The following is a 56366-nucleotide window of genomic DNA, read 5'->3' on the forward strand; positions in this document are numbered from 1 at the left end:
AGGCCGCCGCGCTGCAACACGAGATCGACGTTACCCGGCGATGCGCCGGCCGCCGCCGTGACGATAGTGCCCGGGCGCAGGTTCTGCAGGGTCAGCGAACCACCGGTGAAGGTCAGCGTATTGCCGCGTTGCCCGCGAATCCGTAGATGCGGCCACCTACCGAACCCAGCGTGCCATCATAGATGTCGTCACCCGTGCTGAGGAGCACATCGTTGATGACCCGGCCGCGATTGGTAAAAGTTACTCCACCGAAAGGGTTCACCTGCTCGACGGTAAGGCGATAATCAGGAAATCCGGAGATCAGCCCGAAGTAGCCAAACACGGTAGTCGACTCAAAAACCACAGCAGCTTTGGTTAGCGGTCTTATGGATCCCAGAGGAGAAGCCGAAGCAGCAATCGTCAACATTCCGCCGTCGGTGTCGAGCGTACCTTCGAGGTAGCCATTAAGTCCGGTAATGCGTGCATTTGTTGTGGCACTTGTCCAACTACCGGCATTGAAGGACTCAAATCCGACAATGCCGGACGCGTCGAAGGTCGCGCCGTCAGTGATTGAAAAATCGAACCGGTCAAATCCGGCGCCGCCATTGACTCCGTTGGCAATGCTTACCGTGCCGCCCGCCGATTGGATGATGCGGAAAGTGTCATCGCCGTCACCAAGCAGGACTGCGCCGGATGACACCGGAGAACCACCCGAATACGCGAAGATCTCCACGCTGTCTGCGCCCGGAGTTGCAATGATGTCGGCAAACCGGCTGGAGCCGCCGATCCGGAAATTGTTGCTTCCGGCGAACACGATATCGACGCCGGGATTGTCGGCATTCAAGAGCCCGACGGAAGTGTAGGTCACGCCTTCCGGACGACCCAGAACGGTGATCGATTTGAAACCAGACAGCGCTTCAAGGTTCTCTGCATATGGGCCAAGCACCAGATGCTCGAAACTCCGGATGACTGCGCCCGTAAGCTGACCAATTGAGCCGCTGAGCACCAGCGTATCTTCGCCTGTGCCGCCATCAGCTTCCTGCCCGTAGAATGTCTGAAAGTTCGATCCTATGATCTCAAGCCTGTCATCACCTTCGGCAAACTCCAGTCGCAATACGGACTGGCTGGTACGCTGGATATAGCTATCATTTCCGCCACCCAACTGCACGACACCACTGATCACGCCATAATTGTCGACAATATCGCCAAACCGCGACCCGGTTATGGCCGGAGTCAGGTAGCCGCTGCTGTTGATCAGGCTGCCGCTTTCATTGATGACGCGTATCCCTTCACCAGTGATAGTGAGGGCCGCAGTGGTGGCGGAAGTGGACGTGAGCCGACCGCGGTCTGTGTTTGTGAACAGGATCGCATTGCCCACAATGTCGACCGCCGGTGCTCCGCTCAGGCTGGAGCTATTGCGGACTTCCTCGCCCACTACAGAAAATGTTACGGTCAACTTGGCGGTCCTGATAAATGGTGGAAATCAGTTGCGAAACAGCGGTCACGCGTACAGAAATGTTCTGTAACTTTTCTAGTTCACTCCTGATCTTCATAAACATCGGCCAAGATACCGTAAAGGCGCACCTTGATTGATAACAATTGATACGAATATGGAGATACCTTGAACTATACGGGTACGCCTGTGAGCGTGGGCCACTATCTACCACCTCCACGACCTGCTGATCATTGTCACGCTCCACCCCACCCGGATCCGCTGCCCGGACCTCTCAGTCCGCCGCTCATGCCCAGAATAAATAACAGACGCGTCTGTTATTTTATTAACTGCTGTCCTACATGCACACTCCTGCGGCATAGTCCCGAAATGCGCTGCGAATCCCTGCAAATCCGCCGCTTTTCGCCGTCCTCTGGCGGGACAAACCGCCCTGCGTCGGGGCTCACAGTTTTCGCTCTGGACTGTGTCAACCGCGTCAACCTGCGCCGCTTTCAGCCTCTGTTCGCTCCTGCCAAGGCCTGGCAGATCGGAGGGTGGAGAACGCGGGCCCGGCGACCATCTCACCAGATGTGGCGTCAGCGCACTGCATTGGTGATCCCGACGATCGAGAAGGTGGCGGATGAGACGATGCCGATGAACTTCTGCAGATCCGCCACCGGCGCGTTGGAGACGTAGATCACGTCCTTGTCGTGGATCGCGAAGTTCTGCGAGATGAGCAGGCTGGACGGGGCGCTCAGGTCGAGGCGGTAGACCGTCGGCACCGTGCCGTCCGGACGCGCGGGCCGATTTGCTGCTTCAGGGCCCAGCACTGCGGGATTCTCGTAGCGGAAGATGAACACGCCGCGCACATTGGCTCTCTCGTCGCGCAACCCGCCGATCCGGCCGAGTGCCTGCGACAGCGACATGCCCGTAGCCTCGAACGGCACTTCGGCATTGAGGTTGCTGGCACCGAGCGCGATGAAGCTGAATGGCTGGAACAGCACCGCCACCACATCGTCGGGGCGCAGGCGGATGTTCTGGCGCGGATCGCGGATCACGGTGTCGAGCGGCATCGTCAGGGTCGACGCTGCGCGGGTGATCTGGATGGTCGACTTGCCCACCGGCTGGCGGCTGCCACCTGCTGCCGCCAGCGCGTCGAGCAGGCGCTCGCCGTGCGCGGTCAGCGGCAGCCGCCGCGTTGCAGCAACTTCGCCAAGCACGGTAACAGTGCGCGCCTCGTTCTGCGACAGGCGGACAATCGCCTGCGGTTCATGCGCCTTGCCGCGCAGCCGCGCGACGATGTCCTGTTCGACCTGACGGGTCGTCCGTCCCGCGACCGGGATGCTGCCGATGAAGGGTATGGTGATGCGGCCGTCCGATCCGACCATCTGCTGGGGCAGGTTGATCGTCTGGGTCGTCCCGATCCCGGTCAGCGTCGAAACCGAGCCGAACAGGACTGCCGGAGGGGCCTCCCACATCGCGATGTCGATCGCATCGCCTGCACCGATGATTGTCGGATCGACCGGGGAATCCCCGAAAACGTCGGCAAAGCTCCTGCTGGTCTGCGATGCTTCCTGCCGTGCGACCGCTGCGCCATCAAGTTCGACGAGCGCGATGGAACCGGTTGCCGCAGCGGCGGGTCCGGCGGCGCGGCGGATGCTTCCGGAAGTTGGTCCAGAGCCGCCGACCGCAGAGCACCCGCCAAGCAGCAACAGGAGCGCCGCGGTGCCCGCCGCGAGCGCAGCACGGCGCCGACGGTTTCCGGCCAGGCCGGGTGTGGATTTCGGGGCGGACTTGGGCATGGGAACGGGTTCCATCTAAAAGGCAATCTGAAACGGCTAGGCCATCTTCGCGTAAAAGCCGGCCAGCCGCTCTGCATAGGCGGCACGGTCGAAACGGGCAGCCTGAACAAGGCCGTTGCGAGCAAGCTCGCCGCGTGCGCCTTCGTCACCGTCCAGCGCGATGATCGCCTGGGCAATGGCGCGGACGTCATAGGGATCAACCAGCAGGCCCGCATCGCCGACAACTTCGGGCAGCGAGGAAACATTGCTGGTGATGACGGGCGTTCCCAGCGCCATCGATTCCAGCGCAGGCAGGCCGAATCCTTCGTAAAGCGAGGGAAACACGGTGGCCTTGGCCCCCGCGATCAGCATGGCGAGCATGTCGCGCGGGAGGTAGCCGAGCCATACGATGCGCTTGCGCCCGTCGAGACCGGCCAGCGATTTGAGCAATTTCACGTCCTGCTCGCTGCCCCAGCCGGGCCCGCCGACGATGACCAGCGGCGAACTTACCGAGCTCGCCAGATAGGCTTCCACCAGTCGCGCCACGTTCTTCTTGGGCTCGATTGCGCCGAAGAACAGGAAGTATTCGCGCAGCCCCACGCCCAGCAGACCCTCGACATAGCGGGTGATGAAGGCTTCATCGACCGCCCCCAGCGCAGCGCCGATGTCGCTCGCCTGATAGAGATTGGTGATGCGGTCCTCGCCGACGCCGAGGATCTCGACGATATCGCGGCGCGAGGCTTCGGAGACGGTGAGAATGTGATCGGCCTGATCGGCGATCTTGCGGCAGAGCCGATAATAGGCGCGCTTGCGGTCCGCGGTCGTGTAGGGCAGCCGCAGCGGTACGAGATCGTGGAGCGTGTAGACATTGCGCGCACCGGGCATCCGGATGGGCAGCGGGTAAGTCCAGTGCGCGATGTCCACGCCTTCGATCGCCACGCTGGTGAAGGCATTCGTGGCGCGGAAAACTTGGTCGGAACCGTTGTAGAGGTTCTGTGCGTTCCAATATTGTGCCGCTTCGACTTGCAGCCGCTGGGGCAGGAGCACCTGACCCGAGACGGGCACGGAGCGCGCCTTGAGCGGACGGACCGTGCCTTGCGCGGCCTGCAAAAAGGCGGCGGCGGAAGAGAGCTGCGATGCCCGCTTGCCCTTGATCTCCGGATCGCCCTCCGCGAGCGCGATTTCATTGAGCAGGGACACGCGCGAGTGTGCCCGGCGCGAGCCGAACAGGACTTGGATGTCATGCCCCAGCTCCCCGGCCGCCCGCGCCAGACTGCGCCCGTAGGTCGCAACCCCGGTGCCATGCGGCAGGGCGATGTTGAAGGCGTCGATGGCGATCCGCATGGATGGTGACCCGCTCGTCAGGGCCGCACGAACAGCACGTCGAGGTAGTCCTGCTCCAGCAGCCACTCCATCGTCTGCGGATGCGCCAGCGGTGCGCTGCCGAGTTCGATGCGATGCGGCGTGAACCCTTCAAGTTCAGCCAGCACGTCGGCAGGATCGATGCCTGCCTGAAGCATCTGCTTGCGAGACCATTCCATCACGAGGTGAATGCCCGGGCTGCGGGCAATGACCTCCCGTGCGCCTTTCAGGACCGACAACTCGTGACCTTCGACATCGACTTTCATCACGTCGACGACGAGGTCGCCGGGCAAGGCATCATCCAGCCGAAGCGCCGGCACCGTTACCGCCACGCTTTCGGTGTTCTCAGGGGGCGAGAGGCTGGCATTCGCGCCATGGCCCTTGGGCACGTAGAGTTGCAGTTCGCCCGGCGTGTCGGCAACTGCCGCCTGATGGAACGTGACCGGCGCGATCGACCAGTTGATCTCGATGTTGCGCCGGAGCAATTCAGCCAGCTTGGGGTTCGGCTCGAACGCGAATACCCGTCCGGACCCTTGGTTCGAGATGAGATTGGCGCCGAGCACCGTGAAGTAGCCAAAGTTCGCGCCGACATCGACGAACACCGTATCGTGCCGGCACAAGTGATGGAAAACCTCCGAAACATCGGCTTCCCATTGCCGGTAGATCACCATCTGGGGCGTGATGATCAGATCGTCCGGGTCGACAAAGTACTTCAAGCTGTGAATCGTCTGGGTGAGCACCGATCCATCTGGAAATGTGGAGGAGTAGGGGCCGACCAACTGCCGCACTTCACTGACTTTCGCCATGACGGCATCAAGCTTCTGCTCGAGCAACGCCAGACGTGCCGTGATGTCCAAAGTCTCTTGTTCCATCATAGGGCTTTCTCTTTGTCGTCTTCCGAGCTGGCCGAGGCAATGAAAACGTGGGGGTCCGTGCTGCTCGCGGAACCGGCAAGGCGAGCCTTGCCGAGCAGTGCAACGGCGTGCGGTGCTGCACCTGTGCCTTGAATGCGCTCGACCGTTTCCGCCGAGAATTCAGCGTAAACCGCAGCGCGCCGCGCATGTGCCGGTGCTGGACGGGTGGACAGCCGTGGCCGCACGACCGAGCGGACCGCCTGACGGAAGGCACTGCGCGCAAGCGGCCATTCGGCAAAGCCGTTGGTTCGCAGCAACAGATAGGGCAGCACTTCTTCCTGCACTCCCAGAACGTCGACAAGGCGCCCTGCCGCCTCGTCGGACATCTCGGTCCCGGTAATGCAGCGGATAATCGCAAACCACTGCGCGTCGATCATCGCGTGCTCCTTTGCAAAACGGCATTGCGATAGAAATCGGCTACGCCGCGGGCCATGGCCTCGACGGTGTAACGGGAGAGGAAGCGGTCGTAGGCTCCTTGCGCCATTTGGTTCATGCCGGTTCGGTCCCGCGCCCAGCGGGCAATGATCTTCACCGCTTCGTCGACGAAGGCTTCCTCCGTGGCGAACAGGCGTCCGGCCGATGCGTCGACAACTTCGGCAAGTCCGCCGCGCTCCAGGGCCAGCACCGGGGCTCCCGCCGACATGGCCTCGATCGCCACAAGCCCGAAGGATTCGAACCGGCTGGGCATGAGCACCACGTCGTGTTCGACAAAGAGCCGGTCGAGCGCTGCGCGATCAACGTCTCCATGGAAAACGGCATTGCCAAGACTGCGTGGATCGATGCCGATCTGCCGCTTGATGTCCTTGGCAAGCGCATCACTCAGATTGGTGCCCGCAAAGGAAAACCGCACGGCAGGATCGTCTGCAAGCCGCGCCGCGACACGTAGCGCCAGATCATAGCCCTTGCGCGGTTCGAAGCGCCCCGCAAACAGCACTTTCAGGACGCTCGCCTGGTCCCGTCTGGCAGCCTTCCCCTCGAGCGAAAGACCGGCTCCGGCTAGCAGATCCGGCGTCCCATGGGGCACGACATGCGCGCGATCAGCCACTGCCACGCCGTGGATCTGCTCTATTTCTGCAACGACCGCCTCGCTGTTCGCCAGCACCGCCGGAGCACGGCCGAGCAAGGCGTTTTCAGCCGCGATCATGCGATCGACAAAGGCGCGGCCATAGATGATCCGCTCCGACCATTCGGGCTTGTACGGGCGTGCAAGGCCATAGGTCGTGTGCAGGCTGACCACTGCTGCCACATCCTGGTCGTCAATCGACGGCAGCGCTTCCAGATCCCAGATCGGGAACGAGACGATATCGAGGCCAAACGTCTTGAGGAAGGCTATCTCCTGCTGGACAGCAGCCATCCAGTCCGCCACGCCCGCCTCAGGCACCTCATATCGGGCCGAAATGGTGGTTGCCGCTGTCGCGGTGGCCGGCGTGCGCCCAATGCCATGGTGCCAGATGCCGTCGCGGTACTGGCGAAACGGCGCCTGTCCCGCACGGGAGATGACATGCACGTCGATGCCTTGATCCCGCAGACCCTGCGCCAGCAGGCTTGTCCAACGCGCGATCCCGGCATCGTTCTCCGGCGGAAATCCTTGCGATACCAACGCGACCCGCAAGCCTTCGCGGGGATGTGCCGGCAGCAGCGGTTCCGGCGTCGCGTCTATACGCATATCACCGTGCGTCTTGCCGGTGGCCAGCGCAGCATAACTCCGCCGCAATCCGTCTTCACTGCCCTGCTCCACATCGAGATCGAGCTGGACACGGTGCTGCTGCGAGATGTCGCCATGGTCCGCAAGCCAGGCGTTCGCCCTGAGCAATTCGCCGCGATAGGCGGCTAACTGCTCGGCAACTTTGTCGAAGCCTTCCCGCTGACCGTGACGGTTGATGTAGTACGTCTTGCTTACCACCGATGGATACAGCGTCTTGGGCTTGCGGGTGTGCGAGCGGATGTGACTCTCCGCGAACTGATGAAAAATCATCGCCGCCGGTTCGTAATGGATGTGCCAGCCCGCATCGACAAGGCGCATGCAAACGTCTGTCTCGTCCAGCAGATAGGCGAAAGTGTGATCGAAGCCGCCAATCTCGCGCAGCGCGGCAGTGCGGAAGCTTGAATTGGTGCCGAGCAAACTGGGATAGAGCGGCGTGCCGGGAAAGTTCAGCGCACGCTCGTCGAACAAGTCGTCAGGAAAGTATGCGTTGCCGAACCGGTCGCAGACGGTCTTGCGGACCTGCCAGCGCACGCCGGTGTTATCGACTGTATAGCCCCCGACACCGCCGGTCGAGGGATTGGCATAATGGCGCGAAAGATACCGCAGCCAAAGCGGATGCGGCACTGCGTCGTCATCCAGAAACGCGACGACATCACCGGCTGCGGCCTCGATCCCCACATTGCGCGAGACCGAAAGATTCGCGACATCGCAGCGCAAGTGCTTGATCCGGCCATGCCACCGGGCGAGCACGTCTTCCGAATTGTCGGTCGACGGACCATTGACGACGACAAGCTCGAACGAAGGATAGTCGAGCTGAAACACCCCCTGGATCGCGTCCCCCAGCAGGCTGCCACGATTGAGCGTGTTGATCACGATAGAGAACGACGGGCACTGCGCGTCGGGCAGAAAACGAGTCACAGCTCGTGCTCCCCGATCAGCTCGAGCCAGATCCGGTTTGCGCGCTCGAAACGTGTGTCGCGGCACATTGCGACGACGAGTTCGTCACAAGTCGCACAGTGGCGCAAAAGATCGAGCACGTGGTGATCGGCAATGCCGCCGACCTGCCACAGCAATCGCCCGAAGGCCCAGATGTCCGGTTCGCCCGGCACCTGAAGCGCACTGGGTCCCTCGACAAAGAAGCGGATCGGCGCCTGACTTTCGTTGCAGCCGTTGCGTGCCATCACGAAGAGGAGATGCTCAACTACATCGCCGGGCCGCGCGCCATAGGCGCAGGCGGTGCGATAGGCGATCTCCGCGCGGTCAAAGGCATCCTGCTCCTTGGCCATATGGCCGCGCTGCACCCAGTAGCTGCACTCCCAGGGGTATAGTCTGAGCGCTGCGGCATAAGCTGCCTCGGCCTCTGCCCAGCGTTGCTGATCGCGCAGGGCATCCGCATTGCCGATGTGCCCCAGAAATCTGCTGTCCCCCAGCGCCGCCGCCTGCGACGATGCCACAAGCGTGGCACGATTGGTCAGATCGACTGGTGCCGCGCGCCCGATTCCGGCAACCACGGCACCTGTGCTCTTGCGAAGAGATCTTGCAAGCTCGCCCCCAAGCTTCACCTTCATCATCCGGCCTTTCGGATAATCACGCCATACGATGTCGTCACCCACTGCGCGATCTGCAGCTTCAGGTGGTTCTCCTGCGCGTAGGGCGGAACATCGATATGCAGATCGAGTGGCTGATCGCCCAGGTCGAAATTGAGCACGATGTCGTGGCCTTGCCTCCGCAGCCTGCGGGCCAGCGCGATCAAATCGCGCTTGCGGAACAGCACGGTCGAGGCGTTGTCGAGCGTCTTGTCGTCGGACTGGCAGTTGAATTCGGTGGTATGCACCGCCACCCCGCCCGGCTTGAGGCATTCGAGCGATGCCTCGATGAAGCGCAGACCATGGTCGATCGAGCCCAGATGTTCCAGCGCACAGGCGGACCAGCAGAAATCGAAACCCCTTAGATCGCTGTCGATCCGGTTCATATCCATGAAGCGGAAATCGACGAGGCGGTTGAAGTCTTCGGGTGGGCATAGCCCGCGCCCATTGAGCACTTCCTTGCTGCGCGCGTGCTGATCGGTATCGACCCAGCCCTGCTCGGCCGCGCGTTCCGTGTCGAGGTCTGTGGCCGTGACGCCGATCCCGCGCGCCGCAAAGGCTGCGGTCAAAGGTTCGTCGCCCACGCCGAAGCCCAGTCCGCGGCGCCCCGGCTGCAGCATGCCGGCGGTCTCCAGCGCTTGCAGGATGTAGCAGAATTCCCACTGCTTGCGGTGCGTGCTCGGGTTCTCGTAGATGGCATGGCACCATTGCGCATAGAGCGGGTCGAGCATCTGATTGTAGGTGCAGGCCTGCGAAACCGGCTGCGCGAACGACGCCTCGCCCGGGACGATAACGACCGGCGCGAACAGGCGCGTAAGCTGGCGCAAACTCTTCAACATCATGCAATCACCGGTTCGACAAATGGCCAGCCCGGGGGAGGCTTCCAGCCAATCAGTTCCTTGAAATCGGCATAGGCGTGCTCGAAATCATTGTATTCTTTGAATTTTCCGCCGTGCAGCACAGCCCACCGCGTGCAATTGTCACGGATATAGGCCGCATCATGCGAGACGATGACCATCGCGCGGTTGCCGCGGCGCTCGAACAATTCGTGATTGCACTTGTCGTGGAACCGCGCGTCCCCGACCGAGGCGATCTCGTCGATCAGGAAGCAATCGAACTCGATGATCATCGAGATCGCAAAGGCAAGCCGCGCCTTCATTCCCGACGAATAGGAGCGCAGCGGCTCCCGCAGATAGGGGCCCAGTTCGGCGAATTCCTCGACGTAGGCCAGGTTGCGCTCGAAGTCCTGCTCGTAGACCCGGCTGATGAACCGGATGTTGTCGATCCCGGTGAGGTTGTACTGGAAGCCCCCGCCGAAGGCGAGCGGCCACGAGATTGACAGGCTGCTCTTGATGGTGCCGGCGGTCGGCTTCTCGGCGCCGCTGATCAGGCGCACCATGGTGGACTTGCCCGCGCCGTTCTGGCCGAGAATGCCCAGCCGCTCGCCCATGCCGAGATCGAAGCTGATGCCGTCCAGCACGAGCTTGTCGCCCATCCGGGTCGGGTAGACCTTGCGCAGATCGCGGACCGAGATCATTCAGGCACCACGACCTTGGCAACCTTGCGCACCTGGAACAGCGCCAGTCCGGTAAGCACGAGGCAGAACGGCAGGACATAGCTCAGGTTGTAGTGGGCCCGGGCTGCAGCGCCAAAATAGCCCTCGCGCACGATTTCCACGCCGTGCACCATCGGAAGATAGAGCACGACCTCCTGCGCCAGCTTGGGCAGGACATCGACCATGAACGCCGAGCCTGACAGCGGGAAGATCAGATAAGCGAGCGGGTGCCAGATCTTGTCGACCAACTCGTACTCGTGGGAAAGTGCGCCGAGCCAGATCGCGAGTGCCGATCCGAACCACGCGATGATCAGCCACCCGCCCGCAATCTCGAGAATGTCCTCGGGCGGAGCAAGCCAGCCGATCGAGATGAACAGCAGACCGAGCGTGGTGAACGAGATCGTCGCACCGCCGAATTCCAGCATCAGCCGTGCAACATAGATATCCAGCACGCGGATATTGCGGTGAAACAGCAAGGAAAGGCTGCCTTGCAGGGCGCCGATGCAGCGCCCGGGCATGTTGCGCCAGAGCAGCACGCTGGAATATCCGGTCAGCGCGAAGGCCACGATCGGCAGATTGCTGCCATGCACCGACTTGGTCGCAGTCCACAGCGCGGTCACGCCGAGCGTGAAGATCATCGGCTCCACGAACAGCCACAGAAAGCCGATGTTGTGCCGTCCATAGCGCGTCAGCACCTCGCGCATGAACAACGCGCGCAGGATGCGCAGTTGCACCTGCAGGCTTTGCGCAAAGGTTGCTTGCTGCTGGACGGTGGCGGCCATCAGTCGTGGTGCTCGCGAATGCCTGCGATCAGCGTGCGCAGGACGCCCCAGGCAACGAGGCCAAGGATGAAGGTGGCGAGGATGGCCTTCCAGCGATGCGGTTCGAGAGGATAGTCTGGGAGGTTCGGCTCGGCGATGCGCTCGACATAGGCCTGCTTGCGGCGTGCCTCGCTCTCGGCATCCTGCACCGAGGCAAGCGCCGAGGCGAGCTGCTTGGCGGCGACTTCGGCGTCGAGCTGCAGCGCGGCATAGCGCACCGCGTCACCCGACAGCGAATCCGGCGCGCCGGCGATCTGCCCGGTCTGGTCGGCAATTTCCTTGCCAAGCGCGGCGATGCGCGTGCGCAGTGTGGGGATCTGCGGGTTCTCCGGCGTGTACTGCTGCATCTGCGCGAGTTCGGTCCTCGCGCCGATCAGTTCGTCCTGTAGCTTCGAGACCATCTGCAGCCGCACCGCCGCTTCCTTCTCGGGATCGAGAATCCGGCGCGCGTTCCGGAATTGCGCCAGCGCCACGGCGGCATTGCGCGCCCGGTCCTTGGCCCGGTCGACCTCGGCCTGCGCCAGCGCGATCGTGTCCTTCTGGGCGCGGTCATTCAACCGGTTCACCAGCTGTTCGGCATGGCCGAGCAGCCGTTGGTTGATCATCTGGGCATCGCGGGGCGAGAACGCTGAAACCGATAGCCGCGTCACTTGCGTCCCGGTGTCGAACTCGATGCCCACCTTGTGCGAAAAGTAAGCGTAAAAGTGCTCGAAAGTCCGCCCGTTGAACCATCCTCCGAAACGGTCGAACATCGAGAGGCCGTCGTGCGAGAAAGCCTTCTGTATCGCTCCATCGCGATTGGCATCGCGCAGCGCATCGCGGGAGCGCACATACTCGACCACCGCATAGCTCTTGTCGCCCGAAACGGAAAATCCGGCTCCGCCGAGGACCAGACCGAGGGCGGAGCTGGCTTGCTTTTCAGGGCTGCGCACCACGAAGCGAGCCTCGGATATGTAGATGTCCGCGGCGAACAGCGCGAAATACAGCGTGGCGACCATCGTCGGCAGCACGACAGCCAGCAGAAACAGGGAATCGGTGAAGGGGAAACGTTTCAACACGGACAGTATGATCTTTCGTGAGGCCTCGGGCAGCGCACCGATCGGGCGCTTACTCGTTCAGCATGGCATGCCGGCCTTCAGATACGGGCGGGAAGGGCTGCTGTTCGGCCGCGCGATAGAGGGGGCGCGGTGCCGCTCCCTGCGAGTGGGGTATCGCGCCGAACGATCGGGGCAACACCTTGAGTTGGTCGAGCCAGTCCTCGATCTGCGCGAAATGCGCGCTCCAGGTCGGCGGTGAGTAGTCCTTCAGCATCCGCAACTGGCGCGCCCGTTCGGGGCATTGATCAAGGAACGACAAGATCATCCGTTCCCACGAGATGGCATCGAGTGGGTCCAGCAGCGTTGGAATCCCGCAGCCGATTTCGCGGAAGCAAGGCAGATCGCTGGCGATCACCGGTGTGCCCAATGCCATGGCTTCCACCACCGGCAGGCCGAAGCCTTCGGCAAACGAGGGTAGCAGGAGCGCCTGCGCAGACCGGATCCAGCGGCCAAGTTCGGCATCTTCGCAATGCGAAAGGATCGTGACGTGATCCCGGATGCCGCGTCCACGATCGAGCATGTTGTCGACATGCGAAGCTTCGGCGCCCTTCTGACCGATCAGCACCAGCTTTGGCGCTGCGCGCCCAAGGCGCTCGACCAGGCGCTGCCAGATCTGCAGCAGCATGAAATGGTTCTTGCGGCCCTCGATTGTGCCGACGCACACGAAATGGCGCCCAGGCATGATCGGAACGACGTCCGGCGAGCCGAGGTTCGCACCTGCCAGCCACGCCGCAGTGATCGGGGGGATCGGAATGCCGTGGCTGCGCCCGAACGATTCCAGTTCGTCCGCGGTGGAGCGCGAGTTTGCGATCACGCCAGCCGACGAGAACAGCGCGTTTATCACCCGTCCGCGGTGGCGCTCGATCGCTTCCGTGCGGCAGAACTCGGCATGGGTCAGCGGGATCAGGTCGTGGATCAGATAGACCGGCTTGACGTTGTTTCGCCGGGTCCAGTCCGGGAGGCTGGCAAGGTCGATGTCGGTATGGCCCACGTTGAGATAGAACGCGCCATTGCCGTCGATCCGTCTCGGCGCCATGGCTAAAGCGCGCGGTGCAAGCGCTGCCAGCCGACTCTGGAACTCGCTGTCAGGCAAATCGAGCGCGGCAAACAATTCATCCGAGTGGCGCGGCGTGAGCACGCGGGCAATGCCGCGATGCTGTACGACCGCCAGAGCGCGATCAGCAAAATTGCGCAGATAGGCGTAGCAAACCCGGTCGATACCCGTCGGAAGTCGACGCGACCAGCTGCGCCAGACAAGGCGGCTTACGTCAAGAAGGAATGGGCGATCAGCCATTTCAGAAGGTCAACTCGCGTGAGGTTCGGCCAGCATGATGATCCACTCCGTTCGCTACTGCGCAATGGCACGCGCGCATTGGTTCCTGTATGTCCCTCGTAGCTCTAATACCCAAGAACCGGAACGGTGACGGCATGCAATAAATCGCTTTGCGAAAGCCCCTCATCCAACCTGAAGTAGCACGAGTGCTTTCGCGCTCGCAACACGGCAATATCAGTATGCCAAAGGGGCAAATTCGAACTAACACCATTATGGATCAATTTGACGAACCGGTATGAAAGTTTGCATGCAAGCTGTTGCTTGTAGTCATCAGACCTGTTCAAAAGCGATGAAATGTTTTGTGGATGCGGTAAACTGCAAGCATTGAAACAATGTCGTCTCGGGCCGGCTCACAACGCGAGAACATGTCGATAAACCTCAAGATTTTGCGCTGCAAAACGCTGCCAGGAGAATTCTGCAGCCCGGGCCGGCCCGGCATTGCGCATGTGTTCGGCAAGGTTTGGTTCATCTAGAACCCGGCGCAACGCTTGCGACATCGCGCGCGTGTCGTGCACCGGTGCGAGCAATCCGGCGCCGCCCAGAACCTCCGGCATTGCGGAATGATCAGAAGCGACGACAGGACAGCCGCACGCCATGGCCTCAAGCAGGGGTAACCCGAATCCTTCGCAGAAAGACGGGTGCAGCAGGCAGTCCGCCGCAGCGTAGAGCGCGACGAGCTGCGCATCGTCTACTGCTTCGAGAAAATGGACCCGGTCCGCAATACCCAGATTTGCCGCAAGGCGGCGCAAGTCCTCTGCATTTCTGCTGAGTCGCTGGACGAATACGAGGCTTGTGTCAGTCCGGTTGCTACAGGCTTCGGCAAAGACGCGCAGGGCGCCTTCATGGTTCTTGTAGGGCACATATTGCCCCACTGTGAGTACGATTCGCTGCCCGGCTGGCAAGCCCAGCCCGGCAAGCTTTTCGGCGGCGTTGGCGACAGGACGGTACTCTCCTGCCACGCCGAGCAGCGCAGCGTGCACCCGGCCGGCCAGGTCCGGGTTCCAATGAAGCAATTCCTGCTTGCTCGCCTCGCTGACCGTGGTGATCGCAGCCGCGCTGCGCAGGGCCCGGTTGATGCCGTGGCGATAGAAACGCCGTTCGAGCGAGCGGGAGAACCGCGCCTTGCACCAGTCCGGATTGGTGAGCCACATGATGTCATGCACCGTCGTCACGCATGGCATCGCAAGGCCTGCCGGCATGATGTTGAACGTCGCGTGAAACAAATCCACGTCCTCCAGCGGCGCCTTGCGCGTGAGCCACCACATTGTTGCAGGACTGTTTGCCGCAGCATGAACGACAATCTCCCGCACGTTGCCGGCTGCCGAAAGCCTTGCCGGTGCATCTGCGCGCTTCAGAAAGATGAAATTCACATCCGGCGCCAAAACTGGCAGATAATCCGCCAACGCCTGCTGCACTTTCCCGATTCCACTGGGGCGTGGGCCGATATAGCGGCAGTCAACACAGATCTTAGTCATGGAATACAGGGATTCTTCTAGCACATGTGGCAGAAATGTGACGATAATATGATTATCTTATCTCAGAAAGTAGCCTTATACGAAGCAATATGATAGTCCAATTGAAAATGGTTTCTGCGCGATACGTCTTCATTTTGGAGTTATCTGGCGGAGCGCGCATCGATGAAATCATTGATCCCCAACTGCCTTTCCTGTCAGATTTCCGCGGAACATACCTTCCACCGTTCAACCTGCTCCCCTCCCCGGCGCAACGTATCGACTCGCACCCCATTCGTGGTGCTGCCAAGCCAGACGATCACACGCCGTCTGAATTGCTGCGTGTCATGACGCTGTCTCGCTGCTGACCCAACCTGAATGGCATGAACTTGATGAACGACAGACAACGAGGTCTGGATCCGGTTTTTCCCCTAGATGAGGGCGACCAGAAGCCAGCAGCCCTGCGGACAAGGCACATCGTTTTTCCGGATGCGCGCACGGCCGAATACCTCGTCGCCGGTCTGCCCTTGGCAGCTAGGCTGGTCCACGCGCTGTCGCTGGATGGCGCAGCTGAGCCGGGATGCACGATCGCTGCAACCGTTGCGGAAGGATCCTGGACGCCTTCACAACGGTGTCGCGATGAATGCAACCGGCTTTGCGGCGGCCTCTCGTTGCGTCTCGGTGGAGATGCAGAGCCGGCGCGCGGCGCAATGGTGTTCGGTGCGCTTGATCTGCTGGCCGGCCTGACACGACAGGTGCGGGAGGCCCTTGGCAAACGTGCGCCGCGAGCGACAAGTCCATCGTCAAAAGCGCCCGTCGTCGCCGAGGCGGCTTTGCGCGAGGCGGACCACCTCTTGCTGCTTGCCACCTCCAAACCGCAGGATGGGCTGTTTTCGCGTCTGTTCAACCGCCCAGTGTCGCGCGCGATCACGCGGCGCCTGCTGCGCCACGCCTGGATACAGCCGCTTCACGCCACGGCGGGAACGGCGCTTCTCGCCAGCCTGATGCTTGCAGTGATGCTGACGTCTCCGGTGAATGGAGCCGTCTTCGGCGCGCTGCTGTTTCAGGCTGCGTCGATCTTCGACGGGGTGGACGGCGAGATCGCCCGCGCTACGTTCCGTACTTCACCCGCAGGTGCCCGGCTCGATAGCCTGATCGATGCAGCGACAAATCTGGCTTTTGTGGCCGGCCTGTCGATCAATCTCTGGCTGCGCGGTGATGCTTCGGCGGCCTACGCTGGTCTTGCCGGCCTTGTGCTCTTGCTGGCAGGCTTGTCCCAGATCGGACGGCGCGCGCAGAAGCAGGGTGAACCGATCAATTTCGAAGCGGTCAAAATCCACCTTCGGCGGAATCCGAAGCGTCGCTGGCTGGTCGATCTCGTCATCTGGCTGACGATGCGCGATTTCATCGCCTTTGCCGCAGCGCTGTTGGCGGTGCTCGGCAAGGTGATCTGGGTGCCCTTCATATTCCTTTCCGTCGCGATATGCTGGTTCGTGGCAATCACCGTGCTTCTGGCCAGGAGCGCGATCCGCACGTCCGGCGCAGCGAGTTGAGCAGAGCATTTGGCACATCACGCTCGCGGGCAGTGGCGAAGTCAGCAGCAATAGATGCTCGCGAGGAGCGCTGAGATTCTGCGTCTCCGGGGACGCCAGCCCGGATGTGCCACACTTCGATTTTGTGTCCGCTCGCCATCTCGGCAGGCGGTCTTGTTCTGAACGGTCAAAGATCGACACGCAGCTCCGCCGGAAAGCGCCCCCCGGTCGAATACTGGAACGCGCCATTGGCGAAGACCTGCCAGCCGCAATCGTCGAACACATCGGCGATCTGCTGGCGCAGCAGCGCCTTCGCTGATGCCGCGCTGAAGCGGTAGCGCGCGCCAAGGCCGATCATCTCGCGCTGTGGTGCGGAGAGGCCACTGCCGACATTGTCGATCCGCGAGGACAGGCTCTCCGCCGCCAGATCAAGCGAAAGCGGACTCGTGCCGCCGTCCGATCGCCAGTCGATCGAGGCGATGCTGCACCTCCTGATGCTGCCAATCGGACGCGGCCCGATCCTGCCGCTATCGACAAGCTCGCCGCGAATGCGCGAATCTCGCAGGACATTGCCGAGCACCACCTTGAGGCCGGGCCGCAGCGCGCCTGTCAGCGACATCTCGACACCCCGGTTGGAGGACGTGCCAAGCTCGCGATAGTTCGCCTGCTCATCGAGGTTGCAATAAGGCTTGGTGATCGAGAACACGCCCGCCACGAGGCCGAGCGCAGGCGTCAAAGTATAGCGCAGCCCCAGATCGGTCTGGTTGGTGCGGATGGCCGGATGCACCGCGCCGCGGTTGACGGCATCGGCAGGCGCCACCGCCATTTCCTCAAAGCCCCGAACACGCCCGCCATAAAGTGCGCGCTTGTTGGCATGCTGCCCCTGGCGGCAAGCAACGCCCCCGCTGGGAGAACGCCCCTGTGCTACGTCGGATTGGACATTTCGCTGTCTTGCGCCTCGGTTTGTGTTGTCGATCAGGAAGGCGCGGTTCTTTGTGAGACGATGTTGCCGGCTGAGGTCGCAGACATTGCTCGCTACAGGGAGGGGCTGCAGCGAGCCCCTCCCATCGGCGCATCAGATCCACAGATCGAACGCAGCGCCCGGGCCTTCAGCCACCCGCACGCTTGCGCCGTCCGCGATCACCAGATCATCGAAGCTGAAGGGGTCCGGCGTGACGGGATTGCCGTCGTCGACCGAGAAGGTCAGCAGCCGTGCATCGTGGAACGCGGGATCGAACACCACTTTCTGGTTCTCGCCGATATGGCCGAGTTGCACCGTCTGGGTTCCCAGCAGATGCGTTCCGGCGGTATCGTCATAGGCCTTGACCGTCAGCGTCTGGAAATGCCGCCAGGCTGAGGCGAAGTTGGCCGACACGGGCGTGAACGGTGTCTCGCGCGAGAGGCTCGCAGGGGTGCCGACAGGTCCTTCGCGGGCAATGTTGAGCTCCTGTCCCGTGCCTTCGAGGATGACGAAGGTGTTGTTGCCACTGGTCGGGCGGAACGAAGTGCCGCCCGAGTAGTTGAAGTTGTTGATTCCCACATGGTCCCACTGGAAGCCCATGTACCCGTCGGGCGCCTCGACCGCCTTGTCGGTCGGCACGAGCAAGTCGTCTGCATTCAGCGTGAAGCGGTCGCTTGCCGTATCATATTGCCCTTCGAGCTGGCGGAGCACGTCCACTGTCTGGTCGGCAAACCTGAAATACTCGACATCGCGCAGCACCTCGATATCGCCGGTCTTGGTGTTGGTCAGCCGATAGGCCGAAACTCCGATGTCCTCGACCTTGTAGTCGCCGAAGTTGCCCGAAAGCACCGCGAGGTCGATGCCCTTGCCGCCTTCGTACTTGTCGCTGCCCTTCCCGCCGATCAGGATGTCATCCCCCGCGCCGCCGAGCAGGGTGTCGTTGCCAAGGCCACCCGCCAGCGTGTCGTTGCCGGCAAGGCCCACCAGCGTATCGCCGGAATCTGTGCCGAAGAGCGTATCAGCACCAGCGCTGCCCTCGTGGTAGATGTCATGCCCGTTGACATAGGCCGAGACGCCGACACTGGGATGGTCCGCGTCCACATCGAGCAGCGTAGCAACCGTCTTGCCGCCCTTCAGTTCGACCACGTAGAGCGAACCCGCCTGCCGGGCGAGGACATCGACCGAGCCGATCCCGCTGATCCCCGCCGAGGAAAGATCGACCGTCACGCTGCGGTCGTTGGCATCGGCGGCCCAGACACTCACCAGCAGCTTGTCTCCCGCCGCGTTGATGCGCGCCAGCGCATGGACCGGTTGGTTCACCTGATCGACAAGCTTGCCTTGATCGTAGACCGGCAGTTCATAGGCCGGGAGGATCTTTGTCCCTGCCGGTAGCTCCGTCTGGTAGTATTGCTGGTACGGCCCCGCCACGAGGTGACCGTCGAGAATGAAATCGTCCAGCCAGCTGAACGCCGCGTGCACTTGGCCAAGGATCGTGATCTGCTTGAGCGAATCCGGTAGCTTGGCGGTGTTCACATCGCCGCTATCGTCGGTGGCGATGTAATAGTTGTAGGCGCCGGCATTGGCCGCCGTAGCTCCGGTCAGGTACATCAGCTTGAGAAAGCCGGTGTAGCTTTCGTACTGCTCGCTGTTCGCCGCCTCCGGCCACCAGCCCGAGGTGACGAAGTTGTAGGCATGCTCCTTGCCGATCTCGATCTGCTGCGCCACCGCGTTGAGCAGCTTGCGAACGATATTGCCTTCGCCGACCCAGCCCGAATTGTTGCTGAGGTAATAGGATTCGCCCACCGGCGTCGTGCTGAACGTATCGGCCGTCTTCAGATAGTCGAAGCCCCAGCCCCAGTAGCCGCCATAGCGCCCGCGATCCTGCGAGGCGCCGTTGGTGTAGTAGAGGAACTCATCGAGGCCGGGCAGCGCCTCAAGCACCGCGTCCTTGACTGGACCATGGATGCGCACCGCCTGATCGGTCGCGTAGCGGAACAGATCGAAGCGCAGCCACGGCTCGTCAGCCGCGCTTTTGGTGGGATCAAGCAGGTAGTCCTTTTCCAGCGTCGCACGGATTTCCGGTGTATTGACCCATGTGCGCCCGTCGAAGTTGAGCGGAAGCGGACCCCATTCGCCCTGATCCAGCACATAATCCACCTTGCTGCCGACCGCGCGGAGTGCCGTATCGACGGCCTTGATCTTGCTAGCCCAGAAGTCCGCGACGATGTTCCAGGATTGCTGCGGGATCAGGTAGTTCCACGTCTTGCCGCCGGAAAGCTGGTTGTCGTTGTTGTAGGACGGGATCGCGAGCTGATCCGCAACAGCCTTTGCTTCCGGATCGAGGACAACCTCCTTGTTGTTCACCCACGCGGTGAAATCGCGGTTGAGATAGACCCGGACCTTGGCATCTGGAAGCTGGCGCAGTTCGTCGAGGAACTGGAGCCAGGTACCGCTGGTCTGGCCCAGCGAAAGCGTTGCCCCCTCGCGCGAGTCCGTCTCCAGCGCATAGCCCCATGCATCTGCCAGCGCGACGCGGCCGTCGGTGAGCGGATCGTAAAATCCGAACGTCGTCAGCGCATCGAGCTTGGTGTCGGGATTGAACACCGGGCGGATCACATGGTCGGACCGCAGGTACTCGCCCGCAGACAGGATCTCAGCGGGAAGGTTTGCCCGCCCGTCCGCTGCCGGGGTCACCGCGACATCCACCTTGGCGCTGGCCGTCGCACCCGAAGGATCGGCCACCGTCAGCGTGAAGCTGCCCGGATTGCCGCCGGCGGGCGTGAACAGCACGTTGCCATCGGGCGCAAAGCTCACATTGCCGCCGCTCGCGTCCTTCACGCCGACGATCTTGAGCGCATCACCGTCCACGTCCTTCGCCGCCGCGAGCAGGTCCGCCGCCGCATAGATCGCGGTCGAGCCCTGCTTCGCCGCCACCGACTGCTCCGCCAGCACCGGCGCGTCGTTCACCGCGGTGATGTCGACCACGGCCTTGGTCGTCGCCGTCAGCCCAGCGCCGTCCGAGACCGTCACCGTGAAGCCGCCCGCGCCCTTGCCGTTGAGGTCGGCGGTCGGGTTGAACTGCACCGATCCATCCGCGCCCAGCACCGCCGTGCCGCCCTTGGCATCGGTGACCGCGACGATCTTGAGCGGCGATCCGCTCGGCGACTTCCACCCCGCGAGGAGGTCCGCCGCGCTGAAGCTGCGGCCTGCGTCCTCGTTGATCACCGCCTTGGGATCGGGCCCGGTGAGCGAGCCGATCAGGTCGATCTTGTGGAACACCGTGCTCGTCGCGCCCAGCGCATCGCGCACCTTGATCGTGAAGCCTGCCACGTCATCACCGGCCAGCCCCGCCTTGGGCACGAAGCGGATTGTGCCATCGGCGAGGAGCCGCACGCTGCCGCCCACAGCATTGGTCACGCCCACGACCTTGAACGCGTCGCCCTCGATGTCGTAGGCGCCCTTGAGCACTTCGGCCTGGCTGAACACCTTCGCCGTGCCCGGCGCCAGCACGAAGTTCTGTTGCACCAGCACCGGCGCATCGTTGACCGCGGCGATATTGATCAGCGCCGTCGCCGTCGCGGTCTTCCCCGTCGCATCGGCGATCGTGTAGGTGATGCTCGCCGCGCCCGTGCCATTGAGGTTCGCATCGGCACGGAAGATCCAGCCGCCCTTGCCATCGTCGACCAGGCGCCCGCCCGTCACCTTGTCGATCGATGCAATCTTGAGCGCGGTCTTCTCCGGATCGCGCCAGCCGGCCAGGAGATTGGCCACCGTGATCGCCTTGTCGGTATCCTCGCGCGCGCTGAGCGTGCGCGATTGTCCGGTAGGCGGCAGGTCCACGATAGCGGCGGCGGCAGAGAGCTTGGGCGTGGTGGTGGTGGGCATGGCGGTCCTCGGGCAATGCCGGTGCAAGGCGCGACCCCGTGTCAGCCCCTCCGGCCCGCAGACCAATCGTTAATCGAAGTGAACAAGCCGTGACGGCACCCCAATAACGCGACCTTAACCACAGCGGTTCGGTGGATAGCATTTATCCAATACATGGAATGACTGGCAGATAACTTGCTATATTAGGCCGGTTCGAGTTTATTTTAGATAAAGTTCATTTTCGCGCATGGCGCTTATACGTTTCTGGCATGAATCAGAGCAGCCACGTTGCAACTGTCAGGAATGCCAGTGTCTCGCACGGCATTGGTGAGGCGTCTGCCCGCGCACTTGCCGCGAAAGTCATTATCAGCGATCTGGCCGCGTCGGCAGAGCTCGCGGAGGAACTCGGCGGCCTTGTCAGCGCCATCCGCTGCGTGCCCCGATCAAGGTTGCCCCAGTCCGGATACCTCGAGTGATGGGGGTATCCTGTCAGCCCCTTTCAGACATCCCCCAATCGTACCCCCAAAGGATGGTAACTGTATGCGAATTGGTGCGGACGCTAGCGGCGTGATAGTGGCAATATGTCGCGGTTTTCTGGGGGCCTGTCCAGACGGATGCGAACATCGGCGGACAGGAAAGTTGGAGGTAGCGGGAACCGCGAAAACCACCCTAACTAGTTGATTAAATTGGTTCTGTGGGAAGGTTCTGTGATGCGTGAGGCCCCACATAAGGCCCCCAAAACGACCCAACACATTGGTTCTAAGCACTTTCTGGGAACCGAAGTGATGCTGATCGTCTAGCGCTACCGATACACGCGATACCAGAAACGCTTCTGGATGTCATCAAATGTTGATGGATTGCAGAGGGATACAAGGCGGGTGTTGGCTAGTCGGCCCTGAGTGCAATTGAGTCGGGCTCGTCCCTAAGGTGTCCAAAGAGCTATATGCGTGAGGGCGGCTGCAACGCCTCCGATAACCTGGGATTCGACAGCAAGTGCCCAATTGATCTGGTCTGGCCGTCATCGACTGACAGCCGAAGACAACTGTGCCTGAGCTATCGGTCCCAAGGCGGCGGGTTACGACCAAGTGACGACGTTCTGCGGCGCGGACTTGAACGTCTGCTGGCAACAAAAGCGGGCACTCATCTGCATTTCGGTGGCCATGTCGAGTGCCACTTTCTTCAAACACTTCAGATTGTTGCCAAATTCTTAAACGGCAGACCGATCCGTCGGCTGCAATCGGTAAGCAAGCATCGGGCTTTCAGATGCAGGCAGCAAACACATTCCCGAGCAACTCGCGCGAGCAGGATCAGGTTGCACGGCGATGGCGCGGCCGCCTATCGCCTCCTTCGCCCCGCTCAGCGCGCTTGGATCCGCAATCATGTCAGCGACCGCACCGGCGAGGACACGGAGCGCGTTCTGCGCATGATCGAAGGCCTTGAGGCTGCCGACCGGCCCTCTTGCTCCCTTGGCGCGCCCGCGGAACGCCACTATGCGTCTGCCCGAGAGACTGTCGAAAACGTCCACCTCGATCGCGGCACCGCCGGACGTCATCAGCGGCACGGGGACACCGACCATCGCGGTCGGCAGCATGGCAAGGTTCAAGGCCCGCCTCGGGCGGCCAATGGCCGTGATCGTCGCTCGAACCTGCAAGACGCCCGCGCCGGGGCCGCGCGCCGGTGACAGCGATTTGAGGGCGGCCGCCAGATCAGCGCGCAACCCTTCGGCAAGTTTCCCGGCAGCACCACCGGGCAACTGGTCCGCGCCGGCCGCGCTCACGGCAACCGGATCGATCATCACTGCCGAATACTGCGTGACCGCGAAACTCGGCTCCCGGTAGCCGAGCCAGCTCCTGTTGCGAACCATCGGGCGGAAGGCCGGCGCATTAGCCGCGAACAGGACCGTATCAGGCTTCGGCGTCGTGCCGATCGAGATACAACCGGCAAGCGGCATCGAAGCGAGCAAGGCAGCGGCCACATGTCTGCGGCCCCGGAACGAACACCACTGCTTGCCACTTGCCATTGTCCGGGCTCCTCGATCAGGAAGACGCTGACCCGGTCTTGCAGGATGTGTTTGTCAGGGCTTTGCGCGAGCCGCCAGGATCGCGGCACATTGCGCAAAAGTCAGGCGCATAAGGGCAGGCGGACAGTGGCTTCCAATCCGCCACCGGCACCGTTCGCAAGCGTGATGCTGCCGCGATGCGCCTCCACCAGCGATTGGACGATCGCCAGGCCAAGCCCGATCCCGCCAGTCGCGCGGTTGCGCGACGCTTCCTCGCGAAAGAACGGTTCGAAGGCGCGTTCGAGGCCCGCCTCGGTCATGCCCGGCCCGTAATCCGTGATCATGACAACGGCATCGCCATTGGCCCTGGCAAGGCGGATTTCGGCGCGCTGGCCATACTTGATCGCGTTCCCGAGGAGATTGGCAAAGAGGCGGTCCAGCTGGACGGCATCGCCCTCGATCACGAGCGGCGCGGGCGGATCGTCCATCCGCACATCATGGCCGAGATCGCTGAGGTTCTGCGCGGCGATCCGCAATATCCCGCCGAGATCGATCTTGCTGAAATCGGGTTGCTGGGTGCGGCTCTGCACGAAGTCCATGGTCACCGCGATCATGTCGTCCATTCCCGCGATTTCCGCTTCGAGGCGGGTGCGCTCCGCATCCCCCAGCCGCGCGGCCAGAAACCGCATCCGTGCCAGCGGCGTGCGCAGATCATGGGCGATGGCACCGACCACTGCCGTCCGTTCGCGGATCAAGGCTTCGATGCGCCGCTGCATGTCGTTGATCGCGGTTGCGGCCTGCCGGATTTCTGCCGGCCCCGCGACCCGCACTTCCTCGAAGACGCCGCGTCCCACCCGGTCTGCGCTCATCGCAAAGGTGCGGATCGGACGCGCCAGCACGCGGCTGACAAGCCACGCCAGTGGCACGATCCCGATGACGGCAAGCCCGATCAGCTTGAGGACGCCGATCTGCCAGATCGGTCCGGGGCTGTGGCCTTCGGTGCTGACCACCCGCCAGCGACCGTCCGGCAAGTGCAATGCGGCGTCGAAAGGCCCGATGACCATCGCGCCGAAGCGGGGATCATCGCCGAACAATCGCTCGCTTTCGACGATATTGCGCCCATAGGTGCCATTGATCCCGGTGCTGGGCAGCAACGCATCCTTCGCCATGGCAAACCTCAGCCGATCAGGACTGACGCCGAGGCCGCGCGCCATCGCGCGTTTCATGGTCTGCTCGGCCGCCGTCCGGCCATCGTCAAAGCCGGGTGCCGCGCGCAAGGCAACCGTGCGCGGGACGACATTGACGCCGGAGATCGGCTGCCCGGCGAGGAGCCGGCTCACCTCAAGTGTCGAGATCGGCAGCTGGATCGGCACCGGGGTGAACAGGATCATCACGGCGATGGCAATGGCCACTGCAAGCGCGCCGCCCATGCCCAGCAGAATGCTGTAGGTGAAGATCGAGCGGCTCACCGCACATCGACCTTGGCGGCGAAGATATAGCCTTCGTTCCGGATCGTCTGGATCAGTTCGATCTGCGAACGCTGCGCCAGCTTGCGGCGCAGGCGGCTAACCTGTGAATCGATGGCTCGGTCGAAAGCGTCGCTGTCATCTCCGCGCGTGATGTCGAGGAGGTAGTCACGCGTGAGTACGCGCTGCGGCCGCTCCAAAAAGGCTCGCAGCAGGGCAAATTCGCCGACCGAAAGTGGAGTCACTACTTCCGCCGGATCGCGCAGAATGCGTCGGTGCATGTCGCAGGTCCAGCCGGCGAAGTGATAGAAGCGCCGCTTCTCGTGTTCTCCACCGCCGCCGCCGCCGGTGCGCCTGCGCCGCAGCAGGGCGCGGATGCGGGCGACCAGTTCGCGCGGGGAAACCGGCTTGGCCAGATAGTCGTCCGCGCCCACTTCAAGCCCTACGATGCGGTCCGTCTCCTGCCCGAGCGCGGAGACCATGATCACCCCGACTTCGCTCGAAAGCACCAGTTCGCGCGCGAGGGCGAGCCCGTCTTCCCCCGGCATCATCACATCAAGCACGACCACATCGACCGGCTGCCGCCGCAGCAGCGCTCGCATCTCCGTCCCACCGTTCGCCTCGTGGACCTCGAAGCCGTGGCTCTCCAGAAACTCGCGCACCAGCGTGCGCAGCGCATCATCGTCATCGACGACAAGAATGCGGAACGGGGCTTCGCGTTCGGGATCAATCATAGCGCAGCGCTTCGATCGGATTGAGGGCCGCCGCGCGGCGCGCCGGAAAATAGCCGAACACCACCCCGATCAGCGCGGAGAACGCAAAGCTGAGCAGGTTGATCGCCGGATCGAACAGGAACGGCAGCCCCATCAGCGGCGCGACGATCAGGCAGGTCACCAGCGCGAGCGCGATGCCAATCAGGCCGCCGAGGCACGAGAGCACCACCGCCTCCACCAGAAACTGGAGCAGCACTTCATGCCCCAGCGCGCCGATCGCCAGCCGCACGCCGATCTCGCGCGTGCGCTCGGTTACGCTCACCAGCATGATGTTCATGATCCCGATCCCGCCCACCAGCAAGCTGATCCCGGCAACGGCGCCGACCAGCACGGTCAGCAGTCCGACCGTGCTGGCAATCGTATCGGAAATCTGGCGCGAATCGAGGACGCTGAAATCGTCCGCCTCGGTTGGGGCGAGCCGCCGCCGCTCGCGCATCAGCGCCACCAGCGAGGCCTTGATCGCGCTGCTGTCGAAGGCGGGATCAACCCCGACGATGATCGCGCGGACATCATGGTTGCCGGTCATGCGGCGCTGCACCGCCTTGATCGGCATGACCACGGTATCGTCCTGGTCCCCGGCAAACCCGCTTTGTCCGCGCTCTGCCAGCACGCCGACGACTTCGCAGCTGATGTTGCGCACGCGCATCGACTGCCCCACCGGATCGACGCCCTGAAACAGATTGCGCGCAATGGTCGAGCCGATCACGCAGACGCTTCGGCCGGATTGCTCCTCGGCTGGCGTGAACCGCCGGCCGGCGCTGAACGCCAGTTTCTGCGCCGTGAAGAAGTCGTTGCTCGTGCCGGTCACGCTGGTCGACCAGTTCTGCGCATTGCGCACCGCGGTGGCTGCGACTTGCGCCTGCCCGGCGACTGCGACAACCCCGGCGATCTGGCTGTGGATCGCGGCCAGATCGTCGAGCTTGAACGGGGGTGCGACCGCTGCACCCCCGCCGCCCGGCCCGAGGCTCTGCCCAGGGCGGACCTGCAGCATGTCGGACCCCAGCGCGCTGATCGATTGCCGCACAGAAGCGGTCGCGCCGTTGCCCAGCGTCACCATCGTGATCACCGAGAACACGCCGATCACCACGCCAAGCACCGTAAGGAACGAGCGCATGAGGTGGCGGCGGATTTCCCGGAAGGCGAGGAGAATGGTGGTCCCCAGCATCAGCCCTGCACCTCGATGCGCTCGACCAGCCCGTCGCGGAAGCGCACCACGGTGCGGGCATAGGCTGCCATGTCTGGCTCATGCGTGACCATCAACACGGTGATCCCGGCCTCGCGGTTGAGCCCGGTCAGCAGCGCCATGATCTCGAGCGACCGCTCGCTGTCGAGATTGCCGGTCGGCTCATCTGCCAGCAGCACGGCCGGCGAAGTGACAATCGCGCGTGCGATGGCAACGCGCTGCTGCTGCCCGCCGGAAAGTTCGTTGGGTGCGTGGTGCGCCCAGGCCGCAAGCCCCACATTGTCAAGCGCGGCCATCGCCAGCGCCCGCCGCCGCGCGCCGCTTTCACCGCGGTAGAGCAGCGGCAGTTCGACATTCTCCAGCGCAGACGTGCGCGCCAGCAGATTGAATCCCTGAAACACGAAGCCGAGGTAGCGCCGCCTGAGCAGCGCGCGCTGATCCCGGTCCAGTGCCTGCACTTCGACGCCCTTGAACACGAAGCGCCCGCTGGTCGGCGTGTCGAGGCAGCCGAGGATGTTCATCGTGGTCGATTTGCCCGAACCGCTCGCACCCATGATTGCGACGAAATCACCTTCCGCCACATCGAGATCCACCCCGCGCAGCGCTCGGAACGCGGCGGGCCCTTCACCGAAGGTCTTGGTGATGCCCGATAGCCGGATCAGCGGCTCAGCCACCTGTGCTTCCCTTGGCCGCCGACTTCACTCCGGTGATGACGACCATGCCCGCCCGCAGGCCTTCGCCCGTGAGAGCGGTGCGCCGACCGTCGCTGCGCCCGGTGACCACCTCGACCATGCGCAGGCTACCATCCTTTCCCAGCACATAGATCGGCAGTCGGCTACCCGCGCCGACCTCGCGTTGCTGGCGCACGGTCGAGCCGCGCTGGTCAGGTGGACCGATGCGCAAGCCCGAAGCCTTGACCGCCGAAGCCGGCGGCGTAAATCGCAGCGCCGCATTGGGCACAAGCAATGCATTCCTGATCCCCGATGTCTCGATCACTGCCGTCGCCGTCATGCCAGGACGCAACACGAGATCGGCGTTTCTGAGCACCAGCGTTGCGATATAGGACACGACATCGGAACTCGACGTCGTGGTGCCCGAGCTAGCCGCGAGGTTTTTCGCGCCAAGGTCGATCCGGATCAGCCGCGCGGGGAAGGTGCGCGTCGGAAAGGCATCGACGGTGAAGCTCGCAGGCTGCCCTTCGCGCACCTGGCCCACATCGGCTTCATCGACAGCAACCTCCAGCTTCATCTGCGTAAGGTCCTCGGCAATGATGAACAGCTGCGGAGTGTTAAACGCGGCCTGTACCGTCTGCCCGGGATCGATCAGCCGCTTGAGCACCACGCCCGTCACCGGCGAGCGGATCACCGCGCGGTCAACCTGCGTGCGGTTCGACGAAAGCGCGGCTGCCGCCGCCGCGACATTGGCCTCGGCCGCCGCAAGCGAGGCGCGGGCGCGGGCAACCGCTGCCACTTGCGCCGCCATCTCGACGTCGGCCGGTACGCGACCGTCCGAAAGCCGCCGCACTTCCTGCAAGCGGCCAAGCTGGAGCCGCGCCTCGTCCAGCGTCGCGCGGGCCTGCGCCACGCTAGCGGTGTTTGCGGCCAGCTGCGCCCGGCTCTGGTTCACCTGATCGGTCAGCCGTGCGGTGTCGATCACCGCGAGCACCTGTCCCTTAGTCACCCGGTCATTAGCGTCGACCCGAACATCGCGCACGATGCCCGAGATTTCCGAGCCGACATCGATCTGGTTGGTCGGCGCGAGATTGCCCGTCGCAGTGACCGTAACCGAGAGGTCACCGCGCACAACTTCGCCGGTGACATACTCCGTCTTCGCACCGCCGCTCAGCAGCCGCAGCACGAGGAGGGCCAGCAGGACCACGCCCAGCAGGGCTGCGGCCCACTTGCCCCAACGGGTCCACCAGCCCCTCGGCGGGCGCGCGAGAAAGATATCGAGATCGGTCTCCGCTTCTGCGGTCATGGCCTTGTCTTTCCTGAAACATCGGCGTCCTGCGGCCAGTCTCCCCCAAGCGCGAGGTAGAGCTGGATCGCGGCCTTGGCGCGGTCGCCGCGCGCGCTGGCCTCGCTGTCGCGCGCACTCAGCAATGTGCGCTCGGCATCGAGCAGCGTACGAAAATCGGTGAGCCCGGCGCGGTAATTGCTGCGCGCCAGCCGCGCCGCCGCATCCGCGGCAGCCACCTGATGGCCCAGTTCGACCAGCCTTGTGTCGCTGGTTTCGCGCGTCACCATCGCGTTCTCGACATCCTCGAGCGCGCCGAGCACGCGGCCGCGATAATCGGCAAGGCTCTCCTCGGCCTCGCCGCGGCGCTGGCGCACCACGCTGCGCAGCCGCCCGCCATCGAAGATTGTCGCAGAAAGCGAGGCGAAGACCTGCCCGGTCACCACATCGGTCAAGGTGCGGATCGAGTTCGACGTTGTGCCTAGATTGCCGGTCAGGACCAGCGCGGGATAGAGCTGCGCCTCGGCCACTCCGATCCGCGCCGATGCAGCGGCGAGCCGGCGTTCGGCGGCGCGCAGGTCCGGGCGGCGGCGCAAGAGGTCAAGCGGTGCGCCCACCGCAAGGCCGGGAGCGGCAGGCACTTGGCTTGACTTGCCCAGCAGCGGATCGATCGCCTCGGGCGCCATCCCCGCCAGCACCGCAACCCGATTGCGCGCCGCCGCCTCGGTCCGCACCAGCAGGGGAATGCTCGCTGCGGTCGCAGCGCGCTGCGACCGGGCCTGTTCCTCATCCAGTGCGGAAACCAGTCCAGCGCGCACTCGGAAGCCCGCGATCACCAGATTGTCGTCCTGCGTCCGCAACGTATCGCGCGCAATATCGAGCCGGAGCGCCGTGGTGCGTGCATCAACCAGATTGCGCGCCAGCTCGGCGAGGATGGCGCGCTGCACATCGGCCAGCGAATAGCGCGCCGCCTCAAGCAAGGCTGCCGATGCCTGCCGCCCGCGCCCCAGCCCGCCGAACAGATCGGCGGTCCAGCGCGCATCGAGGCTTTGCGAGAAGCTGTCGCTGTCTGGCGCGGCGCTGTTGAACAGCCGTCCGGCGCTGCCGCTAGTGCTGATCGTCGGCGCGAACTGTGCCTGGGCCTGCCGCAGTCCTTCGCGCGCCTGTTGCAACCGCGCGGCAGCCGCAGCGATATCCGTGTTCCCCGCCACGGCGCGCGCGATGAGCGGGGCAAGCGCAGGATCATCGAAGCGCCTCCACCAGTCGGCCTCGCCTTCCTGGTCGGCAGGTGCTTCCACACCGTGCAGAAAGGCCACGGGCACCGAGAGCGCCGCAGCCGACTGCGGATGGTAGTCCGGCCCCGCCCGGCACCCACCGAGCACAACAAGCGAGGCCAAGCACATGACCGTCCAGCGCCGCCTCAAGGTTTACAGGCACCCAGCCAGCGGCCGCTGTAGGTAGCATTCAGGGTCATGAACATGGCCTTCATCCGCCCGGTCATGGCAAATCGGTCCGCGTCATGCGTGCCGGTCCACAGGCCGCGAATGCGGCCCATCGGCCCCTTGCATAGAGTCGAATAGCTTGCCGTGCCACCCGCGACCTTGAGATCGGCGATCGCGCACTGCGGTGCGTTCTTGTCCGTTGCTGGAGGCCTGATCCGGATCGGTGCGGCCGGTTCGCGCGCAAGCGTCGCGGCATCGAAGCAGACCTCTTCGGCTGCGCTGCGCGCACTTCCGCCCGGACCGGCGTTCATCGTGCGCGTCAGCGACCAGAGACCGGGCCTGAAGGCAAAGCTGGCCGGCTGCTGCGCATGGGCCCTGGCGCCCACCAGCAGCAGCGATGCCGTCAGCGCAAATCCCGCTGCACCGGAAGCAAGTTGGAGGGCTGTCTGGCGATTCATCGTCAATCCTGTGCTTAAATTGGGCAGCAGGCAGCGGGCAGCGCGGAGCAGAGCCATGATCTTCATGCCGCCGTACTAGGCCAGACCTGTCACGCTGCATTGCCGCCACTGACAAAAAGCTGACACAAACGAGGGCGGGCTTTGCCCGCCCCGCATTCGTAACGGGTTCAGAAACGGACGCCGAAACCCGTCAGCACCTGGTTGCGCTGCACGCCCCCGGAATAGTTGGTGTAGTCATATTCTGCCTTGAGGTAGGTGTGCTGCGTGATTGGGACCTCAGTGCCAAGACCGAGGCGGATGCCGTCCCGATAGATGCTCTTGCCAGAATGTGTGCCGTCCGGGAGCAGGGTTTGATCCCGGAACAGTGCATTGGCATAGCCGATCTTGCCGAAGACCTTGGCATTGGCGCCAATCGTCGTGCCAACGCGAAAGCTGAGCCCGAAATCCCGCCGCGGCGCATAGGCCGTGCCGCTCGCCGCGCTCGCCACGAGTTCGGCAGAGCTGAAATCCACGGTGCCTTCGACTCCGGCGAACAACCCGCCAGCAAGATCCTTGTCGAAGCCGATCGCACCGCCGTAGGTCACGCCTTCGGATCGCCGATCGAGGTTGCCGAGATCGAAGTCGAGCCGGTCCCACCCGGCGCGGACCTCGACCCGAGGCCCTTCGGCACGAGCCGGGGTGCCAGCGAGGATCGCGCCGGCGAGCGCGAGAAAAAACAGTTTACGCATGGATGCCTCCAATTTGTGCAAGGGGCAGGCACCTGCGCCAAGGAACAGCGTTGAGACCGAACCTGTGATGGCCGTCGCCTGATCAGCCGAAGCCGACGGTCCTGCAATGTGCGCCGATTTTTGCGGCGCGTTGCCAGTCATTTGCCAAATTGCGATGCGCTTACATTGTCAGATGCTAGCCCCGTATGCCTCCCCGCACATCATTTGAATGGTAGCCCTCGCCGTAGTTCGCATAAATCTCCAGGCCGCGGCCCGGTTGCCATGCAAGTGCCGCCTTCGGGGTAACGATCGCGGCGCTGCCGCTGCCCGAATTGGCGGCATTGTCGGAACGGACATGGTAGGTGATCGCATCCGCGCGCAGGCCGAGGATCGCGCGCAGCGCCGGGGCAAGGCGGACGCTGGCCTCGCCGAACAGTCCGCCACTCGCCTCGTCGACCCGGTCCTCGCGCACCGTGGAGACAACCTCGCCCGCGACCGTGCGATAGAGACCGACCTTGCCGATACGGTCCCACCGTGCATCGGCACCGAACCGCCAGATCACCGGTCCCTCACCAAAGGTATGTCACCCCCGGCCGCGCGACGGCGTATACCAGATCGGCGAGGACCAGGCGCGCTGCTGGATCGTGGGGGCCACAGCGAGGCAGGAATATTGCCCTGCGGCAGGCCGATCTGGCGCAGCGCCCCGGCAAAGGCCGCGCCGTGGAGCAGGCCGAAGCCGAAGGCCACGACCCATGGCTGACGCTGGGTCAGCCCGTCTTCTCCCCGCGCCTTGCGCACGAGTTCGACCGCAAGGAACAGGATCGACCAGGCGACCATCGCCTCGACCAGCGCGGGATCGAGCGCGAGGATCCTGAGCGCGGTGAGCGCCAGCGTGATCGAATGCGCGACGGTGAAGGCGGTGATCGTGCGCAGCAACGGACAGCGGCGGACAAGAAAATGGAGCGGGTAGCGGGAATCGAACCCGCATAGCCAGCTTGGAAGGCTGGAGCTTTACCACTAAGCTATACCCGCGGCGCATTGGCCTCTGCCACGCCGCGCGGCTTCTCGTCAACCTTCGGACCTTTGCATCTTGCGCCATTCGTCGTGCGCCTTGCCCTGCCTCGTCGCAGCGGCTATTGTTATGTTGCATAACCCAATCCGGAGAGCCACGTGTCCGATTCTGCCCAGTCCGCCCCTGTCCTCCCGGCGCTCGAGCGGCTCCTGCGGCCGCGTTCGGTCGCGGTGGTCGGCGCTTCGGACAAGCCGGGCGCGCTCGGTACCACGTTGCTCTCCAACCTCGATGCCAACGGCTTTGCTGGCGAGATCTATCCGATCAACCCCAAGCGCGAGAGCCTCGGCGGGCGGGCCTGCCTGCCGGGGATCGAGGCGCTGCCTGATGGCGTAGACGCTGCCGTCCTCGCCATCCCGCGCAGCGGTGTGCTCGATGCGGTGAAGGCGCTCGCCGCGCGAAAGGTCGGCGGGGTGGTCATCTTTGCCGCCGGGTTTGCCGAGGGTGGGGCGGAGGGTCTCGCCGAACAGCGCGAGATCGCCCGCATCGCGCAAGAGGCCGGGATGGTTCTCGAGGGTCCCAATTGCCTTGGCCTCGTCAACTATGTCGACCGCATCCCGCTGACCTTCGTCGAGACGGACGCCCGGCCGCCCGCGGGCGGACGCGCCATCGGTGTGGTCTCGCAGTCCGGCGCCATGGCGGCAGTGCTCGGTACCGTGCTCCTCGCCCGGACATGCGGCGTGTCCTACTCGGTCTCGACCGGCAACGAGGCGGCGAGCGGCGTCGAAGACTACGTCGAGTGGCTGATCGACCAGCCCGATACCCACGTCATCGCGATGATCGTCGAGCAGTTCCGCAAGCCCGCGCGTTTCCTCGCCGCCGCGGCGCGTGCCGCTGCTGCGGGAAAGCCGATCGTCCTGCTCCACCCCGGCACCTCCAGCGCCGCGCGCGAATCCGCGGCGACCCATACGGGTGCGATGGCGGGCGACTATGCGCTGATGCGCGCCAAGGTCACCCGAGCCGGGGTGATCATGGCCGACACGCTCGAAGAGCTGGGCGATATCGCCGAGATCGCGCTGCGCTGCCCGGCGCTGCCTTCCGGGCACACGGCGGTGCTGGGCGAATCCGGCGCGTTCAAGGCGCTCACGCTCGATCTGGCGGAAACGCTCGGCCTGCCGCTCGCGCCGCTGCATGATGCGGATTCGCCCGCCTTGCGCGCCGCGCTGCCGCCGTTCGTGCCGGTCAGCAATCCGCTCGACATAACCGCACAGGGCCTTTCGGAGCCTGCCATCTACACCCGCTGCCTTGATGCGCTGCTCGATGATCCGCGCGTCGGCACTGTGCTCGCCGGGATCATTCAGGCCGAACCGGTGACGTGCGGCATCAAGTTCCCGCCGATCCTTGCCGCCGCGACGGCCAAGCCGCTCACCAAGCCGCTGATCTTCGCCGGGCTCGACGAAGGTGCGATTGTCCCCGCCGACTACATTGGCCAGTTGCGCGCCGCCGGGGTGCCGTGGTTCCCCACCACCGAACGCGCGCTGCGGGCGATAACGCGGCTGACGCAGTGGTCAGCGCGCGATGTGACCGCCAACATCGAAGCGCCGCTGGCGGTCCCCGGCCTTGCCGATCACCTCGGAGTCATTCCGGAGTATCAAGCCAAGGCGCTGCTCGGCCCGCTCGGCATTCCTTTCCCGGCGGGCACGTTCGCGGCGAGCGTGGAGGACGCCGTCGCCGCTGCCGATGCGCTCGGCTATCCCGTCGCGATGAAGGCGCAGGCTGCCGCCTTGAGCCACAAGAGCGACGCAGGCGGGGTGATCCTGAACCTTGCCGATGGCGCTGCCGTCCGCGCCGCGTGGGAGCGCATGCACGCCAGCGTCGCCGCCTATTCTGCCGCGATCACGCTCGATGGCGTGTTGATTGAGGCAATGGGCGCACGCGGCGTTGAAATGATCGTCGGCGCGAAGAACGACCCCGAGTGGGGCCCTGTCCTGCTTGCCGGGTTCGGCGGCGTGACGGCCGAAATCCTTGGCGACGTGCGCCTGCTCGCGGCGGATATGACCGCAGAAGCTGTCGAGGCCGAACTGATGCAGCTCAAGAGCGCGGCGATCCTCTCAGGCTTCCGCGGTGCGCCTGCGCTTGATGTGCCCGCGCTCGCGCAGTTGATCGTTACGCTTGGCCGCGTTTTGCGCGCCGAACCCTCGATCCGCGAGGTCGATCTCAATCCGGTGATCCTGCATCCCAAGGGGCAGGGTGTGGTCGCGCTCGATGCGCTGATGCTGGTGGAGGGGTGATCAGCGCGCCGCGCGCGCAGTCTTCTCCGCCTCGGCAATCGCGGCGCGAGTGATCGGCTCCATGAGTCCATAGCCCTTGGCGTTGGGATGGATGCCGTCTGGCGCAACGTCGGGGTTCATCCCGCCCTCGGCATTAACCAGCGCGCCATGGTAATCCGCATAGACCGCGCCGCGCGCCCGGGCGAGTTCCCGCAGCCAGGCATTGAGCATCATGACCTGCTTTGCCGGGGCCAGCGCCGGCTTCCACGAAAACTTCGACACAGGCAGGATGCTGCCGATGACCACGCTGATCCCGTTAGCGCGCGCGATATCGACCATCGCTGCCACGTGGCTCTTGTACATCTCGGGACTGCTGGGTCCGATATTGCCCGCCAGATCGTTGGTGCCGATCATGATGTGCACCACGCGCGGGCGCAGCCGCACCACGTCCTGATAGAACCGCACGAGGATCTGTCCGCTGGTCTGCCCGCCAATACCGCGCCCGACCGCGCCACCGGCAAACAGCGCCGGGGTCAGCGGCACCCAGTTCTCGGTGATCGAGTCGCCGATGAACACGACCCGCGGTGGCGCTGCGAGCTGCTCGTTCGCCTCGGCGTACTTGCACTCCCACGCCCAGTCGTTTTGCCGGATATAGGGATGACCGAACCACAGGCCCTTCTGATCGGGGCACGGCTTGTCCATGATCCCGTCGCCCGGTGCCGTGATGGGCGGGGACGGCGGGGGAAAGCTCGGTGCCGGTGCCGATTGAGCGAGAGCAGGCCCAGCCCAAAGCGCCAGCGCGGCCAGCGCCCCCAGCCGCATCAGATGATCCCCACGGCCTTGCCGGCGCGTTCGAACATCCCGGCGATCACCTGCACCTGCTCCGCGCTATGCTCCGCACACAGCGAGCAGCGCAGCAAGGTCATCCCCGCCGGGGTCGCGGGCGGACGGGCAAGGTTCACATAGAGTCCCTCGCGCAGCAGCGCTTCCCACATCATCGCGCCGCGCTCCAGATCGGGCATGATCACCGCGATGATCGCGCTCTGCGGTTCCTCAGTGCCCAGCTTGAAGCCGAGGCCGGTCAGCGCCTTGTGCAGCGTGCGCGAGTTTTCCCACAGGTGCGCGCGCTTGTTACCGGCGTGCATCAGCTTGCGGATCGAGGTGGCAGCCGTCGCCACCACGCTCGGCGGCAAGCTTGCGGTGAAGACATAAGGGCGGCAGACGAGGCGCATGATCTCGAATTTCGGGTGGTTCGAAACGCAGAAACCGCCGACCGTGCCGACCGACTTGGAGAACGTGCCGATCACGAAGTCGACATCGTCGAGCACGCCCTGATCCTCGGCCACGCCGCGCCCGTTCGGCCCGATGAAGCCCATCGAATGCGCTTCGTCCACCAGCACCATCGCGCCGTAGGACTTGGCGATGCGGATCATGTCCTTGAGCGGGGCGATATCGCCCAGCATCGAATAGACGCCTTCGAGCACGACCAGCTTGCCCGCACCTTCGGGAATGCGGCGCAGGCGCTTTTCCATCGCCTCGATATCGTTGTGCTTGAACGGCACGACTTCGGCGTCGCCCATCTTGCAGCCGTCCCAGATCGAGGCGTGGCTGTCGATGTCGAGCACGATGTAATCGCCCTTGCCCGCGATCGTGCTGATGATGCCAAGGTTCGCCTGGTATCCGGTCGAGAACACCATGGCATGATCCATGGCGTAGAATTCCTTGAGCGCCTCTTCCACCGCGCGGTGGCCCGCATAGGTGCCGTTCAGCACGCGGCTGCCGGTCGTGCCGCTGCCGTAGTCGTCGAGCGCCTGCTTGCCCGCCGCGATCACGTCGGGGTCGAAGGTCATGCCCATATAGTTGTAGGTGCCGAGCAGGATCGTCTCGCGCCCGTTGCAGATCGCGGTGGTAGGCGAGAGCACCTTTTCCATCACGAGGCTGAACGGATCGGTCACGCCCGTCGCCAGCAGCGAACGGCGCGTCTCGATCATCGCATCGAACTTGGAAAAGAGATCAGCCGGTGCGGCTTCCGGCGGGGTCATGTCGTTCATGAGGGTCAGCCCTGCAGCTTGGTCACGGCATCGATCAGCTGGCCGTAGGTCTCGATCTCGGCCTGCTGGTTCATGCTGATGATGATGTCGAATTCATCCTCGATGGCGGCCACGAAATCCATGACCGTGAGGCTGTCCCACTCCAGATCGCCGGCGAACGAGGTGGTCTCGTCGATCGCGATGTCGTTCTTGTTGAACGGCTCGATCACTTCGGCAATGCGGGCGGCGGTGGCGGCGCGATCCATTTGTGTCATTCTCCAACTGTGAGGCGCCCTTGCCCCAAGAATAAGGCTGAAAAGCGGCCAGCGGCGTCGCTTGTCAAGCGGCTGGGCAATGTGTCACTTTCGTGAAGCCGTGCAGGGGGCGCGGTGTCTCGCACGGGAGAGCGAAACTGGCCGATCCGTCCACCAGCCCTGAACCGCAAAAGCCCACGCCTTCGCCGCTTTCGCCATCGGGCTATTCGAACCACGCGATCCACCTCGTTCGCACAGCGCAGGGCATCAATCTCACGCTCAGCCAGATGGCCGATTCCAAGGCTTCGATCCTGATGGGCGCGACTTTCGTGGTTTTCACGATCACCATGGGGCAGGCAAAGAACGGTCACCTGCCCGCCTCGCTGCTGGTGCTGGCCGCCTTTGCGTTTGCCTCGGCAATGTGCGCGGTCTTTGCGGTCCTGCCATCGATCGGCAGGCCGGGGCCGAGCGCGCGGCCGAACAAGCTGTTTTTCGGTACCTTCACCGCTATGGACGAGGAGGAATGGACGCAAAGCGTGCTGGCCGATCTCAAGTCGGACGAGGGCACCTTCCGCCTCATGCTCCACGACATGTACCAGAACGGTCAGGTCCTCCAGCACAAGAAGTACCGCTTTCTGGGCTATGCCTACCGCCTGTTCATGGCGGGGCTGACGCTGACAGTCGTGGTGTTCATCGGCGAGTATCTGATGGCGCGGGGTTAGTCATCGATCTCCCTTCGCCGCGCTGCAAGCGCCCGTGGAAGGTTCCGCGCCGTATGAAGCACGGCAAGCACCGATACGGCTTGCGCGTCGGCTGTGTATACGATGATGTAGGGGAGGCGGGAAACCGAATACTCTCTGGTTCCTTGAAGTCTGCCAGCATGGCCTAGCCCGGGAAAACTTGTCAACCGCCTTGCAGCTTCTACGATGGCCCGTGCGACCGCCTCGGCAGCAACCCTGTCTTCGAGGGCGATGAACGTGACGATATCGTCGAGGTCCCGTTTCGCAGCCTCGGCAAAGATCAACTGCACCTAGAGCTTCCAGCCGTGCTTCTCGCCAATTTCGCTGAAGACGTCTTCCGCCGGAATGACTCTTCCTGCGCGGAGATCGGCCAGGCCCGCTTCGATGCGCTCGATCTGCCAGGCGTTGCGCTCAAGATATTCTTCCAGTGCCTGACCCACGAGGTAATTGCGCGAGCGGTCCATGGAAGCGGCCAGCGCGTCGATACGGGCGATCGTCTCCTTGCTCGTCCGCACGGTGATTGGCTCTGACGACTTGGCTGCAGGCACCTGTAGTCTCCTGTAATCTCTAGCGCCTGTACCACAGTTCAAACAGCCGCTTAAGCCCCCTCACACCAGCGCCTTCACCGCCATCATGAACGGCCCGATCGATACGGGCTTGGCAAGATAGCCTTCCGCGCCCGCCTCGCGGATGCGTTCCTCGTCGCCCTTGCCGGCATAGGCAGTCACCGCCAGCACCGGGATCGCGCGCAGGGCGGGCTCGCCCTTGAGGGCTTCGATCAGTTCGAGGCCCGAGATATTGGGCAGCTGGATATCCATGATGATCAGATTCGGCACGAATTCCCGTGCGCGAACAAGCACATCGCGGCCATCGGCGAGCGGCTCGACAGCGAACCCGCCAGCCTTGAGCACGTCGCAGAACAGCTTGCGATTGAGGTCGTTGTCCTCGACAACCAGTATTCTTTTTGCCACTGAGCCCCACTATCCTCACGCCGCCCACGGCTCTGCCTAGTCACCCCGAAAGGTCCTGACAATCGCCCGCGAAGTCCTCCCTACACCCGATCCTGCCGCCACCGCGCTGCAGGCGCTCGGCTGGGTGCTCGGTGATGGCGACCGGGCCGAACGGTTTCTTGCGCTGACCGGGCTCACCCCGGAGACCTTGCGCAGCGGTCTCGGCGACCCGGCGGTGCAGGGCGCAGTCCTCGAATTCCTCTGCGGGCATGAGGCAGATCTGATTGCGGCGGCTGAAGCGCTGGGCATGTCCCCGGCCGCGCTCGCCGCCACCCGGGAGAGATTGTGATGACGAAACCGCTGGTGATCAGCGATTGCGACGAAGTGCTGCTGCACATGATCGTGCCCTACAAGGAATGGCTCGGCGAGCATCACGGCATCGATTTCGTGATGGAAGACAGCGATTTCAGCAAGGCCATGCGCTATGCCGGCAGCGGCGATCCGGTTCCGGGTCCGGAAATCTGGCGCCTGCTCGGCTTGTTCTTCGATACCGAAATGCACCGCCAGGGCGCGATTGCCGGCGCGGTCGAGGGCATCAACACACTTGCCGAACATGCCGACATCGTGATCCTGACGAACCTCACCGACGAACGCCGCGATGCCCGCGCACGCCAGCTTCAGGATGTCGGCATCCACGCCCGTGTCTTCACCAACCAGGGCCCGAAAGGTCCGGCGCTCAAGGCGATTCTCGACGAATATCAGCCCAGCCGCGCGGTGTTTATCGATGATCTGCCGCAGCACCACGGGTCGGTGATGGAGATCGCACCGCACGTCAGCCGCCTGCACCTGTGCGGCGAGCCGATGATCGCGCGCCATATCGCTTGCGCCCACGAGAAGGGCCACGCCCATGCCCGTATCGACCAGTGGGAGCATGCGCTGCCCTGGCTTATGGATCGCATTACCGGAGTAAACGACGATGAGTGATACCGCCGCCAGACTTGCCGAACTCGGCATCACGCTGCCCACGCCTGCCGCACCCGTCGCGGCCTATGTACCGACCGTGGAGGCCGGCAGCTTCCTCTATGTCTCGGGGCAGGTCTCTTTCGTCGATGGCGAGCTGGTCAAGGGCCGGCTGGGCGAGAACGTCAGCCTCGAGGAAGGCGTGACCGCCGCGCGCGGCTGCGGCCTCATGCTCCTCGCACAGGCGCAGGCCGCGCTTGGTTCGCTCGACCGCATCGCCCGCGTGGTCAAGCTCGGCGCGTTCATTTCCTCCACGCCCGATTTCACCGACCAGCCCAAGGTCGCCAACGGCGCATCCGAACTGATGGTCGCGGTGTTCGGGGATGCGGGCAAGCACAGCCGCAGCGCGGTCGGCGTGCCGGTTCTTCCCCTTGGCTGCGCAGTGGAAATCGATGCTGTATTTGCTCTCCATCCTGCTTGATCGCCTGCTCGCACCGCCCCCTCAAGCGGAGAAGGTGGCCTGGCTCAAGGGCGTGACCTATGCCCACCGCGGCCTTCATGGTCCCGGACTGCCGGAGAACGCGCTATCGGCCTTCGCCGCCGCGATCGAGGCGGGGTACGGCATCGAATGCGATGTCCAGCGCAGCAGCGACGGGCAGGCGATGGTCTTCCACGATTGGGAGCTCGACCGCCTGACCGCCGAAACCGGCCTCGTCATCGAACGCAGCGCGGCCAAGCTCAGCCAGATCAAGCTCATCGGCAATGACGAGGACCTGATCCCGAGCTTGCGCGATCTGCTCGATCTCGTCGCGGGCCGTGTGCCCCTGCTGATCGAGGTAAAGACGCGCCCCTCCACGCGCATCCCTGCCATCTGCCTCGCCGTGCGCCGCATGCTCGAAGGCTATCGCGGCCCGGTCGCGGTGATGAGCTTCGATCCGCGCGTCTCGCGCTGGTTCGCCCGGCACTCCAGCCACATCGTGCGCGGCCTCGTGATGATGGAGGAAGGCAGCCGCACGCTCTTCGCGCGCACCCGCCGCCACATCGCGCTGTGGCAGGCCAAGCCTGACTTTCTGGCCTACGACATCACCGACATGCCCAGCCGCTTTGCGGGATCACAGCGCAAGCGCGGTTTCCCGGTGCTGACATGGACGGTCAACACGCCCGACCTCATGGACCGCGCCCTCAAGCACGGCGATGGCCCGATTGCCGAGGGGGCGGGGATCACGAGAGCCGCCCGCTCGTGAGCATCACCGCGCGCGTCCACCACGCTGTCGGCGAGATTCCCGCCGTCGAGTGGGACGCGCTTGCGGGCACAGGAAACCCATTCACCAGCCACGATTTCCTGACCCTGCTCGAGGAATCCGGCAGTGTGGGCGGCCGCAGCGGCTGGTCGCCCTTGCCCCTGGTGATCGAGGACGCCGCCGGGATCGCCGCCGCTGCGCTCCCGGCCTATCTCAAGGGCCACAGCCAGGGCGAATACGTGTTCGATCACAGCTGGGCCGATGCGTGGCACCGCGCTGGCGGGCAATACTATCCCAAGCTCCAGATCAGCGTGCCCTTCACCCCGGCGACAGGTCCAAGACTGCTGACGGGCGAGCACCCCGCACTCGGCGTCCCCCTGCTGCGTGTCGCCGAACAGATTTGCGAGCAGAACGCGCTTTCCTCGGCCCACGCCACATTCATCGAACCCGCCCAGCTGCCGGTGTTTCAGGAAGCCGGCTGGCTGCTGCGCACCGACACCCAGTTCCACTGGGACAACGACGGCTATGCCAGTTTCGATGATTTCCTTGCCGCGCTGTCCTCGGAAAAGCGCAAGAACCTGCGCAAGGAGCGGGCCAAAGCGCAGGACGGCGTCGAGATTCGGCAACTCACCGGCGATGCCATCCGCCCCGAGCACTGGGATGCTTTCTGGCAATTCTATCAGGATACCGGCGCGCGCAAATGGGGTCGGCCCTACCTGACGCGCGAGGCCTTCACCCTGATGGGCGAGCGCATGGCCGACCGCATCCTGCTGGTCATGGCCTTCCTTGGCGAACGGCCCATCGCCGGCGCGCTCAACTTCATCGGCTCGGAAGCGCTCTACGGCCGGTATTGGGGGGCGATTGTCGACAAGCCCTTCCTGCATTTCGAACTGTGCTATTATCAGGCGATCGACGCTGCCATCGCACTAGGGCTGAAGCGCGTGGAAGCAGGCGCCCAGGGCCAGCACAAGCTGGCGCGCGGCTACAAGCCGGTGCCGACATGGTCGGCGCACTATATCACCGACCCCAATTTCCGCAGCGCTGTCGCCGATTTCCTCGAACGCGAGCGGCAAGGTGTCGCGCAGGAACAGCTGTGGCTGGGTGAACGCACGCCGTTCAGGAAGGGCTGAAATCTCTCAGATCCTCTCCATTTTTGCCGAAGGCACAAATGGGGAGGTGACAGCCCGCAGGGCTGACGGAGGGGTAAATTCCGCGAACTCTCAAGCCGCCTGGCTGTCGCTCCGCATCATCCGCAGCCATTCGCGCGCGCGGCGCTGGGCTTCGGCGATTTCGCGCGCGGTCATGTCGTCCGACACTTCGGCGCGGCAGGTCGCGGCTTCCTCATGCCCGCCGACGGCGGCAAGGTTGAACCACTTGTGCGCCTCGATCAGATCGCAGGGCGCGCCGTGGCTGCCGGTCGAGAAGGCGACGCCAAGGTCGAACAGCGCGTCCATGTCGCCGGCTGCTGCGGCAGCAAGGCAGGTCGCGACGAGCGAGTCGGTGGCAGCGCAGTCCATCGCGCCTTCGGATGCTTCGGTCTCGGAAACCAGCTTGATCCACGTCTGAGCCATAACCATTCCCCTGTCCCCCCGTGCCGCAATTCCAGCTTGGCCGGGCAAGGACAAAGTCAACAATCTTGGTCAACAATTGGTTAACGCCGAAAAAAAGAGCCTAGGTAAGGGGGCTGGGTACAACTTCGCCGGGCTCCGGAGGAAAACCTTGTACGGTTTCCGTGACTTGCCTATAGGCCCGCCAACCGGGAGCCGCGGGCGTTCCAGTTGCGGACGTCACGGCGGCCGATGGTCGCAAAAGCACGTGCTTGGAGGGCCGTAATGGCTGGTGTGTTGGGTGACGAAATCGACGTTCTGGCCAAGGCACGCCGGGCCATGCCCAGCGATTATCTCCCGTCAGATGACGAACCCTATATGGGCGAGGCCCAGCAGGACTATTTCCGCCGCCTGCTGCTCGAATGGAAGAAGTCGATCCTGTCCGCCTCGGCCGGCACGCTTTCCGCGCTGCAGGACGGCCCGATCCGCGAGCCTGACCTCAACGACCGCGCTTCGAGCGAGACCGAATGGGGCATCGAGCTGCGCACGCGTGATCGCCAGCGCAAGCTGATCGCCAAGATCGATGCCGCGATGCGCCGGATCGATGAAGGCGAATATGGTTACTGCGAAGTCACGGGTGAACCGATCGGGCTAGGCCGTCTGATCGCCCGTCCTATCGCCACCATGACCGTCGAAGCGCAGGAAGCCCACGAGCGTCGCGAGAAAATCTCCCGCGATATGTAAGGTTCGGCGCGGGGAAACGCTTCGGCAGCAGAGTGTCCCGCTCCGGTACAGCCTAAGCAAAAACACCTTAACGCCGCGCCGAATTAAGGTTCCGTTAGCCACCCTCGCTTAGCAATCCGCGAGAAAGTTCTGCGACTTTCTTCGTGGCGTTCAGTGCGGCTCAGCGCACTGTTCGTGGGGGCCTTCTTTGGCAGATGAGACGGAATCCGGGCGTGACTGAACTCGATCATCGGCAGGTAGGGCGAGACAGCCTGTTTCTCATGGCGGACGTGCGTCTCGCCGGGGCGGGCGACGAGCACCGTGTCAAGGTTCGCAACCTTTCGGGCGGCGGCATGATGGCCGAAGGCCACGTCAAGGTTACCCGCGGCGCCAAGCTCGAAATCAATCTGCGCAATATCGGCTGGGTCGAAGGTGTCGTTGCCTGGATTCAGGAAAACCGCTTCGGCATCGCCTTCCTCGAGGAGATCGATCCCAAGCTCGCGCGGGAGCCGATCGCGATCCAGCCTGATTCCACGCCGCGCTTCGTCAAGCCCGTGATCGCCACGATCGATCCGGCGCGCATCCGCAAGATCTAGAAAGAATTCTGATGATTCCCGGGGGCATGCCGCCCTTCCGGCGCTGACCCACGCGGTCCCCTGTGCTAGCACCACAAACAATGGTGCGTGGTTTCCGCCTCTCCGTGGCTGCCGCCCTGGCCCTCGCCGGGCTCGGCGCGCTGGTGCTTGGCGTCTCGGCCTGCGGACGGCGCAGCGAAGGGCCGCTGCCGATTGCGCTCATCGGTGATCGCAGCGCGCTTGATACCAGCAGCTTGCGCCTTTCGCCTGCTGCCCGCACCTTGCGCGGCGCGACGGTCGAAGGTCTCGTCAGCTTCGATGCTGAAGGCCATATCGTCCCGGCCATCGCCGACCGCTGGATCATCACCGACGACGGGCAGAGCTACATCTTCCGCCTGCGCGACGGCACCTGGCCCGGTGGCTCGCGCATCACTGCCGAGACCGCCGCCACCGCGCTGCGCAGGGCCATCGCGCAGCTCAAGGGCACCGCGCTCGGGCTCGATCTCGCCGCCATCGAGCAGGTCCGCGTCATGGCGGACCGGGTGATCGAGATCGATCTCGTCGCCCCCGTACCCGATCTGCTCACCCTGCTCGCCCAGCCCGAACTCGGAATGCCCTATGCCCGGCGCGGCTCCGGGCCCATGGGTCTTGCCCGGCGCGGCAATGGTGTGGAACTCTCGCTGATCCCGCCGGAGAAGCGCGGCCTCGTGCCCGAAGAGGGCTTCTCCAGCCGCGCGCGCAGCCTCGTTGTCGATTTCCTGCCGGCGACAAAGGCGGTTGACCGCTTCAACGAAGGCGCGGCGGATCTGGTGCTCGGCGGACGCATCGATTCGATTCCGCTCACGCAGCAGACCGGCCTCGCGCGGGGCAATGTCCAGCTTGATCCGGTCATTGGCATGTTCGGCCTGCTGGTCGAGCGCGATGACGGTTTCCTCGCGGAGGCCCCCAATCGTGAGGCCCTGGCCCTCGCCATCGACCGCGATGCGATCATCGCCGCGTTCAACATCGCCGGTTGGCAACCCACCACGCGCATTGTCTCCGCCGGGGTTGAAGGCGATGCCGGCACGGTCGGCGAGCGCTGGGTCGGCGTCGCGCTCGAGCAACGCCGCGCGCTCGCCGCCGAGCGGGTCACGCGCTGGATGGCCAGCGGCAAGTCCGCGCCCCTGCTGCGCATCGCCGCGCCAAACGGGCCGGGCACGCGCCGGGTGATCGATCTCATTGCGTCAGATTTCAAGGCCATCGGCATCGTCACCGTGCAAGTGGCGGAAGACAAACCGGCGGACCTGCGTCTGATCGACGCGACCGCGCGCTACGGCCGCGCCTCGTGGTTCCTCAACCAGCTCGCCTGCTCGGTCCACAAGCCCGCCTGCAACATGGCTGGCGACCAACTGCTCGAGCAGGCCCGCCGCACCGCCGATATGCGCGAACGCGCGCGGCTCCTCGGCGAAGCGGAGGCCGAGATTACCTCGGCCAATCCCTATATCCCGATTGCCCGCCCCTTGCGCTGGTCGCTGGTGCGCGCGGGCGTCACCGGTTTCGCGCTCAACCCATGGGGCTGGCACCCGCTGCCGCCGCTGGCGGCGCTGCCGCGCTAGCCGGCGATCTCAGAAATCGATCGCGATCCCGTTCCGCTCCCAGTCGCCAAAGCGTGTGGGATCGAGGCCATCGGGATCGTCGCGCTTCTCCGCCTCACGCGGCTCGGGCGCGGGTTCGGTGGACCAATGCTCGGGCCGGGTAAAGCTTGCAGGGCGCTTGGTCGCGCGAGGCGTCTGCTTGTCCATGTACGCTCCCTGCGCCACCGCAGCGCAATGCGCAATTGCCAAAGGGGGCACCGCGCGCGATAGGCTCACCAATGGCTCGTCCTTCCCCCCAATCCGATGATCTTCACGGCGTGCCCGCCCGCCGCGCCGCGCTGCGCCTGCTCGATGCCGTGCTGCGCCGGGGCGATCCGCTCGATCAGGCTGCCCTGCCGGTGCTGCGCGCGATCGAACGCGGCGATGACCGCGCCCTCGCGCTTGCCATCGCGCAAGAAGCGCTGCGCTGGCTTCCCGATCTCGACCGGCTGATCGATGGCGCGACCCGCCAGATCCTCCCCGAAGACGCCAAGGCCCGCACTGTCCTGCGCCTGATGCTCGCACAGGCACTCCGCCTTGGCCTGCCGCCGCACGCGGTGATCGCCACCGGCCTCCCGCTGCTGATGGGCGGCCCGCGCCGCCTTGCGCACGGCGTCTTCTCTGCGGTGCTGAAGGGCGCCAATGACAAGGGGGGGCTGCCCGCAAGTCCCACACTCCCTGCCGCTACGCTCGAACGCTGGAGCACGGCCTGGCCCGACCGCGTCGAAGCCATCGCCAAGGGCCTCGCCGTCCCGCCGCCGCTCGATCTCAGCTTGCGCGATCCTGCGCGCACTACCGAATGGGCCGAACGCCTCGGCGGCACGTCGCTCGCCCCCGGCCACGTCCGCCTCGCGCGCTCCGGCGCCATCGAACAGCTCGAAGGTTTCGCCGAGGGCGCTTGGTGGGTGCAGGATCTCGCCGCGTCGGTCCCCGCGCGCCTGCTCGGTCCCGGCGAGGGCCGCCGTGTCCTTGATCTCTGCGCCGCCCCTGGCGGCAAGACGATGCAGCTCGCAGCCGCCGGCTGGCAGGTCACCGCGCTCGACAAGTCCGCCCGCCGCCTTGAACGCCTCAAGGAAAACGTCGCCCGCGTCGGCCTGTCGGTCGAAGTGATCGCCGCCGATGCCATGCAGTGGCGCCCCAGCGAGCTCTACGACGCCGTCCTGCTTGACGCGCCGTGCAGCGCCACCGGCACCTGCCGCCGCCACCCGGACGTGCTCCACCGCCTGATCGACCAGACCGGCCTCGAAGACCTCCAGCGCGCCCTCCTCGAACGCGCCTCCGGAGCCATCCGCGCCGATGGCCGCCTCGTCTACGCGGTGTGCTCGCTCGAGCCGGGGGAAGGCGAAGCGCAGGCGGCGTGGGTCAAGGCGCTCGGCCCTGTCCCCATCACCGCCGATCAGCTTCCCGCCGGCCTCACGCCCACGCCCGAAGGCTGGTTCCGCAGCGATCCCGGCATGCTGCCCGAACAGGGCGGCATCGACGGCTTCTTCGCCGCGATGTGGGGGAAGTAGGGCCTTACGCCTTCACTTTCGCCGCAAAGCTCTTGCGCAGCTTCTGCAGCTTGGGCGGGATCACGGCGAGGCAGTAGGGATTGCGCTGGCCTTCGCCCAGCCAATACTCCTGATGATAGTCTTCCGCCGGCCACCATTCTGCCGGGCCTTCGATCGTCGTCACCACAGGCTTCGGATTGGCCGCTGCGGCCCGCGCAATCGCCGCTTCCATCGCCGCGCGCTGCTCGTCATCCGCCGGGAACAGCGCCGAACGGTACTGCGTGCCGACATCGTTGCCCTGCCGGTTCAGCGTCGTCGGATCGTGCGTCGCAAAGTGAATATCGAGCAGGTCATCGAGCGAGAGCAATTCCGGATCATAGGTCACGCGGATCGCTTCGGCATGGCCGGTCGTACCGCTGCACACCTGCTTGTAGGTCGGGTTCGGGCTTGTCCCGCCGATATAGCCGCTCTCGACATCGATCACGCCCACCACATCGCGAAACACCGCCTCGGTGCACCAGAAGCCCCCGCCCGCCATGATTGCCTGCGCCATTCACTCGTTCCTTGCTGTCAGTCAGTTGCCGCTGCAGATAGGAACAAAGGACCTGGTTGTCATCGCCTCCTGCCCGCTTAGGTTGCCTCTTCGCCCGAATCGCCACCGGAGTTACCAAAATGCGCAAAGCCGCCCTGCTCTCCGCCCTCCTGCTTGCCGCAGCTGCTGCCGTGCCCGCTGCGCTCCAGGCCGCGCCGGAAGCCCCCGCCGCCGCCACTGCCGATCCCGAAATGGCCAAGGTCCTCGCCGATCCCCGCCGCGACAGTGACCGCGTCCGCGACGCCTTCCGCCACCCCGCTGAAACGCTCGCCTTCTTCCGCATCAAGCCGGGCATGACCGTTGCGGACTACATGCCCTCGAGCGGCTGGTACACGCGTATCCTCGTCCCCTATCTCGGTGACAAGGGCCAGTATATCGGCATCACCGCCGGCCTCGCTACGGCCACCGGCGATACCCGGACGCGCCTCGCCAACTTCCCCGGGTTCTTCCCCGGCAAGGTCGCCGGCTGGACCGGCGTGCCTGCGGCGCGCATCCCCGCCTTCACGCTCGATGCCGTCCCGGCCGAGCGCAAGGGCACCGTCGACCGCGTGATGATCATGCGCGAGGTCCACAACATGTGGCCGGACAACTACCTCTACAACGATCTCGCCGCGATCCGCAGCCTGCTCAAGCCCGATGGCCTGCTCGGCATCGAGGAGCACCGCGCCAAGCCTGATGCCCCCGCTTCCTACACGCTCGGCACCATGGGCTACATGCGCGAGGCCGACGTCATCGCCCTGATCGAAGCCCACGGCTTCAAGCTTGTCGCCAAGAGCGAGGTCAACGCCAATCCCAAGGACAGCGCCGACTGGCCCGACGGCGTGTGGACGCTGCCGCCCGTCCTAACCCTGAAGGAGAAGGACCGCGCCAAATATGAAGCCATCGGCGAAAGCGACCGCATGACGCTGCTCTTCGCCAAGCGCCCCTGATCAGGAAAGGCCCCCTCCTCTTCAGAGGAGGGGGTTTGGGGGTGGTGGCGGGCAAGCCCAACATCCCGGACCGCTACCCTTTGACATTCCGGCAAAGGCCCCCCAAGTCCCCTTCCCATGACCCAGCTCACCGTCGCCGCTCTCCAGCTTGCGCTGAACGCACCCGATGCGCAGACCAACATCGCCGCCGTCTCCGGCCTGGTGGAGGACGCGGCGGCAAATGGCGCGCAGGTCATCCTCCCGCCAGAACTCTTCGCCGGCCCCTATTTCTGCACGGTCGAGGACGAGGCCCTGTTTGCCCTCGCGCACCCGCTGGCGGAAGACCCTTCGGTAAAGGCCATGCAGGCGCTCGCGAAGGGCCTCGGCATCGCCATCCCCACCAGCTTCTTCGAGCGCGAGGGGCATCACTACTACAACACGCTTGCGATGATCGGCCCGGACGGCGAGATCATGGGCACCTACCGCAAGAGCCATATTCCGGACGGTCCGGGCTATGAGGAGAAGTACTATTTCCGCCCCGGCAACACCGGCTTCAAGGTGTGGGATGTGTTCGGCACCCGCATCGGCGTCGGCGTGTGCTGGGATCAGTGGTACCCCGAATGCGCGCGCGCGATGGCGCTGATGGGCGCCGAAGTGCTGTTCTACCCCACCGCCATCGGCAGCGAGCCCTACGATCCGAATCTCGATACCAGCCGCGTCTGGCGCCGCGCGATGGTGGGCCACGCCGTGTCCAACTGTATGCCCGTCGTCGCGGCCAACCGCATCGGCAGCGAGAGCGTGCAAGGCACGCCGCCCCAGAACTTCTATGGCCACAGCTTCATTGCCGACCAATGGGGCGATTTCCGCAATGAATTCGGCGCCGAGGAAACCGGCGTGCTCATCTCGACGCTCGACCTCGCCGAAGCCGCCCGCCACCGCGCCGGCATGGGCTTCTTCCGCGATCGCCGCCCGCAGCTCTACACCCGCCTTGCCGAAGACATCTGAGGGCAGGTGGCCACACCCTGCATTCCGTTCGTGTCGAGCGAAGTCGAGACACCAGGCGCCACATATGGTGTCTCGACTTCGCTCGACACGAACGGAGGTCAGGATCGGGCAAAGGTGGTACCTGCTAGCCACCAGTATCTGATCGCGCTCGGCTCCAACCAGAGCCATCCCCACCACGGCCCCCCGCCGCAGGTCCTGCGCGCCGCGCTCGTGGCGATGGCGGGCAAAGGCCTGACCATCGAAGCCGTCTCGCCCATCATCACCAGCGCTCCCATCGGCCCCTCCCGTCGCCGCTACGCCAACGCCGCCGCGCGGATCGCCACAAGGCTTGATCCGCCCGCAGTCCTCGCCCTGCTTCAGCGCCTCGAAACCCGCTTCGGCCGCGTCCGCCGCGGCCAGCGCTGGGGCGCGCGGACGCTCGATCTCGACGTGATCCTGTGGAGCGGCGGCCCCTGGCGCAGCAAGACGCTCACGATCCCCCACCCGCTCTTCCGTCAGCGCGGCTTCGTGCTCACCCCCGCCGCCACGGTCGCCCCGGATTGGCGCGATCCGGCAGGCACTTGCACCATCCGCCACCTCCACGCCCGCTTGACCCGGCCCCGCCCCATCCGTAGGGCAAGCGCTCACCGCCTGCGTGTGGGCCCTTAGCTCAGTCGGTAGAGCAACTGACTTTTAATCAGTAGGTCGCTGGTTCGAACCCAGCAGGGCTCACCACCTTGAAATAAAGAGATTATCTTCGATCTCTGACTGCCCGAAAATGCGCCGAGAGATACGACTTGGTAAGCACGGGGTAAGCACGACATCCATTTTGATATCGTGTGAGGGCCTTACCCGCGAGATCTAGGCGGCAATGTGTAGCGCTGATTCGGGCTGCTCGGCGGGCTGATCATCCGCACGAGTGAGCCCTTTTCGACCATTGGATTAATGAATCGTTCGCCGAGCTTACCGGGCTCGCGGGCAACCAGTTGGGCAAGCTCCGTACGGGTTAAGTCGCCTGCCTCCTCAACCAAGTCAGTTATCAGTTTTTCCATTTCTTGGGCGGCCATTCGGCTCGTCCGTCGGCTATTGGCTATGCTTTCCAATGAGGCCCACTTTAGGGGATCAAACCGACTGGGGCGTTTGGTGCCCCCCCCAAAGCCTCCCCCGGTGCCCGCATCTAAACCTCCCCCAAAGCCTCCCCCAAAGCCTCCCCCAATGTCTTCTGTCGGACGTGTGGGGTCGCCATGGGAGGATTTATCTTGAGGTCGGTTCAGCACGTACTGCGCCCAGCGTCCCACACCTTCTCGGCGAAGAAAGCCATCAGTCACGAGTGTACCCAAAATTTTTGTCAAATCTGCTCGGTGCTTAGTGAGTGTCTCTTGCAGCATCGGATTTGTGATCCGATCATCCAATGCCATTACGAGAATATGAACACTTTCTGGCTCAAGTCCTGCAATTCGTTCAGTGCTAAATATCCTCCCAAGCTCCTCCAAAGCGTCTTCCGGAAGTGCTGAAACCAAAGGAAGAGTTAGGTTAACCCGATCAGGCCTCTGACTCTCGCGCAGGCGTGGATCACTAAACCGCGCGGCAGCCCAGCCAGACCTAATCTTGTCCAGTCCACTTCCGGCCTTATCCCCTGCACCCATAAGCTGAAACATTGTTTGAAGGGCTTTGTTTCTGCACTCACTCACGCCGCCGCGAATTAGTTGATCAGGAGATAGAAGTAACGTGCCCGGATTGGACAGCTCAATACGATCTCCATAGCGGTCGATCACAACTCCGCCGGAGCCGCTATAATCTGCATGAATTAAGGCATTAACAACAGCCTCTCTTAATCCAACGCTGACAGAATTATCGTCTACGCGATAAAGATTCTGATCGAGTTGGAAGGGGGATTTAAGTGTCCCAACTATTTTAGGAAGAACACGGATGTAAAATTGGAAAAGGTTCGCCTCCCACGAACCATCAGAGGTCAGCCGATCTGACCAACGTTGCTCACTGTCGTCACCGAGGCGCTCTCGATAATCTAAATGAAATCCTGGAACAGCTTCGGGATCCCGAATTGACTGGCCAAATCCAAACATGAGCAGGCCTGCAACAGTCAGCCCCTCCGCTCCGGTCGATCTTTCCCTTCTCCAACCGCCGAGCTTGCTCAATAAACCAAGATCGTCTTCAACCAGCCAAGGGTGATCAGGGTTCGCGGTCGCCATCCTGTTGCGATATTGCCGAAGAGAATCGATGTGTACGTCGCCCAACGAGAAATGGGTCAAGATTCTGCTGTCGGCAGGCTCTGGAGATTGATCAGCAAACATTCGGCGCACTTCATCTGCCGAGCACCGATAGTCACCCGAGTGATCGCGCTTAAATGTCTCCTCGAATGGGCGATTATTCAGATAAACTGGACGCTGATTCCGCTGAGCGCGGGGAACTTGTATGACGATAAACTTTTTTCCAGTGCTGGAAACAACATCGATATCTTTATGAGACAACAAATTTACGCTCACTTTTTGGCGATTATTGAGTATATTCCAGAGCGACGTTATTAAAGAATCTGGGTCTCGAACGCCATGCATGTCCAAACCAGCGTCGGTGCCCTCGGTAACACCAAGGACAATCGTGCCGCCTGCTGTGTTGGCAAAGGCACTGTAGGTTTCCCATAGGCTACCGGGTAGACCGCCCTTCGCAGCCTTAAATTCCAAATCATTAGTCTCGCTGAGCGAGGGTTCGTCAAAAAGCGACAGTTGGCGAGGGGTGAAGAGATCAATTGCCATAGGGTAATCGTCGCACGACTCCTCGACTTATGAAAGGACAATGGCCTCTCCCATTCACCAGGAATCGTTCTGTCCACAAAGTTCCCAACTTTTGGAGCACAATCGCTAAGCGGTCAGATGCTAAGCTCACAAAGCCAAATCCTGTAGCGCGGCACCTGCTTCCGGTTGCTAATCGATTTTGAAGCCTAGAGGCGGCGGAGGCGGTTCAGCGTCGGACCGCACAGGCGCGCCGCTGCTACCCTTCCTCGGTGATCCACGTTGAGGCACACTCGCTTCCGCCGAATCGAGGGACACGATGGAACGCCGCCAAGTGCTTGCCGGGATCGCATTGGCCTTAGCCTGCGGCCTCCCAGTCGGCTCAGAGGCAAAGCCACGCCGACGACGCATCAAGGGAGTTAGCGGCGGGGCGTCTGCGAGAGACACGACCGATGACGGCAAGTGTCCGTGTAACGGTGGCAAGGTCTGTGTGGGTTCAAGAGGTGGCCGCTATTGCATCACGAGCAACGGGCGCAAGCGGTACGGGGTGTAGCAGGTGGCCTCCTCCCAATGGTTCGCTGAGCTTTTGGCTCCAACTCATACTAGCGAATGGATAAGCGGCTTATCGGGCATAGTTGGCGCGATCCTTGGCGGGATCGTCACGATGGCAATGACAGAATGGTTCAACCGTCGAGCGCGCAAGCGGAACGACATTGAGCGTAAGGCGCAGGTGGCTTTCGCGACCTTCCAGCGACTAAACCAAATCTACTCTGTCACGCTGAGCATCGAGAGCCACTTGCGGGAGGGGATCGAAAGGGCTCAGCAAGCGAGGTCCTATAATTTCCTGACAACGCAGGCTCTGCAGAGAATGGCCGCCCCAATCTATTTCCCCGTTGAGGAGATTTGGACCCTGACACAAATCGGAGGGGCCGATTTAGGCAACTCGGTGGGATCGCTCGATCATGCCTTCAATCTTCTGCTTAACGCTCTCGACGATTATGGCGTTAAGCGGGATGTGCTCATGAACGAGATGCCACCGCCGACGAGAGCAGAGGGCTACAAAGGAACAATGGAGGTCGATGAGACCGAGATTCTACGGTTGACCCCTCAAATCGGGGCGCTTGAGCTAGCAATTGAGCAGTTGCACCCAATGGCTCAAAGGCTTGCGCTTGAAGCATTCGAAGCACTTTGCAAGGTGGTCGGCGCTGAGTCTTTGCCATTGGGCAAGAGCTTTGAGGTCGGCCTAGTAACACCTGACGGCCAAAAAGTAGTGATAAAGGCGGGAAACCCAAAGCCGCGGCTGGATGCTACTGCCTCACAGGATTGACCAGCGCCGCCGCCTCTGCACCGCCCATGGCGAACTACTCCACCTTACTAAACTGGTCCCACTCGGACGGCGCAGGCGCGGCAGGCTCCGCGCCCTTGGCATCGCCCAGGACCTCGCTCGCCGCCGCCTTGCGGGCAGCCGTGACAGCTTTGGTGACAGCATCCTGCTTGCCTTCCTCGTCGAGCCCATTCCACTGATCGGAGGAGATCAACTCCGACACGGCGGCATAGCTCTTCTGACCCGCGACAGCATGGTATCGATCGTACTGCTCCGGCGTAAGCTCCACACCCCGAACAGACTTCGACGGCATCCCAACGCTCACCCCCGCGTCAATCAGCGCCTTATTGACGGGATCGCTCTTCGCGCTGCTCGTGTAGACCGGAGAGAGGATGTCTGGGCCAACCCCGCCTTCGCTGGTGACTTCCCGCCCCCACACATCCCGGCGCGGCAGGAGCCGCTCAGACGCCCCCGGAATGCGGGCCTGCACTGCATCGCCGATTGTCTCGGTCTTGCGCGCAGTGGGATCAATCACCCGTGCTACCTGACTGACACCCGTTGGGACTGCCAGCGAGCCAGCAAGGCGCTGCATCATCCTGTCGGCATTGCGCTCGGGGTCTTCAATGGTCCCGATGATGTCGGACACGCCAGACAGCCAGGTCTTGTTGGCAAGGTTCCCCATGATCGAGGCAACAAGCAGCGTGGTTTGCTCATCGCGTTGCCGTTCGCTCATGCCCTCGGGGAGAAGCGCGAGATCGGCAGCAACGCCCAACGTAGTCGAGAACGGATCGAGGCGCTTGTAGCTGTACCACTTGTCCCCAACCCGGATGGAGTAGGGCTGGAAACCATCAGCATACATAAGGCGCGCTTTGCTAGGATCGGTCGGCGCTGTACCGGTGATCTTGCCTTGTAGGGCCAGTTCATAGATCGCCGCGCCCACGCCGGTTCCAAGCAGCGCGCGTGAAAGTGCGATGTCGCGCCTAGCACCACCCGCTGCAAAGTCAGCCCGCCATTCCTTGAGCAGCGGCGCGGCAGGCGAACGCTCAGCCGCAAACTTGAGCAGATTGGTCGGAGTACGCACGAACGGCAGGAACAGCTTGAGAGCGGGTGCGTCCTGCGTCAGCCCCGAAATCTTGGAGGCAGCCGGTCCGAGCTTGCGCTGGAACGTCAGATACCGGGCATACTCCATGGACCGTTCAAGCATGCCATCGGTCGGCATCTCGACAAGTTCGGCAATCCGGCGCTTGGCCGCTTCGCCACGCAGACCTTCCCGCCGTGCGACCCTGACGGCCTCGCCGTTCAATTCCATGCGGCGCGCAATACCTTTGAACAGTTCATCCTCGGCAGTCAGCAGGCGCGTCGGGATGCGGACGATCTCACCCTTTACTCCGGAGATGGCCTTCATGCCCTGTCCTTCGACCTTGGACACGAGATCGGAAGGCTCACCAGTGCGGAGCGATTGGCGGAACAGGCGCAAACCCTCTTTCGCCCCCTGTAGCAGGCCAAAGACACGCGCACCGACTTCGGTCCCAGTGACCACTTCAGTGTTGCGCCCCTGAAACCGTGCAACAGCCCGGCGAGGCGCGCCGATTGCGGCGGCAGTCAGAAACTCCGGAACCTGTGCCAGTGAGGTGAGCGTGTTCGAGGTGATGTTGACTGCGTGCGTCTGCGGCCCAGACAGAAGCGAGTTGATCCAAAGCTCCGTGAGCTTGTCCCGCAGCTTCGGCTTCGTCGCCTTCTCTGCCAGCACGTTGAAAACCCCCGGCCCGCTCTCCACTGCATCGAGCAGCGTTTCGGCAGCGTCAATCGCAGCCTTTCGACCACCGCCACGATTGACCATTGCCGTCAGGACATCACCCCGAATGCTCCGGCTATCGGCCAGCATCCGGAATTGCTGGAGCGCGCGCCCCGCCTCGGCGGTCATGCCTGAGACCTGTTCCTGTATGGCGACATGCCGCGTCAGCTTGCGTTGGAAGTCGGCAAGCACCTCGTCGCCGGGGTTCTCCATCGCCTGGACACGCTTTGCGGCGATGACCAGCTCGTTGCCCGACTTGGCGAGCATCTGGCGCGCGGCAAGCGCTTCCTCGGCGTTCAGGGCCTGTCCCTTGCGCCGTGCCAGCAGCGTCTCAGGCGTCATGCCCAGTTCACCGGCAAGGCGTTCGGTCTCGGCCTGCGTGATCCGGCCCCGCGTGGCAGCATCGAACCCGCCCACCCGGTTATTCACCTGCGAGAGCGCACGGCGGATGTCCTGCGGCGTGTCGAGCTTGTCGAGGTTGATGTTGCCCGCATAGTCAGGGCCACCGGCAGGCCATTCCTCGTAGGCTTCAGGCGGCGCAAACGGCTGCGGCTCATCGGCCGGCACGGACTTATCCCGCCAGACCTGCCCGACTTCCGAGCGCTGCGCTGCAAGGTTCTGACGCTCACCACGCGCCGCGTTGAAGCGGTCGATCTCGGCAAAGTCCTCCGGCAGGAAATGCCGCTTCCAGCCTTCCTGAGTGCCGCGCATGGCATCGAGGAAGGTGTTTACGTCGGGCCGCTCCATGTGGTCGGGGAAGTATCCCGCTTCCCAAGCGCGCATGGCTGCGTCGTCGAGCGTCATGCCGCTCTCATTGTTCACCAGAGGCCCTAACCGTGCTTCCTGCCCGACGAAGTCCATGCCGGAGCGAGCCTTGTTGTTCAGGCCCATGTGCGACAGTTCGCCGCCCTGATCCTTGAGACCGCCATTCATGCGCAGCCAGCCCACCAGATCGACCGGCCCGACCTTGGGCACTTCCGCACCGTTCCATGCGCGCAGCGTCTGGCGCGTCAGTTCGCCACGTTCGTTCGGTGCCGTGGCAGGGGCAAACCGGCCTTTGTCGATTGCCGCCGCTTCCTCGACAGAGCCGACCTCATTGGAGGGCAGTGGCACCAAATCACGCGGCTGAATATCGCCCACCCTGATTTGCGCCTCAGAGAGCGGAGCACCCATTGCGGTCGGACGGTCGCGGAACAGGTAATCCGGCTGGCGCACTTCCTGCGAGATCGACGCACCCGGTTCGCCTGCCATCGCTAT

Annotated in this window: 54 protein-coding genes and 2 tRNA genes (1 of these 56 running past the window's edge); 18 read left to right on the forward strand and 38 right to left on the reverse strand. The window is 63.7% G+C overall.

Annotated elements, in window-relative coordinates:
* Positions 1 to 112: 112 nt before the first annotated feature.
* The 13 genes from NDB2M1_RS16745 to NDB2M1_RS16805 all read right to left on the reverse strand — a co-directional run bounded on the left by NDB2M1_RS16745 (position 113) and on the right by NDB2M1_RS16805 (position 15040).
* A complete protein-coding gene (locus tag NDB2M1_RS16745; RefSeq protein ID WP_143146811.1) occupies positions 113 to 1435 on the reverse strand; it encodes a hypothetical protein in 1323 nt (440 codons plus the stop codon).
* Positions 1436 to 2007: 572 nt separating this feature from the next.
* Positions 2008 to 3228: a polysaccharide biosynthesis/export family protein gene (locus NDB2M1_RS16750; RefSeq protein WP_253185927.1), complete on the reverse strand. Its 1221-nt coding sequence runs from the start codon at positions 3226 to 3228 to the stop codon at positions 2008 to 2010.
* Positions 3229 to 3249: 21 nt separating this feature from the next.
* A complete protein-coding gene (locus NDB2M1_RS16755; RefSeq protein WP_072384014.1) occupies positions 3250 to 4536 on the reverse strand; it encodes a glycosyltransferase family 4 protein in 1287 nt (428 codons plus the stop codon).
* Positions 4537 to 4553: 17 nt separating this feature from the next.
* Positions 4554 to 5429: an FkbM family methyltransferase gene (locus NDB2M1_RS16760; RefSeq protein WP_083554938.1), complete on the reverse strand. Its 876-nt coding sequence runs from the start codon at positions 5427 to 5429 to the stop codon at positions 4554 to 4556.
* Positions 5426 to 5845, reverse strand: a complete 420-nt coding sequence (locus NDB2M1_RS16765; RefSeq protein WP_072384016.1) for a hypothetical protein — start codon at positions 5843 to 5845, stop codon at positions 5426 to 5428. Before NDB2M1_RS16765 ends, NDB2M1_RS16760 begins: the two co-directional genes overlap by 4 nt.
* A complete protein-coding gene (locus NDB2M1_RS16770) occupies positions 5842 to 8091 on the reverse strand; it encodes a glycosyltransferase (RefSeq protein ID WP_072384017.1) in 2250 nt (749 codons plus the stop codon). The genes NDB2M1_RS16765 and NDB2M1_RS16770 overlap by 4 nt, the downstream gene beginning before the upstream one ends.
* On the reverse strand, positions 8088 to 8684 hold the full coding sequence (locus NDB2M1_RS16775; protein WP_143146812.1) for a hypothetical protein: 597 nt from the start codon (positions 8682 to 8684) through the stop codon (positions 8088 to 8090). The genes NDB2M1_RS16770 and NDB2M1_RS16775 overlap by 4 nt, the downstream gene beginning before the upstream one ends.
* Positions 8685 to 8740: 56 nt before the next feature.
* Positions 8741 to 9601, reverse strand: coding sequence for an SAM-dependent methyltransferase (locus NDB2M1_RS16780; RefSeq protein ID WP_072384019.1), 861 nt, complete (start codon positions 9599 to 9601; stop codon positions 8741 to 8743).
* Positions 9598 to 10296, reverse strand: coding sequence for an ABC transporter ATP-binding protein (locus NDB2M1_RS16785; RefSeq protein WP_072384020.1), 699 nt, complete (start codon positions 10294 to 10296; stop codon positions 9598 to 9600). The genes NDB2M1_RS16780 and NDB2M1_RS16785 overlap by 4 nt, the downstream gene beginning before the upstream one ends.
* Complete coding sequence (locus NDB2M1_RS16790; RefSeq protein ID WP_072384021.1) at positions 10293 to 11096, reverse strand: ABC transporter permease; 804 nt, start codon at positions 11094 to 11096, stop codon at positions 10293 to 10295. The genes NDB2M1_RS16785 and NDB2M1_RS16790 overlap by 4 nt, the downstream gene beginning before the upstream one ends.
* Positions 11096 to 12193: a KpsE/RkpR family capsule polysaccharide export protein gene (locus NDB2M1_RS16795; RefSeq protein WP_253185928.1), complete on the reverse strand. Its 1098-nt coding sequence runs from the start codon at positions 12191 to 12193 to the stop codon at positions 11096 to 11098. Before NDB2M1_RS16795 ends, NDB2M1_RS16790 begins: the two co-directional genes overlap by 1 nt.
* Before the next feature lie 49 nt (positions 12194 to 12242).
* On the reverse strand, positions 12243 to 13526 hold the full coding sequence (locus NDB2M1_RS16800; protein WP_072384023.1) for a glycosyltransferase family 4 protein: 1284 nt from the start codon (positions 13524 to 13526) through the stop codon (positions 12243 to 12245).
* 389 nt (positions 13527 to 13915) lie between these two features.
* Positions 13916 to 15040, reverse strand: coding sequence for a glycosyltransferase family 4 protein (locus NDB2M1_RS16805; protein ID WP_083554941.1), 1125 nt, complete (start codon positions 15038 to 15040; stop codon positions 13916 to 13918).
* Between the two features lie 359 nt (positions 15041 to 15399).
* Here NDB2M1_RS16805 and NDB2M1_RS16810 point away from each other — a divergent pair, with 359 nt between their 5' ends.
* A complete protein-coding gene (locus NDB2M1_RS16810; protein ID WP_083554942.1) occupies positions 15400 to 16569 on the forward strand; it encodes a CDP-alcohol phosphatidyltransferase family protein in 1170 nt (389 codons plus the stop codon).
* Between the two features lie 166 nt (positions 16570 to 16735).
* On the opposite strand, the gene NDB2M1_RS16815 is transcribed toward NDB2M1_RS16810, so the two are convergent.
* Entirely contained in the window at positions 16736 to 17374 is a 639-nt protein-coding gene (locus NDB2M1_RS16815; RefSeq protein WP_072384026.1) for a porin family protein, read from the reverse strand.
* A gap of 249 nt (positions 17375 to 17623) precedes the next feature.
* Complete coding sequence (locus tag NDB2M1_RS21825; protein WP_083554943.1) at positions 17624 to 21394, reverse strand: cadherin-like domain-containing protein; 3771 nt, start codon at positions 21392 to 21394, stop codon at positions 17624 to 17626.
* 248 nt (positions 21395 to 21642) lie between these two features.
* Here NDB2M1_RS21825 and NDB2M1_RS16825 point away from each other — a divergent pair, with 248 nt between their 5' ends.
* Positions 21643 to 21849: a hypothetical protein gene (locus tag NDB2M1_RS16825; protein WP_072384027.1), complete on the forward strand. Its 207-nt coding sequence runs from the start codon at positions 21643 to 21645 to the stop codon at positions 21847 to 21849.
* A 731-nt stretch (positions 21850 to 22580) separates the two neighbouring features.
* Here NDB2M1_RS16825 and NDB2M1_RS16830 read toward each other — a convergent pair.
* From NDB2M1_RS16830 to NDB2M1_RS16885, 12 genes are all read right to left on the reverse strand, one after another.
* The gene (locus NDB2M1_RS16830) at positions 22581 to 23324 is read right to left on the reverse strand and encodes a DUF3313 family protein (RefSeq protein WP_072384028.1); all 744 of its coding nucleotides are present in this window, start codon (positions 23322 to 23324) and stop codon (positions 22581 to 22583) included.
* Between the two features lie 170 nt (positions 23325 to 23494).
* The gene (locus NDB2M1_RS16835; RefSeq protein ID WP_072384029.1) at positions 23495 to 24841 is read right to left on the reverse strand and encodes a HAMP domain-containing sensor histidine kinase; all 1347 of its coding nucleotides are present in this window, start codon (positions 24839 to 24841) and stop codon (positions 23495 to 23497) included.
* On the reverse strand, positions 24838 to 25572 hold the full coding sequence (locus tag NDB2M1_RS16840) for a response regulator (protein ID WP_072384030.1): 735 nt from the start codon (positions 25570 to 25572) through the stop codon (positions 24838 to 24840). Before NDB2M1_RS16840 ends, NDB2M1_RS16835 begins: the two co-directional genes overlap by 4 nt.
* Entirely contained in the window at positions 25565 to 26776 is a 1212-nt protein-coding gene (locus tag NDB2M1_RS16845) for an ABC transporter permease (protein ID WP_072384031.1), read from the reverse strand. Before NDB2M1_RS16845 ends, NDB2M1_RS16840 begins: the two co-directional genes overlap by 8 nt.
* Complete coding sequence (locus NDB2M1_RS16850; protein ID WP_072384032.1) at positions 26776 to 27468, reverse strand: ABC transporter ATP-binding protein; 693 nt, start codon at positions 27466 to 27468, stop codon at positions 26776 to 26778. Before NDB2M1_RS16850 ends, NDB2M1_RS16845 begins: the two co-directional genes overlap by 1 nt.
* On the reverse strand, positions 27461 to 28771 hold the full coding sequence (locus NDB2M1_RS16855; RefSeq protein ID WP_072384033.1) for an efflux RND transporter periplasmic adaptor subunit: 1311 nt from the start codon (positions 28769 to 28771) through the stop codon (positions 27461 to 27463). Before NDB2M1_RS16855 ends, NDB2M1_RS16850 begins: the two co-directional genes overlap by 8 nt.
* A complete protein-coding gene (locus NDB2M1_RS16860) occupies positions 28768 to 30147 on the reverse strand; it encodes an efflux transporter outer membrane subunit (protein ID WP_253185929.1) in 1380 nt (459 codons plus the stop codon). The genes NDB2M1_RS16855 and NDB2M1_RS16860 overlap by 4 nt, the downstream gene beginning before the upstream one ends.
* Positions 30148 to 30170: 23 nt before the next feature.
* On the reverse strand, positions 30171 to 30650 hold the full coding sequence (locus NDB2M1_RS16865; protein WP_171955430.1) for a DUF3617 domain-containing protein: 480 nt from the start codon (positions 30648 to 30650) through the stop codon (positions 30171 to 30173).
* A 167-nt stretch (positions 30651 to 30817) separates the two neighbouring features.
* Positions 30818 to 31378 (reverse strand): outer membrane protein, encoded by a 561-nt coding sequence (locus tag NDB2M1_RS16870; RefSeq protein ID WP_171955431.1) that lies wholly within the window; start codon positions 31376 to 31378, stop codon positions 30818 to 30820.
* Between the two features lie 175 nt (positions 31379 to 31553).
* On the reverse strand, positions 31554 to 31919 hold the full coding sequence (locus NDB2M1_RS16875) for a TonB-dependent receptor domain-containing protein (RefSeq protein ID WP_072384037.1): 366 nt from the start codon (positions 31917 to 31919) through the stop codon (positions 31554 to 31556).
* Positions 31916 to 32293, reverse strand: a complete 378-nt coding sequence (locus tag NDB2M1_RS16880; protein WP_072384038.1) for a HupE/UreJ family protein — start codon at positions 32291 to 32293, stop codon at positions 31916 to 31918. The genes NDB2M1_RS16875 and NDB2M1_RS16880 overlap by 4 nt, the downstream gene beginning before the upstream one ends.
* A gap of 22 nt (positions 32294 to 32315) precedes the next feature.
* Positions 32316 to 32389: transfer RNA gene (locus NDB2M1_RS16885), tRNA-Gly, on the reverse strand.
* Positions 32390 to 32527: 138 nt separating this feature from the next.
* Here NDB2M1_RS16885 and NDB2M1_RS16890 point away from each other — a divergent pair.
* On the forward strand, positions 32528 to 34657 hold the full coding sequence (locus NDB2M1_RS16890; RefSeq protein WP_072384039.1) for an acetate--CoA ligase family protein: 2130 nt from the start codon (positions 32528 to 32530) through the stop codon (positions 34655 to 34657).
* On the opposite strand, the gene NDB2M1_RS16895 is transcribed toward NDB2M1_RS16890, so the two are convergent.
* The 3 genes from NDB2M1_RS16895 to NDB2M1_RS16905 all read right to left on the reverse strand — a co-directional run bounded on the left by NDB2M1_RS16895 (position 34658) and on the right by NDB2M1_RS16905 (position 36932).
* Positions 34658 to 35338, reverse strand: coding sequence for a GDSL-type esterase/lipase family protein (locus NDB2M1_RS16895; protein ID WP_253185930.1), 681 nt, complete (start codon positions 35336 to 35338; stop codon positions 34658 to 34660).
* A 119-nt stretch (positions 35339 to 35457) separates the two neighbouring features.
* Positions 35458 to 36687, reverse strand: a complete 1230-nt coding sequence (locus tag NDB2M1_RS16900) for a serine palmitoyltransferase (protein WP_253185931.1) — start codon at positions 36685 to 36687, stop codon at positions 35458 to 35460.
* A gap of 5 nt (positions 36688 to 36692) precedes the next feature.
* Entirely contained in the window at positions 36693 to 36932 is a 240-nt protein-coding gene (locus NDB2M1_RS16905) for an acyl carrier protein (RefSeq protein ID WP_072384041.1), read from the reverse strand.
* 101 nt (positions 36933 to 37033) lie between these two features.
* Here NDB2M1_RS16905 and NDB2M1_RS16910 point away from each other — a divergent pair, with 101 nt between their 5' ends.
* Positions 37034 to 37642 carry a Pycsar system effector family protein gene (locus NDB2M1_RS16910; protein ID WP_371328216.1) on the forward strand — a complete coding sequence of 203 codons (609 nt, stop codon included), beginning with the start codon at positions 37034 to 37036 and terminating at the stop codon, positions 37640 to 37642.
* On the opposite strand, the gene NDB2M1_RS16915 is transcribed toward NDB2M1_RS16910, so the two are convergent.
* The 3 genes from NDB2M1_RS16915 to NDB2M1_RS16925 are packed head-to-tail and all read right to left on the reverse strand — an operon-like array spanning position 37639 to position 38631.
* A complete protein-coding gene (locus tag NDB2M1_RS16915; RefSeq protein WP_171955432.1) occupies positions 37639 to 37944 on the reverse strand; it encodes a type II toxin-antitoxin system RelE/ParE family toxin in 306 nt (101 codons plus the stop codon). The two genes, NDB2M1_RS16910 and NDB2M1_RS16915, sit on opposite strands and share 4 nt — an antisense overlap.
* A 6-nt stretch (positions 37945 to 37950) precedes the next feature.
* Entirely contained in the window at positions 37951 to 38208 is a 258-nt protein-coding gene (locus tag NDB2M1_RS16920; protein ID WP_072384043.1) for a CopG family ribbon-helix-helix protein, read from the reverse strand.
* 60 nt (positions 38209 to 38268) lie between these two features.
* The gene (locus tag NDB2M1_RS16925) at positions 38269 to 38631 is read right to left on the reverse strand and encodes a response regulator (RefSeq protein ID WP_072384044.1); all 363 of its coding nucleotides are present in this window, start codon (positions 38629 to 38631) and stop codon (positions 38269 to 38271) included.
* Between the two features lie 61 nt (positions 38632 to 38692).
* Here NDB2M1_RS16925 and NDB2M1_RS16930 point away from each other — a divergent pair, with 61 nt between their 5' ends.
* Genes NDB2M1_RS16930 through NDB2M1_RS16950 form a run of 5 tightly spaced genes read left to right on the forward strand, consistent with a single transcriptional unit; the run spans position 38693 to position 41941 of the window.
* Positions 38693 to 38959 carry a DUF3572 domain-containing protein gene (locus NDB2M1_RS16930; protein ID WP_371328218.1) on the forward strand — a complete coding sequence of 89 codons (267 nt, stop codon included), beginning with the start codon at positions 38693 to 38695 and terminating at the stop codon, positions 38957 to 38959.
* Positions 38959 to 39594: an HAD family hydrolase gene (locus tag NDB2M1_RS16935; protein ID WP_072384046.1), complete on the forward strand. Its 636-nt coding sequence runs from the start codon at positions 38959 to 38961 to the stop codon at positions 39592 to 39594. Before NDB2M1_RS16930 ends, NDB2M1_RS16935 begins: the two co-directional genes overlap by 1 nt.
* Complete coding sequence (locus NDB2M1_RS16940) at positions 39587 to 40051, forward strand: RidA family protein (protein ID WP_072384047.1); 465 nt, start codon at positions 39587 to 39589, stop codon at positions 40049 to 40051. Before NDB2M1_RS16935 ends, NDB2M1_RS16940 begins: the two co-directional genes overlap by 8 nt.
* On the forward strand, positions 40023 to 40814 hold the full coding sequence (locus NDB2M1_RS16945; RefSeq protein ID WP_072384048.1) for a glycerophosphodiester phosphodiesterase family protein: 792 nt from the start codon (positions 40023 to 40025) through the stop codon (positions 40812 to 40814). The genes NDB2M1_RS16940 and NDB2M1_RS16945 overlap by 29 nt, the downstream gene beginning before the upstream one ends.
* Positions 40811 to 41941, forward strand: coding sequence for a GNAT family N-acetyltransferase (locus tag NDB2M1_RS16950; protein ID WP_072384049.1), 1131 nt, complete (start codon positions 40811 to 40813; stop codon positions 41939 to 41941). Before NDB2M1_RS16945 ends, NDB2M1_RS16950 begins: the two co-directional genes overlap by 4 nt.
* 90 nt (positions 41942 to 42031) lie before the next feature.
* Here the strand turns inward: NDB2M1_RS16950 and NDB2M1_RS16955 are convergent, their stop codons facing one another.
* Positions 42032 to 42382 (reverse strand): SEL1-like repeat protein, encoded by a 351-nt coding sequence (locus tag NDB2M1_RS16955; RefSeq protein ID WP_054121852.1) that lies wholly within the window; start codon positions 42380 to 42382, stop codon positions 42032 to 42034.
* Positions 42383 to 42643: 261 nt separating this feature from the next.
* On the opposite strand from NDB2M1_RS16955, the gene dksA reads away from it, so the two are divergent.
* The 3 genes from dksA (at position 42644) to NDB2M1_RS16970 (ending at position 45251) form a co-directional block, all read left to right on the forward strand.
* Positions 42644 to 43102, forward strand: coding sequence for an RNA polymerase-binding protein DksA (gene dksA, locus NDB2M1_RS16960; protein ID WP_054121853.1), 459 nt, complete (start codon positions 42644 to 42646; stop codon positions 43100 to 43102).
* A 212-nt stretch (positions 43103 to 43314) separates the two neighbouring features.
* Positions 43315 to 43677 (forward strand): PilZ domain-containing protein, encoded by a 363-nt coding sequence (locus tag NDB2M1_RS16965; RefSeq protein ID WP_171955434.1) that lies wholly within the window; start codon positions 43315 to 43317, stop codon positions 43675 to 43677.
* A 104-nt stretch (positions 43678 to 43781) separates the two neighbouring features.
* Complete coding sequence (locus NDB2M1_RS16970; RefSeq protein ID WP_231624975.1) at positions 43782 to 45251, forward strand: ABC transporter substrate-binding protein; 1470 nt, start codon at positions 43782 to 43784, stop codon at positions 45249 to 45251.
* Between the two features lie 9 nt (positions 45252 to 45260).
* On the opposite strand, the gene NDB2M1_RS16975 is transcribed toward NDB2M1_RS16970, so the two are convergent.
* Complete coding sequence (locus NDB2M1_RS16975) at positions 45261 to 45437, reverse strand: DUF1674 domain-containing protein (protein WP_072384051.1); 177 nt, start codon at positions 45435 to 45437, stop codon at positions 45261 to 45263.
* A 71-nt stretch (positions 45438 to 45508) separates the two neighbouring features.
* Here NDB2M1_RS16975 and NDB2M1_RS16980 point away from each other — a divergent pair, with 71 nt between their 5' ends.
* Positions 45509 to 46780, forward strand: a complete 1272-nt coding sequence (locus tag NDB2M1_RS16980) for an RsmB/NOP family class I SAM-dependent RNA methyltransferase (protein ID WP_072384052.1) — start codon at positions 45509 to 45511, stop codon at positions 46778 to 46780.
* Positions 46781 to 46784: 4 nt separating this feature from the next.
* Here the strand turns inward: NDB2M1_RS16980 and msrA are convergent, their stop codons facing one another.
* Positions 46785 to 47312 carry a peptide-methionine (S)-S-oxide reductase MsrA gene (msrA, locus tag NDB2M1_RS16985; RefSeq protein ID WP_072384053.1) on the reverse strand — a complete coding sequence of 176 codons (528 nt, stop codon included), beginning with the start codon at positions 47310 to 47312 and terminating at the stop codon, positions 46785 to 46787.
* A 119-nt stretch (positions 47313 to 47431) separates the two neighbouring features.
* Here msrA and NDB2M1_RS16990 point away from each other — a divergent pair, with 119 nt between their 5' ends.
* From NDB2M1_RS16990 to NDB2M1_RS17005, 4 genes are all read left to right on the forward strand, one after another.
* Positions 47432 to 48280 carry a class I SAM-dependent methyltransferase gene (locus NDB2M1_RS16990; RefSeq protein ID WP_072384054.1) on the forward strand — a complete coding sequence of 283 codons (849 nt, stop codon included), beginning with the start codon at positions 47432 to 47434 and terminating at the stop codon, positions 48278 to 48280.
* 117 nt (positions 48281 to 48397) lie between these two features.
* Entirely contained in the window at positions 48398 to 49264 is an 867-nt protein-coding gene (gene aguB / locus NDB2M1_RS16995) for an N-carbamoylputrescine amidase (protein ID WP_072384055.1), read from the forward strand.
* Positions 49265 to 49270: 6 nt separating this feature from the next.
* On the forward strand, positions 49271 to 49912 hold the full coding sequence (folK, locus tag NDB2M1_RS17000; protein ID WP_371328217.1) for a 2-amino-4-hydroxy-6-hydroxymethyldihydropteridine diphosphokinase: 642 nt from the start codon (positions 49271 to 49273) through the stop codon (positions 49910 to 49912).
* Positions 49903 to 49978 (forward strand) — tRNA-Lys (locus NDB2M1_RS17005). The genes folK and NDB2M1_RS17005 overlap by 10 nt, the downstream gene beginning before the upstream one ends.
* A gap of 113 nt (positions 49979 to 50091) precedes the next feature.
* On the opposite strand, the gene NDB2M1_RS17010 is transcribed toward NDB2M1_RS17005, so the two are convergent.
* Positions 50092 to 52014 carry an ATP-binding protein gene (locus tag NDB2M1_RS17010; protein ID WP_072384056.1) on the reverse strand — a complete coding sequence of 641 codons (1923 nt, stop codon included), beginning with the start codon at positions 52012 to 52014 and terminating at the stop codon, positions 50092 to 50094.
* 640 nt (positions 52015 to 52654) lie between these two features.
* On the opposite strand from NDB2M1_RS17010, the gene NDB2M1_RS17020 reads away from it, so the two are divergent.
* A complete protein-coding gene (locus NDB2M1_RS17020; RefSeq protein ID WP_143146813.1) occupies positions 52655 to 53317 on the forward strand; it encodes a hypothetical protein in 663 nt (220 codons plus the stop codon).
* Positions 53318 to 53351: 34 nt separating this feature from the next.
* Here NDB2M1_RS17020 and NDB2M1_RS17025 read toward each other — a convergent pair whose 3' ends face one another.
* Positions 53352 to 56366, reverse strand: the 3' portion of a protein-coding gene (locus NDB2M1_RS17025) for a thermonuclease family protein (protein ID WP_072384058.1). The gene runs 1512 nt beyond the window's last position; 3015 of the gene's 4527 nt are visible here — the last part of the coding sequence; its start codon lies beyond the right edge, outside the window; it ends in the stop codon at positions 53352 to 53354.

This window comes from Novosphingobium sp. NDB2Meth1, assembly GCF_900117425.1.
Classification (GTDB): domain Bacteria; phylum Pseudomonadota; class Alphaproteobacteria; order Sphingomonadales; family Sphingomonadaceae; genus Novosphingobium.

What these genes read in the sequence shown, in the direction of transcription:
- NDB2M1_RS16750 (WP_253185927.1), bottom strand. Translation starts at nt 3,228, where the DNA reads ATGGAACCCGTTCCCATGCCCAAGTCCGCCCCGAAATCCACACCCGGC.
- NDB2M1_RS16755 (WP_072384014.1), bottom strand. Translation starts at nt 4,536, where the DNA reads ATGCGGATCGCCATCGACGCCTTCAACATCGCCCTGCCGCATGGCACC.
- NDB2M1_RS16760 (WP_083554938.1), bottom strand. Translation starts at nt 5,429, where the DNA reads ATGATGGAACAAGAGACTTTGGACATCACGGCACGTCTGGCGTTGCTC.
- NDB2M1_RS16765 (WP_072384016.1), bottom strand. Translation starts at nt 5,845, where the DNA reads ATGATCGACGCGCAGTGGTTTGCGATTATCCGCTGCATTACCGGGACC.
- NDB2M1_RS16780 (WP_072384019.1), bottom strand. Translation starts at nt 9,601, where the DNA reads ATGATGTTGAAGAGTTTGCGCCAGCTTACGCGCCTGTTCGCGCCGGTC.
- NDB2M1_RS16785 (WP_072384020.1), bottom strand. Translation starts at nt 10,296, where the DNA reads ATGATCTCGGTCCGCGATCTGCGCAAGGTCTACCCGACCCGGATGGGC.
- NDB2M1_RS16790 (WP_072384021.1), bottom strand. Translation starts at nt 11,096, where the DNA reads ATGGCCGCCACCGTCCAGCAGCAAGCAACCTTTGCGCAAAGCCTGCAG.
- NDB2M1_RS16800 (WP_072384023.1), bottom strand. Translation starts at nt 13,526, where the DNA reads ATGGCTGATCGCCCATTCCTTCTTGACGTAAGCCGCCTTGTCTGGCGC.
- NDB2M1_RS16805 (WP_083554941.1), bottom strand. Translation starts at nt 15,040, where the DNA reads ATGACTAAGATCTGTGTTGACTGCCGCTATATCGGCCCACGCCCCAGT.
- NDB2M1_RS16810 (WP_083554942.1), top strand. Translation starts at nt 15,400, where the DNA reads ATGAACTTGATGAACGACAGACAACGAGGTCTGGATCCGGTTTTTCCC.
- NDB2M1_RS16815 (WP_072384026.1), bottom strand. Translation starts at nt 17,374, where the DNA reads ATGGCGGTGGCGCCTGCCGATGCCGTCAACCGCGGCGCGGTGCATCCG.
- NDB2M1_RS21825 (WP_083554943.1), bottom strand. Translation starts at nt 21,394, where the DNA reads ATGCCCACCACCACCACGCCCAAGCTCTCTGCCGCCGCCGCTATCGTG.
- NDB2M1_RS16825 (WP_072384027.1), top strand. Translation starts at nt 21,643, where the DNA reads ATGAATCAGAGCAGCCACGTTGCAACTGTCAGGAATGCCAGTGTCTCG.
- NDB2M1_RS16830 (WP_072384028.1), bottom strand. Translation starts at nt 23,324, where the DNA reads ATGCCGCTTGCCGGTTGTATCTCGATCGGCACGACGCCGAAGCCTGAT.
- NDB2M1_RS16840 (WP_072384030.1), bottom strand. Translation starts at nt 25,572, where the DNA reads ATGATTGATCCCGAACGCGAAGCCCCGTTCCGCATTCTTGTCGTCGAT.
- NDB2M1_RS16845 (WP_072384031.1), bottom strand. Translation starts at nt 26,776, where the DNA reads ATGCTGGGGACCACCATTCTCCTCGCCTTCCGGGAAATCCGCCGCCAC.
- NDB2M1_RS16855 (WP_072384033.1), bottom strand. Translation starts at nt 28,771, where the DNA reads ATGACCGCAGAAGCGGAGACCGATCTCGATATCTTTCTCGCGCGCCCG.
- NDB2M1_RS16865 (WP_171955430.1), bottom strand. Translation starts at nt 30,650, where the DNA reads ATGAATCGCCAGACAGCCCTCCAACTTGCTTCCGGTGCAGCGGGATTT.
- NDB2M1_RS16870 (WP_171955431.1), bottom strand. Translation starts at nt 31,378, where the DNA reads ATGCGTAAACTGTTTTTTCTCGCGCTCGCCGGCGCGATCCTCGCTGGC.
- NDB2M1_RS16895 (WP_253185930.1), bottom strand. Translation starts at nt 35,338, where the DNA reads ATGGACAAGCCGTGCCCCGATCAGAAGGGCCTGTGGTTCGGTCATCCC.
- NDB2M1_RS16900 (WP_253185931.1), bottom strand. Translation starts at nt 36,687, where the DNA reads ATGAACGACATGACCCCGCCGGAAGCCGCACCGGCTGATCTCTTTTCC.
- NDB2M1_RS16905 (WP_072384041.1), bottom strand. Translation starts at nt 36,932, where the DNA reads ATGGATCGCGCCGCCACCGCCGCCCGCATTGCCGAAGTGATCGAGCCG.
- NDB2M1_RS16935 (WP_072384046.1), top strand. Translation starts at nt 38,959, where the DNA reads ATGACGAAACCGCTGGTGATCAGCGATTGCGACGAAGTGCTGCTGCAC.
- NDB2M1_RS16940 (WP_072384047.1), top strand. Translation starts at nt 39,587, where the DNA reads ATGAGTGATACCGCCGCCAGACTTGCCGAACTCGGCATCACGCTGCCC.
- NDB2M1_RS16945 (WP_072384048.1), top strand. Translation starts at nt 40,023, where the DNA reads ATGCTGTATTTGCTCTCCATCCTGCTTGATCGCCTGCTCGCACCGCCC.
- NDB2M1_RS16955 (WP_054121852.1), bottom strand. Translation starts at nt 42,382, where the DNA reads ATGGCTCAGACGTGGATCAAGCTGGTTTCCGAGACCGAAGCATCCGAA.
- dksA (WP_054121853.1), top strand. Translation starts at nt 42,644, where the DNA reads ATGGCTGGTGTGTTGGGTGACGAAATCGACGTTCTGGCCAAGGCACGC.
- NDB2M1_RS16975 (WP_072384051.1), bottom strand. Translation starts at nt 45,437, where the DNA reads ATGGACAAGCAGACGCCTCGCGCGACCAAGCGCCCTGCAAGCTTTACC.
- NDB2M1_RS16980 (WP_072384052.1), top strand. Translation starts at nt 45,509, where the DNA reads ATGGCTCGTCCTTCCCCCCAATCCGATGATCTTCACGGCGTGCCCGCC.
- msrA (WP_072384053.1), bottom strand. Translation starts at nt 47,312, where the DNA reads ATGGCGCAGGCAATCATGGCGGGCGGGGGCTTCTGGTGCACCGAGGCG.
- NDB2M1_RS16990 (WP_072384054.1), top strand. Translation starts at nt 47,432, where the DNA reads ATGCGCAAAGCCGCCCTGCTCTCCGCCCTCCTGCTTGCCGCAGCTGCT.
- aguB (WP_072384055.1), top strand. Translation starts at nt 48,398, where the DNA reads ATGACCCAGCTCACCGTCGCCGCTCTCCAGCTTGCGCTGAACGCACCC.
- NDB2M1_RS17010 (WP_072384056.1), bottom strand. Translation starts at nt 52,014, where the DNA reads ATGGCAATTGATCTCTTCACCCCTCGCCAACTGTCGCTTTTTGACGAA.
- NDB2M1_RS17020 (WP_143146813.1), top strand. Translation starts at nt 52,655, where the DNA reads ATGGCAATGACAGAATGGTTCAACCGTCGAGCGCGCAAGCGGAACGAC.